This is a genomic window from Acidovorax sp. GW821-FHT09B03 (genome assembly GCF_059418305.1).
In genome coordinates this window covers 1-56,715 of the sequence record NZ_JBWKPP010000023.1, presented here as the reverse complement: position 1 = coordinate 56,715, position 56,715 = coordinate 1, and the positions used below count along the sequence as shown (strand labels likewise).

The window sequence follows — 56,715 nt, the reverse complement described above, 5'->3', positions numbered from 1 at the left end:
GCGCGGCTCACCGTGAAGATCAACCCCACGGGCGCATCGAAGAAGCGGTAGTTGCGGCCGTGCTGGGCATGCATGCCCGCCTTGTCGCCCTTGGCGATGCCGAGCAGGCCATACAGGTCCCAGCCCACCTTGCGGCGCCGGTCCACATAGGGCGAAACCCAGTCGATGGGGTAGTAGTGGTAGGGCTCGGTGAGGGCCGCTGCCGCATCGCCGTCGTTGTCGACGGCGGCGATGGCGGCGCTCAGCCGCTCCTTGGCGGCACCCGTGAGCACATGCACGCGCCAGGGCTGGGTGTTCATGCCCGAAGCCGCATGGCGCGCCACGTCGAGGATGGCATGCACCTCGTCCAGCCCCACCGGCGTGGGCAAAAAGGCGCGGATGCTGCGCCGCGAGACGATGGCCCAGTCCACCGCCTGGCGCAGCGGCTGGGCCGCGATGGGGGCCGCACCGGGCGAGCGGTCGGGGTGTGCGATGGCGGGGCCGGGCACGGCCGTGGGCAGGGGTGAACAGGTCATGGCGGCATGCTAGGCATGGCCGCCGTGCATGACTGTCGATGCGATGACATTCCGGGAAATCCCGGGGCCCCGGTGTCTCTGGCGCCGCCTCAGGGGAGAAAGAGCACCAGCCCGAACACGGCGAAGAGCGTGAGGTGCATCAGCCCCTGGATCGGCGAGCTGCGCTGCCCGTTGAAGCTGAGCACAGAGAGCGCGACCGTCAGCACCAGCAGCACCACCTCGGTGCCCGACAGGCCCATGGCCATGCGCTGGCCCGTGGCCACGCCGATGAGCAGCACGGCCGGCACCGTGAGGCCCACGGTGGAGACAAAGGCCCCCAGGCACAGGTTGAGGGCGCGCTGCATCTCGTTGGCCATCGCGGCGCGCACGGCGGTGATGGATTCGGGCGTGAAGACGAGGATGGCGATGAGCACCCCGCCCACGGCGGCAGGCGCGCCGGCCGCGGCAATGCCGTAGTCGGTGACGATGGCCAGGTAGTGCGCCAGCAGCACGATGGGCAGCACCAGCGCCAGCAGCACCAGCGAATGCACGAGCGCAGCGCGCCGGCCGGCGCCCGGCTGCTGCGGTGCCAGTGCCAGCGCCGGCGGCGATGCCGATGCCGGCACCGCCATGCTGCCGGCCGCAGGCTGCAGGAAGTAGCGCCGGTGGCTGCGCATCTGCAGCCACAGGAAGGCCGCGTACAGGCAGGCCGTGAGGGCGGCCATGCCCAGCGCCTGGGGCGTGGAGAACGCGCCCGCCCCGCCCAGGTGGTTGGGCAGCACCAGCGCCGTGCCGGTGAGCAGCACGATCATGCCCAGGTAGGCCGTGGCGCCCTGGGCGTTGTACTCCTGGTCGCCGTGGCGCGCCGCGCCGGCCACCAGGCAGATGCCGATCACCAGGTTCATGATGATCATCATCACCGCGAAGATGGAGTCACGGCCGATGGCCGAGGAGTCGCCCGGGCCGAGCAGCACCGAGGCGATCAGGATCACCTCGATGGAGACGATGGACAGCGTGAGCACCAGCGTGCCATAGGGCTCCCCGAGCTGCTGCGCGAGGTGGTCCGCCTCGTGCACCACCCCGAACGAGGCCGCGAGGATGGTGGCGAACAGCACGCCGAAAGCGACGGCCGCGACACCCGGGCCCAGCGGCGCCGCCAGCCAGGTGCTGCCGAAGGCGATGAAGAGACCGGCCACCAGCCACGCGCCGGCCAGCAGGGCCCAGGTGGCGGGCGCCACCAGGCGCGCAGGACCCGGAGCTGCCGCCCGGGCCTCAGGGGCTGGAGGGACCGACGGATGGGAAGGCGCCACAGCGCTGCGACGCGAAGTACGGGAGGTACCGGGGGTACGGGGAGTGCGGGGGTGAGAGGGTTCGGCCTGTCCATGTCGTCCACCAGGGGGAAAACAAGGGCCGTCCCCCGGTGTCGGTACACGGCCGAAGTCGTCCACGGCCTGGCTGGCGCAGGGTGCGCAAGCGCTGCCATTTTACCACCCTCTCCACCCGCAATCCAGGCCGCGCACCCGGCGCCTGCCCCGCGGTGGGCTCTGGACCGTTGCGTTTTCGGGGGTTTATCCCGCCTAGCGCAACCAGCGCCCGAAGCGTAACCTGTTGTCACAAACACGGGGGCAATGCGATGGCCCACACGCTGCGCGACCGGTATGCAATGACCTCCATGGCACTGGGGGCCCTGGGTAGTGCTTTTGCCTTCGTTCTGGTCCTGCGCGCGGTCTTCCCGCAGCTGGCCTTGGGCAGGGGTTTCGCCGATGCGGTGGAGCCCGGCATCCACGCCGCGATGATCCTGCTGCTGCTGGGCGCCGCCCTGTGCCTGCGCGCCTTCCCCGATACACACCGACCTGCCCAGGCAGCGGCCTCGCTGCTGGCGCTGGCGGCCGGCCTGTACAGCGTGCTGGCCCTGTGGCGCGCGCTGGCAGGGCCCGATGCGGCGGCCACCCTGCCCGGCTTCCTCAGCGGCGGCAGCCTGCAGGCCGCGAGGACCCACAGCATCTCGCCCAATGGCGGCGTGGCCTTCATGGCGTGCGCGGCCGCCCTGTGGTGCGCCGCCCCCATGCGCCGCCCCCGCCACCGGCGCGCCGGGCGGATGGCCCTGGCGCTGCTGGCCACCGTGGCCACCCTGGGCCTGGCCGGCCACCTGATGGGGCTGGAGCTGCTGTACCGCGTGGCCTCGCACAACCAGATACCGATGAGCACGGCCGTGGCGCTGCTGGTGCTGGGTGCGGGCATCTGGCAGTTGCGCGACAGGGTCCCCGTCGACCGGACACGCGACCCGCAGTGGCTGGAGCGGCGCATCACCTACCGCGCCATCACTGCGCTCACGCTGGTCGCCGTGGGCGGGGGCATCGCGGGTTTTGTCGCCATGCGCGAGACCTTCGAAAAATCGGTGCTGCAGGCCATGGAGCAGTCGGCCCGCACCTATGCGCTGGCGCTGGACGACGCACTGCGCAGCAGCCTGGCGCTGTCGGCCGCCGCCGGCGACCGCCCCGCGCTGGCCGAGGCCATGGCGCGGCTGAACGCCTCGCCCCGCGACACCCAGGCCAGCGAGCAGCTGGACGCGCAGACGGCCGACTTCCTCGTGGGTGGTGTGGACGGGGTGCGTTTTCTCGATGCGCGCGGGCACCTGCTGCGTTCGGCCGGCCTGTTCCTGGGCGACAGCGCGCGCTCCATCGAGCCGCTGGACATGGACGGGTCGCAGCACGCCGAGCTGCGCTGGAACGCCGGCTATGTGCTGCGCACGCTGGTGCCGGTGCGCCAGGGCGGTGCGGTGGTGGGCCAGGTGGTCATGGAGCAGAAGCTTCGGCTGTTCGACCGCCTGATGGACCAGATGCGCCGCTCCACCGAATCGGCCGACGCCGTGATCTGCAGCCGCCGCGCCGACGTTGCCGCCTGCGCCCCGAGCCGGCTCTACACCGCGCCTTTCACCGTGCCGCTGTGGACGGCCGCGGGCAAGCCCAGCCTGCCCATCAGCCTGGCGCTGCTGGGCCAGAGCGGGGTGAGCTATGCCCGGGACCTGCGCGGCGTGCCGGTGGCGGCCGGCTACAGCCCCATCGGCAGCTACGGCCTGGGCCTGGTGCTCAAGACCGATGTCACCACGCTGTACGCGCCCCTGCGCGGGCAACTGCACCTGATCGCGCTGTCGGTGCTGGGCCTGGTGGCCGCCGGCACCTGGGCGCTGCGCGGCCGCGTGCGGCCGCTGCTGGCCACGCTGGTGCAGGAGCAGCAGCGCACTGCCGACATCCTGAGCACGGCGGGCGATGCCTTCATCGCCGCCGGGGCCGATGGCCGCGTGACCGACTGGAACCCCGAGGCGGCGCGCATGTTCGGCTGGAGCGCGGCCGAAGCCATCGGCCGGGACATGGTGGCGCTGATCGGGCCGCGCATTCCCCCGCACGCGCCGCTCACGGCCCATGCCCAGCTGCTGGACCTGGGCCGCAGCCTGGCCGCGGGCCGCCCCGCCGAGCTGCTGGGCCGCCACCGCAATGGCAGCGAGGTACCGGTGGAGATGATGATGGCGGTGCAGTCCACCGCCAGCGGCCCCGTGGCGAATGCCTTCTTGCGCGACATCCGCGCGCGCCGCGAGGCCGAGCAACGCCTGGCGCGCACCGAGCAGCGGCTGCGCGACGTGCTGTGCAACCTGCCGGCCGTGGTCTGCCATTTCGATGCCCGCCAGCGCTGCCTGTTCGCCAACGACTACGCGCTGCAGTCGCGCGGGCTGATCGAGCGCCCACAGGTCGGCCTGTACGCCCAGGAGCTGCTCGGCGACGTGCAGTACGCCCTGCACCTGCCCTACCTGCTGGAGGCGCTGGCCGGCCGGCGCGCACAGTTCGAGGGCTGCGTGGACCACGAGGGCACGTCCCGGCACCTGCAGAGCCACCTGATCCCCGAGTTCGATGCCGGTGCTGGCGAGGGTGGCGACCCGCCGGCCGTGGTGGGCTTCTACCTGATGTCCTTCGACGTCACCGCCCTCAAGGAGCTGCAGCTGCGCCATGAACGCACCGAGCGGCGGCTGCGCGCCATTGCCGACAACCTGCCGGTGATGATCACCTACATCGACCGCGCCCACCGGCTGCAGTTCCTGAACCACACCTTCGAGGAGTGGACGGGGCTTCCCATCGAGCATGCCCTGGGCAAGCCGCTGCCCGAGGTGATCGGCCCGGCCCTGTATGCCCAGCGCGCAGACCCCTTGCGCCGCGCCCTTTCGGGCCAACGTGTGCAGTTCGAGGTGGAGTCCGAGGCCCTGGGCATCCGGCGCATCCTGCAGACCGACTACATCCCCGACATGCTGGCCGTGGGCGAGGTGCTGGGCATCTACACGCTGACCACCGACGTGACCGCCATCCGCCAGTCCGAGCGCCGCATGAAGGAGCTGGCCATGACCGACACGCTCACCGGCCTGGCCAACCGGCGCCAGTTCGACATCCACCTGGCCGCGGCCCTGCAGGCCAGCCAGGTCTCGGGCACCGGCATGGCGCTGATGTTCCTGGACATCGACCACTTCAAGGCCATCAACGACACCTGGGGCCACGCCGCCGGGGACGCGGCCCTGGTCACCATGGCCGAGCGGCTGCGGGAAGCCGTGCGCAGCACGGACTTCCCGGCGCGCATCGCCGGCGACGAATTCGCCGTGGTGCTGCCCCACCTGTCATCGTGCGACGAGGCCCAGACCGTGGCCGACAAGGTGCTGCACGCCATCCGTGAACCCATGCCGATGCAGCACCACCACATGCCCCGGCAGATGACCACCAGCGTGGGCGTGGCCTACCTCGCCCCCGGCGAGCAGCCCGTGCGCCCTACCGATCTGCTCCTGGCGGCCGACCGCGCACTGTACGCGGCCAAGCACGGCGGGCGCAATGCCTGCGCGGTGCATGTGGTGGATTTTCGGGAGCTGGGGTAGGCACCCGCCATGCGATGGCATGGCGCGCAATAATGGGGCATGCGCCCAGGCTGGAATCCCGTCCGAAGAAACCGCCACATCGGCACCCCGGCCCAGGGCCATGGGGAGGACAACCGGCTGGCCATCCCGGAATCCCGGCACGACCGCAGCTTCTTCTACGAGCGCCTGGGCACCCATGCGACTTTCACGCAGCGGGTCAGCGGTCACTACCTGCGATTCTTCGTGCAGCCCACCCTGGCCGGCTGGTTCCACCCCTGCTCCGTCGAAGATGCACTGGCGCTTCTTGAGCACGTGCCGCCAGAGGATCTCGCAGTTCTCGATTTCATCGTGATGCGCCAACCCACGCGCAAGCAGCGCATCCTGCGGCCAGTCTGGGGGCGGGCAGTGTTCTCTTTCGAGATGCCACCCCATGCCGGGACGGCCATTGTTCTCGAAGCGCAGCACCTGGAGCCCACCGTCTGGCGCAATTCATTGGGGCCCGAAGACCGGCGCGAGCTGGACAGGCTGCAGTCCGATGGCCACCAGATCCGCAAGACCCGGCGCACCATCATCATCGCACCCACGGCGGCCAGTCTGCGCAATACCGTGCTGTACCGAACCCTGCTGCACGAGCTGGGCCACCATGTGGACTACAGGCGCTTTTCAGCCGACGAATGGGACAGCCGCCCTTCGCCGCAGAAGGAGGACTATGCGCACCGCTATGCAACGGAGCACGGAGCCAGGCTGCGGCAGACGGGGTCGGTTCCGTTCGATTCGCAGCGGGACACCGCCCTGCGCTTGGCGCATGGGTTGAAGGACGAATGGTTTTGCGCACCCTGACGGGCACGACGAACATCCAACGTTTGCAGTGAACAGCCCCACGATCTACGACGCCGACAGCCAGCCCCATGCGCTGCAGTGGCGCGCACTGGACGGCGCCGAACGCATACGCGCCGTGGTGCATTTTCACGTGCAGCACGGCATCGCGGTGCCAAACCTCAAGTGGCACGCGCTGATGCACGTAAACGTCGAGAACATGCTCCTGCCCGCGCGCAGCCCGATGTCACGCGCCCTGCAACGACTGCAGGACCAAGGTGTTGGCCGGCACGACGCCATCCACACGTTTGCGGCGGTTGCGCTTGCGCATCCGGTGGACGATCTCACGGGAGACCCTCGGCTGTCTCCACGAGAACGGCAGTTGGCCTTCAACAGCGCCATCGATGCACTGACACGAGAGCAATGCCATCGCTATGTGGACAAGGCCCGGAAAATGTTCAACCTGGGCTTGTCCTTCGATCGGGCCCGTTCAGATACCTAGAAACTGGCCCGACCCATCAGCGCCGGAGCCCCCATGCTCACCCTCGACCACCTGACCCTCATCGCCCCCACGCTCGAAGAAGGCGTGGCCCATGTGCGCGAGTGCCTGGGCATCGACATGCCCGCGGGCCGCCAACACCCCGACATGGGTACCCACAACCGGCTGCTGCGCCTGGGCGAAGATGTGTACCTCGAAGTCATCGCCATCGACCCCACCGTCCCCGCCCCGGCGCAGGCGCGCTGGTTCGGGCTGGACGACCAGGATGCCGTGCGGGAGGCATGGAACCGCAGCCACCGCCTGCGCGGCTGGGTGGCGCGCACGCAGCAGATGGACGCGGTGCTGGCGCAGCACGGGCACCTGCTGGGCCGCAAGACCCAGCTGTCTGCCGGGGCCGCCCCGCCCTACTTCTTTGCCATTCCGCCCGGGGGCGGGCTGCCGCTCGCAGGTGTGGCCCCCTCGGTGATCGACCGGGGCCAGCGCCCGCCACCGATCGCAGCCATGCCGGATCTGGGCGCTCAGCTTGGCAGTTTCACCGTCGAGCACCCCGATCCCGCCATGGTCCGCGACCTGTACGCGGCGCTGGGCATCGCGCACGCGCCCCAGGTCGAAAAGGGCGCTACATTCCGCTACCGGGCGGAGATACGCATGCCCGGCGGCCTGCGCCTGCTGTACTGAGCGGCGCCCCCCCCCCTCTACCGTCCCCTTGCCAAGACCCGCCATGGCCCTTGATCCCGACGTGCTCCGAGAAATCCAGGGCCTTGTGCGTGGCGGCTTCGAAGACCGCGAGCGCATCGTCGAAATCCTCACCGAGGAGATGTACGCACCCGGTGAGCTCGATGCCGACGCGGTCGAGCAGGCTGTGGATGCGGCCGTACATGAGCACGAGCAGGCCAAGAAGAGCTGGCCCGCCACCACCGACTGCGACCGGCTCGATGCTGCGTTCAAGGCGCTGGCACAGCGCGGCGTGATCGCGCTGCACAACGCCGGGTACACGCAAAGCGATGGCTACAGCGATGTGCGGGAGGCCCATGCCGATGCGCCGGACCGGTCGCGCGTCGTGGGCTATTGCTTCTACCACGGGCAGGACCTGGCACGCGCCGTGGACGGCGGGGGGCTGTTCCTGGCCTTTGGCCCGATGGATGCGCGCACGGAGGACACAGAGGGTCCGCGCATCGGCAGGCTGGTCACCGAAGAGCTGCAGCGCGCCGGGCTCCAGGTGCAGTGGGACGGCACGTTCAACCAACGCATCCACATCGCGGCGTTCGACTGGAAGCGGCGCTGAAGGCGGCGACCGCCCCTTCCCAGAACGCCCGCCCTGGGCCAAGCTGGCGGCGATGCCATGCAATTTGTGGTGTATTGTATGGACACCATGCGCAGCAGCTCCCCGCCCGATCTTGAACAGTTCCTGGACCAATTGGCCCACGAGGCCCACCCCGGTGACCGGCTGCCCACCATCCGCGAATTGATGAAGCGCTTTGGCGCCTCGCAGATGCTGGTGCAGCGCGCCTTCCAGGGCCTCAAAGACAAGGGCTTGATCGACTCGCAGGTGGGCCGGGGCACCTACTTCCGGGGCACGGGCAGCGCACGAGCCCCTGCTGCCGCAGCGCCTGTCGACAGCGAGCGGCCCAGGGCTGCTGCGGCCGGCGCCACGCCCTCCTCCGTGAAATCCGTGCTGCTGCTGCGCCGCTCCATCAGCATTGCGCGCGGCCGGGTGCTGGTCGAGGGGCTGCAGCGCCGCCTGGCCGCCGAGGGGCACCGGGTGCTGGAGCTGTCGTACACCGACCCCGACCATGCGCTCACGGTGCTCAAGGGCCTGCCGCGCTTCGATGCCTGCGTGGTGCAGTCCACCTTCAAGGCCATCCCCATCGCCCTGCTGGCCGCGCTGCGCGACAAGTGCGAGGTGCTGGCCGTCGATGGCGCAGCGCTGGTGGGCGCTGACGTGGAGGCCGTGGGTACCGAATGGGGCGAACCGCTGGCCGCAGCCGTCGAACAGCTGGTGCAGCAAGGGCACCGTCGCATCGCCTATGCCACCACGGCGCATCCTTTTCTGGCCACCCAACTCGGTCGGCGGCGCTTTGCCCATCTGCAGCACACCCTGCCCGGGTTGGAGCTGACCGAGATCACGCAGGACACGCTGCCGCACGAGGACTACACCGCGCGCCTGGTGCAGCAGCTGCAATCCCGTGCCGATGCCGCCGGCGCCCTGCCCTTCAGCGCCCTGGTGGCCTGGGGCATCGAGGACGGGGCCCTCTTCCAGCGCCTGCTGGCCCAGGCCGGCATCGCCGTGCCCGCACGGCTGAGCGTGGTGCTGCTGGGCCGCACCGACCTGGCCAACGAGCATGCCGACTTCTTCGACGTGGTGGGCTGCAGCGTGGCCGACCAGGTAGAGGCGCTGCACGGCGCCATTGCCGCGCGCTGGGCCGATGCCCACCGGCCCTATGGCGTGCACCTCACGCCGGTCGTGCGGCGCGCGGGCGCTTCGGTGGCGGCACCTGGGAAATAGCTACGCGCCAGGCGCCACGCGCGCCACGGTCTGCACCGTGAGCGCGACCGATTCGCCCACATAGGCCGCCGCATCCAGCGCCTGCAGCAGGTCGGCCGGCAACGCGCCCCCCTCGAATGGCGGCAGCGCGCGGATCGCATCCACAAAGGGCAGGCCCTCGGACTGCGCGCGCTGCGCTGCGGCGTAGAGCAAACGGTGTGCCTCGTGCCGGCCCATGCGCTGGGTCAGCCGCATCATCACGGCTTCGGACGCGATCAGCCCCTGCGTCAGCCCCAGGTTGCGCGCCATGGCCTCTTCGTCCACCACCAGGCCGCGGGCCAGGCGCGCCAGCGTCTCGGCCACCGAGGTGGCGATGATGGCGATCTCGGGCAGCAGGGTGTCGGCCACGTTGGTGGCCGATGAGTCGCCCTCGTCCATGCGCACCATGGTGTCCTGCGCAGCCTCGGTGCGCGTGCGCAGCATGCGCGCCAGGCTCACCAGTTGCAAGGCGGTGGAAGGGTTGCGCTTTTGCGCCATGGTGGAGCTGCCCACCTTGCCAAGGTGGAAGGCTTCGGCCACCTCGCCGATCTCGGTGCGCTGCAAAAAGACCAGGTCCTGCGCGATCTTCTGTGCCGTGCCGGCCAGCAGCCCCAGCGCCGCCACGTAGTCGCCCACCCGGTCGTAGGACGAGCGCAGCGGCATGTCCGCCGGCAACAGGCCCAGTTGCGCGGCCAGCCGTGCCTGAACCGCTGGCCCCAGCGGCCCGGTGGCCGCAAAGGTGCCGATGGCGCCGCCCATGCTGGCCGGGAAGGAGGTAGCCAGCCGCTCGGCCAGGCGTTGGCGGCTGCGGTCGAGCTCGTCCACCCAGCCCGCGAGCTTTAAGCCCAGCGTCATGGGCAGCGCATGCTGGCCATGCGTGCGCCCGGCCATGGGCGTGGCCTGGTGCGCCAGGGCCAGTGCGGCCAGCGCACCGATGGCGCCATCCAGGTGGCCCGCCAGCAATGCGTGCGTGCGCTGCATCTGCAGCGCGCTCGCCGTGTCGAAGATGTTCTGCGTGGTCGCCCCCCAGTGGATGTAGCCGGCCGCAGGCTCGCCGCACAGCGCCTCGAAGCGGTGCAGCACCGGCACCAGCGGGTGCTGGGCAAAGGCAATCGCCTCGGCCAGTTGCGGCAGGTCGAACAGCTCGGCACGCGCGTTCGCGGCAATCACCGGCGCCGCCTCGGGCGGGATCACGCCCAGCTCGGCCTGGGCGCGGGCCAGCGCGGCCTCCACGTCCAGCCAGGCCTGCAGGGTGGCGCCATCGGTCCAGAGGGCCTTGGCCTCTGCGCTGAACCAGTGGCCCGTGATGAAGGATTCGAACATTCCGACCGCCATGTGTGCTCCGTTCATACAATCTAGGGTATGTCCCTGGATTGCACTTGTATTGTATTGATTTACCTATGAAAACCGGCGCGCCTTAGGTCGCTTGGCGCTATGGGCGCTGCATCGATTGAATTGCATTGTATTGCACAATTCAAATTCAATACATACAATTTGCCCGTCAGCCACAAACCCCATCCAATCGGAGACAGATCCATGACACGGCATTCCCCGGCAGGCACCCTCGCCTGCTCCACCCCTCTCGCCCTGCTGCTGGCCCTGGCCGGCCTTGGCGCCTGCAGTGCAGCGCAGTCGCAGTCCTCGCTCACCATCTACGGCATCGTCGACCAGGGCCTGGCGCGCGCCAACGGCGGCACCACGCCGGGTGCACTGCTGCCCGGCCGCGGCGTAACGCCGCTGGTGTGGACGCTCAAGGCCGGCAACACCTCGCGCCTGGGCTTTGCGGCGCGCGAGGACATGGGTGGCGGCTTGTACGCGCGCTTTCAGCTGGAGCACCGCTTCGCCGCCGACACCGGCGCACCCAGCAACGCCAGCGTGTACTGGCTGGGCCGCTCGGTGGTGGCCCTGGGCAGCAAGGACTGGGGCGAGGTCTACGCCGGCCGCGAATACTCGGCCGCCTACACCGTGGCGCTGAACGCCGACCCGACCTACTGGAGCTATGTGAGCCAACTCGGCTCGGCCTACACCTACGCCAACTACACGCCGGTGGCCGCCACGGTGGAGGCCTCCAACATCCGCTGGGCCAATACCGTGGGCTACAAGTCGCCCACCCTGGCCGGCGTGAGCGCCGAGATCGCCGCCGCCCTGGGCGAGGGCACGCGCAGCAACGCCACCTCGGGCAACCTGCAGTACAAGAACGGCCCGGTGTGGCTGGGCGCGGCCTTCGACCGGCTCGACGCCAGCACCCACATGGCGCTGGTGGCGGGCGGCTACGATTTCGGCGTGGTGCAGGCCAAGGCCAGCATCAGCCGCGCCAAGGGCGGGCTCAACGGCGATGCCACGGCCTACAGCGTCTCGGCCCTGGTGCCGCTGGGCTTTGGCCGCACCTACATCATGTACGGCAGCCTCAAGCCCGCCACCCACCTCGATTCGCAGATGATCGGCCTGGGCCTGCAGTACGACCTGAGCAAGCGCACTTTGCTCTACACCAATCTGGGCACGGCCCAACGCGACGGACTCACCCGCACCACGGCGATCGATTTCGGCGTGAAGCACACGTTCTGACCAGGAGGCATGCCATGCAACGCAGACAACTCCTGACCCAGATGACCGCAGCCGCGGCGTGCGCGGCGGCCCCAGGCCTGGTGCACGCCCAGGGCGACAAGCCTATCTCCCTGATCGTGGGCTACTCGGCCGGCGGCAGCGCCGACCTGGTGGCGCGCATCGTGGGTGCGGAGCTGGGCAAGCGCCTGGCACGCACCGTGATCATCGAGAACGTGGCCGGCGCCAGCGGCATGCTGGCCGCGCAGCGCGTGCTGGGCGGCCCCACCGACGGCAGCCTTCTCTACATGGGCGGCACCGACACGGTGGTGGTGCCCATGGTCAACGCCAAGATCAAGCTCGACTGGGAGAACGACCTGGTGCCCGTGGGCCGCATGAGCACCGTGCCCATGGTCTTCGCCGTGCCCAAGGCAGCGCCCTATGCAAGCCTGGCCGACCTGGTGGCCGCGCTGCGCAAGGGCGGCAAGGACAGCATCAATTTCGCCACGCCGGGCATCGGCACCATGCAGCACCTGTACGGCGCACTGATCAACAAGCAGGCCCAGGTGTCCATGCTGCACGTGCCCTACCGCGGTGGCACGCACATCACCAACGACCTGGTGGGTGGCCAGGTGAACAGCGCCATGCTGGTGCTGTCCACGGCCATGCCTTTCCTCAAGGACGGCAAGATCAAGGCCCTGTCCGTGTCCGACACCGTGCGCGTGCCGCAGTTGCCCGACGTAAAGCGCATCGGCGAGGAAGACGGCTTCACCGGCATGGCCTTGCCACTGTGGCAAGGCCTGTTCCTCAAGGCCGGCACGCCCGCCGCCACCGTGGCCGCGTACGACAAGGCCCTGAAGGAGACGCTGGCCCTGCCCGAGCTGCGCCAGAAGCTGGCGGACGCAGGCATCACCGTGGCACCCATGGGTGGCCCCGAGTTCAAGGCCTTCATCAAGCCCCAGGCCGCGCTGTACCGGGACATCGTGACCAGCTCCAAGATCACGATGGAGTGACGACCGCGGCGCGGCCAGGCCGCGGACCGTTTCGTTTGCGCAAGGCACTGCACTCTCCTGGTGGCTTTGGTGGTGCCTTGGTCGCTGTGGCGGGCTGTGTCAGGTTCCGATGGGGCCCTTCCATCATGCCCGCCAGTTTTTTTTCCCAGCGGCTGGCCATAGCAGCCGGGCTTTGGTCTGTGCACGCTGGCAACAAGGGGGCGGTCAACGCGGCATGCATGCCGGTCAGGTAGTGGAAGTCGGCGGCTCAATCCACTTGCATCAGCGCGGCCAATCCCGTACGCTGCCCCGACGTCCACACGCAACGCTTGAGCCCTTTCGGGCCGCCGGGCCGGCCTTCCGGACGTGCAAAGGAGTCCAGCCATGCCAAGCCGATCGAACGGCCTCGCGGCCGAAATGAAAGCCGTGCGAACGTTGGCGCTCGTGGGCGCCGCGGCCGCCGGCAAGACTTCGCTGGCCGAGGCATTGCTGTACAAAGCGGGCGCCATCGGCGCTTGCGGCAGCATCGAGCGCGGCAGCACCGTCAGCGACCACGACCCGCTGGAGCGCCGCATGCAGCACTCGCTCAATGCATCGGTGATGCACCTCACGCATGGCGGCACGCGCATCCACTTGATCGACACGCCCGGCGGCCCCGACTTCCTCGGCCAGAGCCTGCCGGCGCTGGAGGCGGTCGAGACGGTGGCGGTGGTCATCAATGCCGCCACCGGCATCGAGCCGATGACGGTGCGCATGATGGCGTACGCGGCCTCGCGCCACCTCACCCGCATGATCATCGTCAACAAGATCGACGCGCAGGGCGTCTCGCTGGCGGGCCTCTTGGCCGACATCCAGGCGACCTTCGGCCGCGAGTGCCTGCCGCTGAACCTGCCCGACGGGGTCAACCGACAGGTGATCGACTGCTTCTTCAACCGCTTCGGGCGCTCCGACTTCGGCCCCGTCGAGGCGTCGCACCGCGCGCTGGTCGAGCAGGTGGTCGAGGTCGATGCGGCCTTTGTCGACCGCTACCTTGAGGAAGGCGACGTGGACCCGTCCGAGTTGCACGCGCCGCTCGAGCAGGCGCTGCGCGAAGGCCACCTGATCCCGGTGTGCTTCGTCTCGTCGCGCAGCGGCGCCGGCGTGGCCGAGTTGCTGGACGTGATCGTCAAGCTCTTGCCCGATCCGACCGAAGCCAACCCGCCGAGCTTCATCGTTGGCGAGGGCGCAGAGGCCATGCCCATGGAGGCCAAGCCTGACCCGACGCTGCACGTGCTGGCGCATGTGTTCAAGGTCACGATCGACCCATTTTTCGGCAAGATGGGCATCTTCCGCGTGCACCAGGGCACGGTCACGCGCGACAGCCAGCTCTACATCGGCGACGGCCGCAAGCCCTTCAAGGTGGGGCATTTGTTCATGCTCCAGGGCAAGGACCATGTCGAGGTGTCGCACGCGGCGCCGGGCGACATCGTGGCGGTGGCCAAGGTCGACGAGATCCATTTCGATGCCGTGCTGCACGATGCGGAGGAAGACAGCCATGTGCATCTTGCGCCGCTGGCGTTTCCGGTACCGGTGTACGGCCTGGCCGTGGAGCCCAAGCGCCATGGCGACGAGCAGCGCGCCTGGGAGATCCTCGGCAAGCTCGCAGCCGAAGACCCATGCCTGCGCATCGAGCACGTGGCCGCGACCAACGAGACGGTGCTCTACGGGCTGGGCGAGCTGCACCTGCGCATCGTGCTCGAACGACTGCGCGAGGTGTACCGCTTCGAGGTCCAGACGCGGCCACCGCGCATCGCCTACCGCGAGACCGTGACCGCGCCGGCCGAAGGCCACCACCGCCACAAGAAGCAGAGCGGCGGCGCCGGCCAGTTCGCCGAAGTCTTCCTGCGCATCGAGCCGCTCGCGCGCGGCGCGGGCTTCGAGTTCGCCGATGAAGTCAGGGGCGGCACGATCCCGGGCCAGTTCATCCCCGCCGTCGAGAAAGGCGTGCGCGAGGTGCTGGCGTGCGGCGCGATCGCCGGCTACCCCGTGGTCGATGTGCGCGTCGTGGTGTACGACGGAAAGCACCACAGCGTGGACAGCAAGGACATCGCCTTTGCGACCGCCGGCCGCAAGGCCTTCATGGCGGCGATTCGCGAGGCCCGGCCGGCCGTGCTCGAGCCTATCGTCCAGATCGAGATCGCCGTGCCCGAGCTTTCCGTTGGCGACGTCACGAGTGATCTGTCGTTGCGGCGCGGCATGGTCACCGGCACATCGTCGGGCCTGGGTGCCGGCACGGTGGCCATCGGCGGGCAGGTGCCCGAGGCTGAGATGGCCAACTACCAGTCGCGGCTCAATGCGATGACCAGCGGCCAGGGCCGCTACACCATCGCGTTGTCGCACTACGAGGCCGTGCCGCCGGCCGTCCAGCAGACGCTGATGGGGCAGTACCGGGTGCGCGAAGACGACTAGCAGGCGCTAGCAAAAGCGCAGCGTCATTCGACCGCGATGTCCTGTGTGCCCACAGCAGCGTGTTGCCGAGCGACCCGGCTGTTCTTTGCTGTCTCTCTCGCAGCGATCCGAAGATGAGGCAGACGCGATCTTGCAGGACAGGCTGGCCGCTCAGGCAACCCTATCGCTTTGCTTTCACACGCGCGAAGCGGCCTTCGACTTTCATTTGCCGAATGACCCGATCTGAATGGGATTCAAGGAGGTTCATGGTGGCACCACCTGCCAGCGCGGGAAGCGCAGAATGAATCAGCGAAGCCGCCCAGGGGATCACCAACCAGTTCCCTGCACGCCAAGCCCGCGCACTGCACAATCCCCCGCATGCCACCGCAGCCTTCTTCTCCCACGTCCCACCCCTCTCCACGCACACACCCCCTCTGGCTGATGCTCTTGGTCCTGCTGTCGGGCTTTGCGCTCAGCCAGGCCTACCGCACCACCGCCTCCATCGTGGCCCAGGGGCTGCAGGCCGACTTTGGCCTGGGGGCCTCGTCGCTGGGCGCGTTTGCCGGGCTGTTCGGCCTGTCGTTCGGCGTGGCGCAACTGCTCATGGGCATTGGCCTGGACCGCTATGGCCTGCGCCGCACGGTGCTCGCAGCCGCGCCGCTGGGCATTGCCGGGGCCGCCCTGTCGGCGCTGGCGCCCAGCCATGGCTGGCTGATGGCGGGGCAGGTGCTGATCGGGGTCGGCTACTCACCGGCGTTCGTGGCGTGCACGCTGTTCATTGCACGGTATTTTTCAGTCGAGCGCTTTGCCTTCTACTCGGGCGTGAGCATGGGCGTGGGCAGCCTGGGACTGATATTCACCGGCACGCCGCTGGCCTGGGTGGTGCAGCACTGGGGATGGCGCACGGGCTTCGGCGTGCTCGCCGTGCTGAGCGCGCTGTCGTGGCTGCTGATCTTCGTGCTGGTGCATGAACCCGCGGTGCCTGATGCAGCGCCCACCCCCCAGGAAAGCTGGGGCCAGTCGCTGGCGCGCTTTGCCGAGTTGCTCACCGTCCCGCACACCTGGGGCATCGTGGTGCTGGGCATGTCGTGCTACGCCGCGTTCCTCACGCTGCGCGGCCTGTGGCTGGGGCCTTTGCTGACCGAACGTTTCGGTTTCTCGCTGCTGGACAGCGGCAACGTGGCGCTGGCGCTTTCGTTGATTGCGGTCTTCACCCCGGCTGCGTTCGGGCGCATGGACCCGGGCATCCACCGCCGCCGCGCCTGGATCGGCAACGCCTCGCTGCTGATGGCCAGCCTGTTCGCGGTGCTGGCCTTCCTGCACCATGGTGCGGCCACCGTGGCGCTCATCTTCCTCATGGGGCTGTTGTCCGGCTATGGCGTGCTGCAGTACAGCGACGCACGCGCCTCCTATCCGGCCGAGATGACCGGGCGCGCACTGTCGCTGTACACCATGTCCATGTTCCTGGGCGTGGCCCTGATGCAATCGGTGACCGGCGTGGTGGCCGCCTGGGCCGGGCGATGGGGCGTCGAGCCCTACCAGACGGTGTGCCTGGCCATTGCGGCCTGGCTGGCGCTGGCTTCGCTGGCCTTCCGGCTCCTGCCGATGTCTCCTCTGATCCAGCGCCCCTGAACCTCGCCAGGATGGCGGCGGCTCAGCCCCGCACCACGCCCGCGAGTTTTTTCACCAGCGGCTCCATGGCCTGCACCGGCACCTGCGCATAGCCCAGCAGAAAGCCGCGCCAGGGCTGGGCGCGCAGGCCCACGGCGTGCAGGCTCAGGGCCGGGGCCATGATGCCGTGCTGCGCCATGAGGCGCGCGCTCAGCGCCACGTCGTCGGCCGCACCATCGTGCAGGCGCAGGGCCAGGTGCATGCCGGCCGTGCCGCCGTGCACGCTGGCCACGTCGCCCAGGTGCTGCGCCAGCGCGGCCACCAGCGCGTCGCGGCGCTGGCGGTACAGGCGGCGCATGCGCCGCAGGTGCAGGGCAAACTGGCCGCTCACGATGAACTCGGCCAGCGCGCGCTGCTCCGCCGTGCGCCCGCGCGGCGCGGCGCGGTCCAGCAGCAGGGCCAGCGCGGGCGCCAGGGCCGTGGGCACCACCATGAAGCCGATGCGCAGGCCCGGGAAAAACGTCTTGCTGAAGGTGCCCAGGTAGACCACGGGTGCATCGGGGGCCAGGCCCTGCATGCAGGCCATGGGCGGGCCGTCGTGGCGGAACTCGCTGTCGTAGTCGTCCTCGACCACCAGGGCACCGGCCTGGCGTGCGCCGTCGATCAGTGCCAGGCGCCGCGCCAGGCTCAGCACGCTGCCCACCGGGTACTGGTGCGAGGGCGTTGTGTAGATGAGCCGCGGCCGCTGGCGCAGCCAGTCGCTGGCGGTGGGGGCCATGCCCTCGCCGTCGACCACGATGCCCACCGTCTTGAGCTGCGCCGCGCGGAAGGCCGCCACCGCGCCCTGGTAGCCGGGGTTCTCCATCCACACCTTGTCGCCCGCATCGGCAAACGCGCGGGCGACGAGGTCCAGGCTGCCTTGCGTGCCGTCGGTGATGAAGACCTGCGCGGCCTCCACCAGCGCGCCGCGTGCCACGCGCAGGTGGCCGGCGATGGCCTCGCGCAGCGCAGGCTCGCCCGCCGGGTCGGCATAGTTGAGCTCTGCGGGCTTGAGCGAGGCCCAGGCCTTGTCCAGCGTGCGCCGCCAGCGCAACACCGGAAACTCGCCCAGCGCCGGCACGCCCGGGGCGAACGCGGCCGAGGTTTCGGAGCCCGGCAGCGCCGGCATGTTCTGCGCGCGCCGCGACAGGCTGGCACGCGGTGCGGGTGCATCCTGCCGCGGCTCGGCGACCGCCAGCCGCCCGGCCAGGGGTGCCACCACGCTGCCGCGCCGGCTGGCGAGGATGAAGCCCTCGCTCGCCAGCTGCTCGTAGGCATAGAGCACGCTGTTGCGCGCCACGCCCAGCTCCGCGGCCAGCGCGCGGCTGGCGGGCAGGCGTGCGCCGCTGGCCAGGGTGCCGCTGCGGATGCCCTGGCGCAGGCACTCGTGCAACTGGCGCTGCTGCGGCCAGCGGGCGTGCGCCGGTTGCGCCTGGAAGGCCGTGAACAGCAACTGGAATTCCATGGCGTTTCTGTGGCCCTAAAAAATAGTGGTGTCGTGGGTCTTATTCTGGCACCACGAAGGCCCTAAATTCCGCTCCCTTGTTGACCCACTCTGATCGGAAAAACGCCCCGTGAACGACACCCCTGCCACCGCCCTGCCCCCGACCGACCGCACCCGCGTGCGCCGCGTGGCCGAGAACGCCCGCTACGACCGCGCCACGCTGCACGCCATCATCGACGCGGCCTACCTGTGCCATGTAGCCTTTGCCGACGACAAGGGCACGCACTGCCTCCCCACGGCCTGCTGGCGCGAAGGGGAGCACCTTTACATCCATGGCTCCAACGGCGGGCGCCTGATCAAGTGGCTGGGCAAAGGCATCGACGCCTGCGTGACCATTACCCACCTTGACGGGCTGGTGCTGGCGCGCTCGGCCTTCAACCACTCGATGAACTACCGCTCGGCCATGGTGTATGGCCGCTTCGAGCCCGTGGCCGACAAGCACGCATCGCTGGCAGCGCTGATGGACCACCTGGCCCTGGGCCGCCAAGCCGAGATCCGCCCAGGCAACGACAAGGAGTTTGCCGCCACCACCGTAATGCGCATCGCCCTCGACGAAGCCGCCTGCAAGGTGCGCAGCGGCCCGCCGGTGGACGATGAAGAAGACATGCAGCACCCGGTGTGGGCCGGCGTGCTGCCGCTGGTGCAGGTGCGCGGCGCGCCCGTGGCGGACCCGCAGAACACGGCGGCCACGCCAGGCTATGTGGCAGCCTGGGCTGCCGAAGCTCAGGCCTTGTAGATCAGCGCGGCCGCGCGCGCCTCCATCGCCAGGCCCTGCCCCACGGGGCCCAGGCGCTCGGCTGTCTTGGCCTTCACGTTGACCTGGTCGGGCTCCACTTCGAGCGCCTTCGCAATGCACTCGCGCATGCCCGGGATGTGCGCAGCCAGGCGCGGGGCCTGGGCCACCACGGTGCTGTCGACATTGCCGATGGTGTAGCCCGCGGCACGCACGCGGCGCGCGGCCTCGGCCAGCAGCACGGCCGAGTCGGCCCCGCGGAACTGGGCGTCGGTGTCCGGGAAATGCCGGCCGATGTCGCCCAGGCCCGCCGCACCCAGGATGGCGTCGGTGATGGCATGCAGCAGCACGTCTGCATCGGAATGGCCAAGCAGGCCCATGGTGTGGGGAATCGTGACGCCGCCGATCACCAAGGCACGGCCCGGCACCAGTGCGTGCGTGTCCCAACCTTCCCCAATTCTGAAATTCATGCGTTCCTTTCCACGCGCCCACACGGGGCGCGAAGTCATACATTCGCTTGCGCGGTCTTAGAGCGGATAACAAAACTCAGCAAAGCGGTTCTGGCTAGGCGCTGCGTCGCAGGCAGTACGGGTAGTACGACAAGACGCAGCAACGACGCCAGAAGAGTTGTGTTAGCCGCTCTTAAAAAATCGTCTTGCGCCCGGTTTCGCTGGCGCCCAGCCCGCGCTCGCCGCCAAAGCGCGCCAGCGTGGTGCCGTAGCCGCGCTGGGCCAGCACGGCCTCGGCCAGTGCGAAGTCGTCGGGGTAGGTCACCTTGAAGTTCTGCGCGCCGCCGGGCACCAGGCGCGGGTGCAGGCCCATGGCCTCCATGGCGCCGGCCTCGTCGGTCACATTGGTACCCACGCGGGCCAGCGCATCGAGCAGCGGGCCGATGCGGAACATCTGCGGCGTCTGCGCCAGCCACTTGTTGCTGCGGTCCACGGTGGAGGCCACGCGCACGCCGCCCGGCCCGTCGATCGAGGTCTTGAGCGTGTCGGCCAGTTGGTGGGCCAGCAGGCCGCCCACGGAATCGTGCGCACAGGCGTCGATGAGCCGGTCGATCTGCTCGGCCGTGACCAGGCAGCGCGCCGCATCGTGCACCAGCACCCAGTCATCGCGCTGGGCGCCCCGCTCCTGCAATGCCCTGAGGCCGCCCTGCACGGTGGCTGCGCGCGTCGGGCCCCCGCAATCCACCACGAAGTAAGAGGGGTGCTCGTGCGCATCCAGGTAGCGATCGCCCGGTGCCACGGCCACCAGCGTGCCGGCCAGGCGGCCCACGCCCGCAAAGGCGGCCAGCGTGTGCATGACCATGGGGTGGCCCGCCACCAGGTGGTACTGCTTGGGCAACTGTTGCGGGGCTGGCGCAAGGGGCTCGCCCGCGGCCCCGGCCAGCGCGCCGAAGGCCGAGATGGTGGAGCCCGCCGGTGCCGCAGGGGGCGCCGCCACCGCGCGCGAGCCCGTACCCGCACAGGGCACCAGGGCCCAGAAGCGCCCCGGCCCCGACGTGGGGGCGTGCGGGGTGGCGAGCGAGGGTTGCAGCAGCGGGTCGATGGTCATGAGGGGGCCATTTTAAGAGCGTTGACCCCGTTCCACGCCCGGTGCCTCAAGGCCGCTCATGCAGGAACCAGGTGCCATGCCCGACCAGCCCCAGCGCATGGTGGCGCAGCGCGATGCCGGGCAGGGCCAGGGTGCAGGGCGCGGCCAGGTCGTGCTCGCGTGCCAGCGCCAGGGCGGTGTCGAAGTCCTCGGGCGGCCGGCGCACCGCGAATTCGAGCATGGTTCCGTAGTGGGCCCACAGCTCGGCGCCGTGCTGCTCGCGCCAGCGGCGCAGCAGCGCGATGAAGCCGTCGGCGGGGCCGCGCTCCATGCCGTACCAGTGCAGGTAGGCCAGCGCTTCTTCGCTGTGGGGCGTGGGCAGCAGCACCAGCCAGGCGTTGTCGGGGTCGAAGCGCTCCTGGCGGCCGCGCTCGGGGTCGGCGGCGCCATGGGATGCTTCGAGCGCGGCCAGCCAGCGCTCGAAGCGCAGGCGGTCGCCCGCACAGTCGGCCCAGGCGGCGTCGAACCCTGCTGCGTCGGGCGAGACACCTGCCGCCGCGAGTTCGCTACGCCAGGCCTGCAACTGGTCCTCTTCCTCCAGGGGGTACGAGCCCTCCACCAGCTCGGCCAGCAGGTCTTCGGGGTCGAAGACGCGCGCGGTCGAGACAAAGGAACGGGGCGACACATCATCGCGCGCCGCACCCTGCTCATAGGGGAAGCGCATGAACAGGTCTTCAGCCAGTGCCTCGGCGTCCGGTGCCTCGGTGCTCCCGGTCCAGAGGGTCGTCACCACGGGCCAGCGGCCGCTGCCCAGCTCCACCAGCGTGCGCGCCGCCTGCCACAGCGCCTCGCGTTCCAGCACCGGCACCTGGGCCGCCCAGGCAATTTCGCCACTGGCCGCGCCCGCATGGCCAGGTACCGGCAGCGCCAGCCAGTCGAGTGCCGCCAGCGGCGTGCCCTGCAGGCGGGCCCGCCAGGCGTCGCGCGACTCCGTGGGCGTGCCCGCCACCACCACGGGCGGTTCAGACACTGCCCCAGGTGCGGGGGCCGCTCGGGTAGCCAGGGCCGCACGCCATGCGGCCACGGCCTGCGCATCCGCGCCCACGGCCGGCGCCAGGCGGCCCCCGCGCAGCAGCTGGCCAGTGGCAGGCACCACAGCCAAGTCGAGCAGCCCGCTGGCAGCAGCCGGCGCATCGTGGGCCAGCCAGGCGGCTGCCACCTCGGTGGCGTCGCCCTCACGCCCCTGCCCTGCCAGCAGCAGCCAGCTGGCCTGCCAGATGCTGTGCACCAGGTAGCCACCGGCAAAGCCCGTGGCACGCAGGTAGCCGGCCATGGCACGCGCGATGTCCAAGGTGTCCGTGGCCTCGGCCACGGGCGCAACGTCGATCTGGCCGGCCGACTGCAGCTGCGCCAGCATGGCGGCCACCTCGTCTTCGGGCAGGCCCAGGGCGATCAGGTCGTCGGCCGTGGGCACCTCGTCGCCCATGGCGTGCGATGCCGTACCCCACTGCCGGGCGATGCGCGCCTTGAGCACCAGCTCTGCATCCATGCAAAAAACGCCAAAAGCCCGGTGCGGCTGCGGCTCGCCCGCCGCACCCTGGCGCTGCACCAGGGTGGCGAGGAAGTCGGGCGACCAGCCTTCGCCCGCGGGCGCCAGCTGCAGGCGGCCCGGCAGGACCAGGGACTGCAGCAGTTGCCCGGACTGCTCGCTGGCCCAGTCGGCCAGTTGCGCGGTGTCCATCGCCTCCTGCTCGCCCACCGCAGGGCAAGCCTTGCCGGCCAGCAGGGCCACCAGGGGCAGCAGCCGCTGCACCTGCGTCACCAGCGCGCCATGCGCCGGCAGACGCCATGCGCCTTCGCGCAGCAGGTAGAGCGCGGCCAGGGCCTCGCCCGCGTGGCCGGCCACGGCGGCCAGTCGGGCATTGGCCAGCAGTTCGTCCAGGGCGCTGTCCAGATGCCGGTCGTGCAGGTGCTGCGTGCTCAGTGTGCTCAAGGGGCTTCCTCCTCCTGGCGCGGGAGTGTAAGACGCCCACCTGCGGCCAGGAGCGCCGGCCGACGAGTGAAAGGCCAGGGGCGACCAACGGCGCGGCACTTGTCACAACCTGTACGCAGGGGCCGAAATCCATGCTGACACGCCCTGGAGCAAAGATGCCCTGCACCACCTAAAATGCCCCGTTGCCCCCCATCCAGCCCGTGCGCGTCTCGCGCCCCTGGGGATGCGGTGGCCCAGACGACCGACTCCGTCCGCATGGAACTGCCCAAACTCTCCCCCGGAAAACGCTTCACCCTGCCCCGCCCCGTGGGCAGCGCCGATTCGCTGCTGCTGGCCCGCCTGGCCGAACGTGACAAGGCGGCAGGCCGCACCACCGCCATCGTCACGGCCGACGCCACCGATGCGCAGCGCCTCATCGAGGAAATGGCGTTCTTCGCGCCCACGCTGCGCTGCGCGCTGTTCCCGGACTGGGAGACGCTGCCCTACGACACCTTCTCGCCGCACCAGGACCTGATCAGCGAGCGCCTGGCCACGCTGTGGCGCATCAGCCAGAAGGACAAGGACACCGGCGCCGACGTGGTGCTGGTGCCCGCCACCACGGCGCTGTACCGCCTCGCCCCGCCGTCCTTCCTGGCCGGCTACACCTTCCACTTCAAGGTCAAGCAAAAGCTCGACGAGGCGAAATTCAAGGCCCAGCTCACGCTGGCCGGCTACAGCCATGTCTCGCAGGTGGTGAGCCCGGGCGAGTACGCGGTGCGCGGCGGGCTGATCGACCTGTTCCCCATGGGCTCGCTGGTGCCCTTCCGGGTGGACCTGTTCGACAACGAGATCGACAGCATCCGCACCTTCGACCCCGACAGCCAGCGCAGCCTGTACCCCGTGCCCGAGGTGCGCCTGCTGCCAGGCCGCGAGTTCCCCATGGACGACGAGGCGCGCGCCAAGTTCCGCAGCCGCTGGCGCGAAATGCTCGAAGGCGACCCGACCAAGAGCCGCATCTACAAGGACATGGGCGCTGGCGTGGCCACGGCCGGCATCGAGTACTACCTGCCGCTGTTCTTCGACGAGACGGCCACCGTGTTCGACTACCTGGGCGGCGAGGCCACCGTGGTGCTGCACGGCGACCTGGAGCCCGCCTTCCAGCGCTTCTGGCAGGACACGAAAGACCGCTTTCGCCTGGTGCAGGGCGACCCCGAGCGCCCGACCTTGCCGCCCGAGGCGCTGTTCCTCTCGGCCGACCAGTTCTACACGCGCGCCAAGGAGCATGCGCAGCTGTCCATCCGCCCCGGCGTGGAGGACGTGGATGACAACCCGCACTTCCACAAGCTCGGCGACCTGTCGGTGGTGCGCGGGGCCGAGGACCCGCTGGCCCGCCTGCACGCCCACATCCGCAACACGCAACACCGCGTGCTGCTGCTGGCCGAAAGCGCCGGCCGGCGCGAGAGCCTGCTCGACTTTCTGCGCGCCAGCGGCGTGAACCCTCCGGCCTTCGACTCGCTGGCCGAGTTCCAGGGCACGGCCGACGAAAAGGTGGGCATCGCCACCGCCGGCCTCACCGTGGGCTTCAGCTGGGTCGAGGACGGCATCGACTTCGTCACCGAGACCGAGCTGTTTGCCGCCGGCCCCACCACGCGCCGGCGCAAGAAGCAGGAGCAGGTGAGCGACGTCGAGGCGCTGATCAAGGACCTGGCCGAGCTCAACGTGGGCGACCCCGTGGTGCACAGCGCGCACGGCATCGGCCGCTACCGCGGCCTGGTCAACATGGACGTGGGCAACAAGAACCCCGACGGAACGCCCGCCATGCAGGAGTTTCTGCACCTGGAGTACGCCGACAAGGCCGTGCTCTACGTGCCCGTGAGCCAGCTGCAGCTCATCAGCCGATACACCGGCGTGAGCGCCGACGAGGCGCCGCTGCACAAGCTCGGGAGCGGCCAGTGGGAAAAGGCCAAGCGCAAGGCCGCCGAGCAGGTGCGCGACAGCGCGGCCGAGCTGCTCAACATCTACGCCCGCCGCGCCGCGCGCGAGGGCCACGCCTTCCGCTACAGCCCGCAGGACTACGAAACCTTTGCCAACGACTTCGGCTTTGAGGAAACCGCCGACCAGAACGCCGCCATCCATGCGGTGATCCAGGACATGATCAGCCCCCGCCCCATGGACCGCCTGGTCTGCGGCGACGTGGGCTTCGGCAAGACCGAGGTGGCGCTGCGCGCGGCCTTCGTGGCCGTCACGGGCGGCAAGCAGGTGGCCTTCCTCGCGCCCACAACCCTGCTGGCCGAGCAGCACTACCAGACCCTGGTGGACCGCTTTGGCAAGTGGCCAGTGAAGGTGGCCGAGGTCTCGCGCTTTCGCTCGGGCAAGGAGATCACCTCGGCCATCAAGGGCATCGGCGACGGCACGGTGGACATCGTGGTCGGCACGCACAAGCTGCTTTCCGAATCCACCAAGTTCCACAACCTGGGCCTGCTCATCATCGACGAGGAGCACCGCTTCGGCGTGCGCCACAAGGAGCAGATGAAGGCCCTGCGCGCCGAGGTGGACGTGCTCACCCTCACGGCCACGCCCATCCCGCGCACGCTGGGCATGGCGCTCGAAGGCCTGCGTGACCTGTCGGTCATCGCCACCGCGCCGCAGCGGCGCCTGGCGATCAAGACCTTCGTGCGCAACGAGGGCACGGGCGTGATCCGCGAGGCGGTGCTGCGCGAACTGAAGCGCGGCGGGCAGGTCTACTTCCTGCACAACGAGGTGGAGACCATCGAGAACCGCCGCCAGAAGCTCGAAGAAATCCTGCCCGAGGCCCGCATCGCCGTGGCCCACGGCCAGATGCCCGAGCGCGAGCTCGAACGCGTAATGCGCGACTTCGTGGCCCAGCGCTACAACATCCTCTTGTGCTCGACCATCATCGAGACCGGGATCGACGTGCCCACGGCCAACACCATCATCATGAGCCGCGCCGACAAGTTCGGCCTGGCGCAGCTGCACCAGCTGCGCGGCCGCGTGGGCCGCAGCCACCACCAGGCGTATGCCTACCTCATGGTGCCCGACACCGAGGGCCTGACCAAGCACGCCGCCCAGCGTCTGGATGCCATCCAGCAGATGGAGGAACTGGGCAGCGGCTTCTACCTGGCCATGCACGACCTGGAGATCCGCGGCGCCGGTGAGGTGCTGGGCGAGAACCAGAGCGGCAACATGCTGGAGGTGGGCTTTCAGCTCTACAACGAGATGCTCAACGAAGCCGTCAAGGCGCTCAAGGCCGGCAAGGAGCCGGACCTGCTCTCGCCCCTGTCGGTCACCACCGACATCAACCTGCACGCCCCCGCCCTGCTGCCCGACGACTACTGCGGCGACGTGCACCTGCGCCTGTCGTTCTACAAGAAGCTGGCCACCGCCAAGAACCCCGACCAGATCGACGGCCTGCTCGAAGAGATCGTGGACCGTTTCGGCAAGCTGCCGCCGCAGGCCCAGACCCTCATCGACGTGCACCGCCTGCGTGTGCTGAGCCAGCCCTATGGCGTGGTCAAAGTGGATGCCGCCCCGGGCGTCATCAACATCACCTTCAAGCCGCAGCCGCCCATCGACCCGATGCGCATCATCGAGCTGATCCAGAAGAACAAGCACATCAAGCTGGCGGGCAACGAGAAGCTGCGCATCGAACGCGAGCTCAAGGACCCCAAGGACCGCGCCCAGATGGTGCGCGACATCCTGCGCTCGCTGGGGCAGCCGCAGCCGGCCACCGCCTGAGATTGCAGGCGGCGGGCGCATCTGGCACGATCCCTGCAAAGGCATTGTTGACATGACGAGCCCCGCTGCCCCGCGCCCACCCCAGCTCTCCCCCAAGCTGCCCCAGTTGGCGGCCCAGGGCTTTGCGCTGCGTCACAGCCGCCAGGCGCACTACGAGTTCGACTGGCATGTGCACGACTGCGCCATGCTGCTGTGGCCGCGCAAGGGCGCGCTGCACAGCGCCTGGCAGCCGGAAGGCGAACCGGGTGGCGCGGGTGGCTTCGAGCAGATGCTGCTCACGCGCAGCCAAGCCATCCTGCTGCCCGTCTCAACGGCCCACCGCACACAGTCCACCACGCAGCAGCAGGAGCATGGCGAGCTCTACCTGGCGCCCGAGATCGCGCGTGCGCTCACCGGCCGGGGTGCCCTGCGGCTCGATGCCGCAGCGCTGGCCATGCTGGACGCGCTGCTGGCCCCCGCCCTCGACCCGCGCGCCGCCGAGCCGCTGGTACAGGCCGTGGTGCGGCAGATCACCCGCGCCCGCCCGCTGGAACTGGCGCGGCCCCGCTCCCCCGCACGGCAGATGGCGGCGCGCTTTGCCCAGGCGCTGGACTGGAACGAGCCCCTGCCCGGCATCGATGCCATCGCCTGCGAGCTGGGCACCTCCACACGCCAACTGCAGCGCGCCTGCCAGGACGAGTTCGGCCAGAGCCCCGTGGCGCTGCGCCGGCAGATGCTGGCCGCGCATGCGCGCCGCTTGCTGGCCATGGGCCTGCCGCTGGCGCAGGTGAGCGTGCAGCTCGGGTTTGCGACCAGCGGCCACCTCACGCGCCTGCTGAAAGCCGTAGCCCATTGACCCGCTTGCGGCGCCTGTCGCAAATCGGATCGCGGCCTGTCGCATCCTGGTTGTCCGGATCGCCCGCCGGTTCCTAGCATGGGATCTCCTTCGTGATGGAGTTCCTCATGCCTGCCTCGCCCCCCATTGTCCGCCTCCGCAGGGCCGCCCTGCTGACCATTGCCCTGGCCGGCACCTGCGCGCCCTTGCTCGCGCAGACACCCGCCTGGCCCGCCAAGCCCATCTCCCTGGTCGTGCCCTTCCCGGCCGGTGGCGGCACCGACCTGGTGGTGCGCGCGCTGCAGCCCCGGCTGCAAAAGGAGCTGGGCCAGCCCCTGGTGATCGACAACCGCGCAGGCGCAGGCGGCACCCTGGGCTCGGCCCTGGTGGCCCGCGCCCCGGCCGATGGCTACACCGCCGGCGTGGCCACCACCAGCACCCACGCGGTCAGCGTGAGCGTGTACCCCAAGCTGCCGTTCGACCCGGCCAAGGACTTTGCCTATGCCGGCTTCATCGGCACATCGCCCTATGTGCTGGCCACCACGGGCGCGCTGGGCAAGCCCGACACCAAGGCCCTGCTGGCGGCGCTCAAGGCCAGGCCCGAGGGCTTCAGCTTCGCCTCGGTGGGCGCGGGCACGGTCTCGCACCTGCTGGGCGATCAGTTCAAAGCCGTGGCCAAGGTGCCGCTGGTGCACATCCCCTACCGCGGCGCGGCACCGGCCTACACCGACCTGATCTCGGGCCAGGTGCAACTGATGTTCGACAACCCTGCCGGCCTGGTGCCCTACATCCGCGCGGGCCGCATCCACGCCGTGGCCACCACCGCGCCCAATGCGCTGCTCACTGGCGTGCCCACCTTCCAGCAGCAGGGCCTGCCGGGGTTCGATCAGTCGCTGTGGTACGGCATCGTCTTTCCCGCGCAGACACCCAAGGCGGTGGTGGAGCGCTTCAACCAGGCACTCAACAGCGTGCTGTCTGACCGCGCCGTGGCCGCTGAACTGGCCGCGCTGGGCGTGAACGCCGCACCTGGCACGCCCGATGCGCTGGCAGCCGCCGTGGTGCGCGATACCGCCTACTGGGGCCGCATCGCCAAAACCGTGGGAGCCCGCGTTGACTGAGCACACCCTCCCCCTTCCCGCCTCGCTGCCTGCCGCCGGCCAGGTCGTTCTGATCCGCGTGTTCGTCAACGGCCCGGGCGGCGGCAACCCCGTGCCGCTGGTGGCCGATGCGCGCGGCATGGATGCCGCGCAGATGCAGGAGGTGGCCCGTGCCCATGGGCACGAGTCGGCCTTCGTGCTGCCGGTCGATGTGCCCGGCGCCGACTGGCGCCTGCGCTTTTTCGTGCCGCACCACGAGATGGAGATGTGCGGCCACGCCACCGTGGGCACGCTGTGGGCATTGCGCCGCTGGGGCCTGTGGACCACGCCCACGGCCCGTGTGCAGACGATGAGCGGCCTGGTGGACGTGGAGTGGGACGCTGCAGGCCAGCGCGTGTGGATATCGCAGCCCGCCGTGCGCGAAGAGGTGCTGGACGCCAGCGCTGCCGCCCTGGTGGCCCGCACCCTGCGCCTTCACGACGCCACGCCCCGGCCCACCACCAACGCCGCCACCAGCCGCGTGAAGACCCTGGTGCCCCTGCCCGAAGTGGCCGCGCTGAACGCCCTGGCGCCGGACTTCGCAGCCATGGAATCCACCTGCGCGGCGATCGCCTCCACCGGCCTGTACCCCTACGCGCTGGAGAACGCCACCACGGTCTTCGCGCGCCAGTTCCCCAAGAGCTCGGGCTACCCCGAAGACGCGGCCACCGGCATTGCCGCCGCCGCCCTGTGGGGGCACCTGGCGGCCGCCGGCGCGATCCCGACAGGCACTGCCGCAGCGCCCGTGGTCTGCACCGTGCGCCAGGGCGACGCCATGGGCCGCCCATCGGCCATCGCGGTGCGCCCCCGTTTCGATGCGCAGGGCACGGTCGCGGGCTGCTGGCTCAGCGGCGAAGTCGCCGGGGTGGCCGCATGAACAAGCACCCATCCCCGCACACCACGCCCGAGGAACGCCTGGCCGCAGCCGGCCTGGCGCTGCCGCCCGCGCCGCAGCCGCGCGGCAGCTATGCGCCCTGCCACGTGCACGCGGTGGCGGGCCAGCACTGGGTGGCGGTGAGCGGCCAGACCAGCCGCATCGCCGGCCAGGCCCTGGCCGGCATCTGCGAGGCAGGCGGCGACCTGCAGCCCGCGCGCCATGCGGCCACCGTGGCCATGCTCAACACCCTGGCCGCGCTGCGCACCGCCTGCGGCGGCGAGCTGGCCCGCGTGCAGCACGTGGTGCGCCTGCGCGGCTTCGTGCGCTCCGCGCCGGGCTTCGGCGCACATCCCCAGGTGCTCGACGCCGCGTCCGACGTGCTGGCCATTGCCTTCCCGCAGCAGGCCCTGCCGGCCCGCAGCGCCATCGGCGTGGCCAGCCTGCCCGATGGGGTGTGGATCGAGCTGGAGGTCGATGCAGTGGTGGACCCAGCCTGAGGGCCGCGGCGCCGGTTCCCCACACCCCTTTGGTACAGGACTTGCTTGAACCCATCGACCTGCGCTATACCTCTTTCAGGTGAGGGTTGTGGGTACGCAAACCGATTGACGCAGGCTTGCAAGAAAGCGCGCCTGCCCTGTTCCATTCCTTTGGGGAGTTTTTGTCATGCAACTTCGGCGCTCCGTCTTCACACTCACCCTGGCCACGCTCGCCATGGGCAGCACAGCCAGCGCCTTCGCACAGGCGCCCTACCCCGACCGCCCCGTCAAGGTCATCGTGGCCCTGCCCGCGGGCGGCAGCGCCGACATGATCGCGCGCGTGGTCACGCAGAAGATGGCGGCCGAGCTGGGCCAGCCTTTCGTGGTGGACAACAAGGCGGGGGCATCCGGGCAGATCGGCACACCGCTGGTGTCGCGCGCCGCGCCCGACGGCTACACGCTGATGGTCTCGCCGGCCTCGTTCCTCACCACCAACAAGAGCATTTTCAAGACCCTGCCCTACGATCCTGAAGCCGACTTCGTGCCCGTCACCAAGTTCGTCAACCAGCCCATGGTGCTGGTGGTCAAGGACAAGCAGAAATTCCCCACCGTCGCCGCCGTGCTGGCCGCCGCCAAGGCCGCACCCGGCAAGCTCACCTACGCCTCATCGGGCGACGGCAGCCCGCAGCACCTGGCGGGGCTGATGTTCACCACCCGCACCAAGACCGACCTGCTGCACGTGCCCTACAAGGGCGGCGCCCCGGCCATCAACGACGCCCTGGCCGGCACGGTGGACATGCTGTTTGCCGTGCTGCCCGAGGCGCTGCCGCACATCCAGTCGGGCAAGCTGCATGCGCTTGGGCTGATGGCGGCGCAGCGCACCGGCACCCTGCCCCAGACCCCCACCATGGCCGAAGCCGGCGCACCCGAGATGAACCTCTCGGCCTGGGTCGGCCTGCTCGCCCCGGCCAAGACACCCCAGCCCGTCATCGACCGGCTGCAGCGCGCCGCGCACGCCGCCCTGGCCGATGCCGACACCAAGGCCAAGCTGGCCGCCAGCGGCATGGAAGTCGCGCCCGGCACCAGCCAGCAGCTCAAGGAGGCGATCACGCAGGAGATCAAGGTCCATGCGGAGCTGGTGAAGGCGGCGGGGCTGGTGCCGCAGTAGCGGTAGCCGCCCCCCTCAATGCCCGCCGAACCGGCCCACCTGCCGCAGCCCGCCGGCCAGGCTCCAGAGCGTGATGCACCAGCCGTCGCAGCCCTCGCTGACCACCAGCCCCGGAAGGTCTGCGCCGTCCAGGTCGACGAAGCTGGCCACCTTGGCCGGCACCTCGCCCTGGTAGGCGTAGCCGTTGCGGTCTTTCGTGAACACATGGTGTCTGCGCGCGCGGTATTCGGCGGCGCTGTCCTTCACCCACTCGCCGGGCACCACAATGGCCAGGCCCTGGCCGCCGGGCTTGTGTACCACCGTTGCGGCGGCCAGCTTCGACTGTTTCCTCACCGCCGCCCACTTGCGTGCGTCCGACTGCAGCAGGCCCTCGAGGGCCTGCACCTCAGGCGCAGTGACCCGACGGGTAACCCACTGCGTCGTTTGCGGGGGCTGGATGGAGAACAGCCGGTACTGCCGGGTATTGAACCGGGCCGGTCCGCCCTGCACCGTGGCCCTGACTTCCTCCCACTGTTCGCCACCCGACGGGCCCTTGGGCACCTCGATCTGGCACAGGTGCTTCTCGCCGGTCTGCAGGGCAAACACCGGCCGACCCGCACGGCAGTGCCGCGCCAGAGCGCGCAAATGGGCAGCATCGTCCGCACGGACCACGACGGCACCCAGGTCGGGCGACAGCCAGGCAAAGAACAGGCCTGGGCGGCTGATGTGGCTTTCGCTCTCCTCCCCGGCGGCCGCGGGCCCTACCACGGCCAGACCCAGTAGCAGCGCGGCCACTCGCAAACGCAGCACCATGAAGACCCCCCGACGACAATGGATTGGGCATTCTGCATGAATGCCTGCCGGGCTTCGGCAAGCCCGTCATCGCGGCGCGTCGGTCATTGCTGGCGCCAGGGGCGCTTGGCTCGATTCTGTCAGCCGCTCCTCGTCAGGTGGTCCCCGCCGGTGCCGCCGCCGGCCCGCGGCGCAAGACCAGCACCACCACGGCGATGGAAGCCACATAGGTGCCGCCCAGAAAGACGAGCGCGCCAAGGCTCTGGGGGCCCTTCGCCAGCCCGTGCGCGATGCTCGAAAAATCCCACAGGGCGTGCAACGCCATCGCCACCCACAGGTTGCCGGTGAGCCTGCGCACGAGGTACAGCCCCGTGCCCGCGCAAAAGGCCAGAGCCACCTGCACCAGGGCCGCCGCGCCCAGGCCGAAGAAGGCGTTGGTGGCGTGCAGCAGGCCGAACAGGGTGCTCGACCAGAACCACACCCAGGCCTCGGAGCGCAGCGAATGGCGCAGGCCCACCAGCAGGATGCCACGGTGCACCATTTCTTCGCAGAACCCCACCAGCAGCATGGCGGCGGCCAGCACCAGCACGTGCTCCATGCCGATGGCCGCCCAGACCGTGCTGTACAGGTTCATGCCGATGAACCCGAGCATGGGCAGCAGCACTGCGGCCAGGTACAGGGGCCGGCGCAGCGGTGACTCGCGGGTCGCCTGCGGCCACCACCCTGCCAGCGCATTGAAGGCACACAGCGCCATGGCAGCAATGCCCAGCGGCACGATGACGCCGCGCAGCAGGTTGGCCTGCGAACCCAGCGATGCGTAGTCGATGCCCAGGTAAGTCCATGCAGCGAAGACCCAGCCCAGGTAGGCAAGGTACACGCCCAGACCGACCCACCAGCGCGGTTGAATGTGCATGTTTTCTCCAACCGCCGGGGCTCAGAAAATCGCGACCAGTGCCACGGCGACAAGCACCCATGCGCACGCCCACACGAGCAGGCCCAGGCCCATGCCCAGCGCGGCCAGGCGTCCAATGCCCAGCTTGGCCCGGAACCACGCGGCCTGCACGCCCACCATCCACGCGAATGCCATCGCGCACGCAATCGCTCCGGCCATGGCAAGGCCCCGCCCAGGCATCTGGGTCGCAATAAGGCCCAGCGAAACAACCAGCGCAAAGGGCGATGTCAGGTAGCACTGGGCGAAGAAGGGCTGCCGCAAGGCGGTGCGCGATGCCGCCTGCCTGCGCTTGCGCAACAGCAGCACCGCAGCCGTCAGCGGGATCAGGCTGAACAGCAGGCTGCGAAAAAGCAGCAGGTTCTGCGGCGAGTTCAGGAGTTCCTTGGCCAGGGGGGCCGCGTCCGAAGCCTGTGCGACGTGCAACGCCACCCCGACTCCACTGGTGAGCAGCAGCGTGATCAGCAGCAGTAGGGGCGGGCTCACCGCATCGTCATAGGCATCGGTCTTGTCCGACGCTTCCTCCTGCTCTGCGTACTCCATGGCCTGCAGCGGCTTGAAGATGATGCGCAGCAGCGTTCGGGGGTAGAAGAACAGCAGTGCGATGGCCTCGAAGACGAATTCTTCCAGGCTCCGCATCAACTTCATCAGGTCCATGAACTCCTCCGGGAGCGCGAAACGCGCGCTGTGGACCACCCCATTGGGACATCGGACGGGCCATCTTGTCCAGCGCTTCCATGCGAACCCAGCCTACGATCGCGGCGCACCAGCCGCACAGCATGTCCCAAAAGGCGAAGGGAACGAGAGGTGATGGATTCACCGCGTGAAGATCACGCGCGCCACGAGGCAGGCAGCCGCTGGCGATCATTCCGCCCGAAGCAGCCGCGCGTACCGCCACAACCCCCAGACCACGCCCACGGCAAGACCGATGGCAATGCTCCAGCCCACCGGGACACCCACCACAAAGGCCAGCAGCAGCATCAGGCCGGCACTGACCAACGAGATCAGCACCAGCGTCACGAAATCGAAGTGCGCCACCGCCAGCGTGTCCTCGGCCACGCTGCGCTCCCGGCTGCCGCGCCTTTCGCGCTGGGACCGGAACAGCAGCACGTCGAGCACGAATTCGAAAAAGCCAACGACGATATCGACCAGAAAACTGAACATCGCAATGCTCCATGGGCAGGGGCACCACGCGGCAGGCGCCGCGCACTCCTCCTGTGGCGCCATCCTAACGCCGGGCGCTCACCCCTTCGCTGCCGCAAAAGGCCCCACACCCCGCCGGTGAATCAAGGTGCCGTGCTGCCCACCGCCTGCCTCGCCGGTGCCGCAGCGATGACCCGCGCCGCAAGCTCCGCGAATTGCCCCAGGTCTACCGCGTTGCGCTTGAACCAGAGCCGGCTGTTGTCGACCCGGTGCACGAGCACGATGTCGCGCGCCCGGTCGATCAGCATGAACTGGCCGCCGCTCCCGTCTGCCAGCACCAGCTGGTTGCCGGGAAGGCGCCACGACGGAAATGCCGCGAACGGCAGCCACCACATATAGCCATAGCCGCTGCCGCCCAAGGCGGCGCTGTACGAGGTCGTGCTCTCGCGCAGCCAGGCGGACGGCACCATCTGGCGCCCTTGCCACTGGCCGTCGCGGCTCACCAGCAGGCCGACGCGCGCCAGGTCGCGCGCAGACAGGAACATCAGGTAGGCGGGGTGCTCCGAGCTGCGCTCGTACTCGAACTTCGTGTCCTGCGGGTAGCGGAAGTCCTCGAACTGCAAAGGCTCTGCCAGCTCGGTCTTGAGCGCCTCGAACACATCCTTGCCCGTGCGGCGCTGAAAGATGGTGGCGAGCGTGTTGAAGTCCCAGTTGTTGTAGTACCAGAAGGTGCCGGGTGCATGGCTGCCGCGTTCGGGCCGCCGCTTCTTGGCCGCAGGCGTCTCGTAGGCCGCCTCGTGGTAGACCCCGGAGCGCGACTGCAGCAGCTGCCGCACGGTGGCGGTCTGCTCCACGTCCGACAACCCGCCCTTGTCCGTGATGCCGAGCGAGGCGAGGCTCTGGTCCAGGTCGATGGCGCCCCGGCCCACGTGCATGCCGTACAGAACGCTGAGCACGCTCTTGCGCACCGACGCGAGGTTCATCGGCCGGCGGATGTCGCCATAGGCATGCACCAGCACGCCGCGGTGCACCACGAGGTAGGCGTCCGAGCGCATCGCGTCGGCATAGCTGTCGGCCAGTTGGAGCTTGTCTGCCGACCACCCGCTCGGCTGCCCGCTGGTGGCTGGCGTGCTCCAGGCCGCACCAGGGAAGACGCCTTGCGCCCCGGCCTGCTGCGCTGCTGCCGTTGCGATGGCAGCCGGGGTGTCGGCGCGTGCTGATGCACTGCCCATGGCGATGGTGGTGGCGGCCAGGGCAGCGATGGCAGTGGTGCGCAGTCTGTTCAGCATGGCAATGGCTCGGTTGCCGCCCCTCGCCGCTGCGGGGTCCAGCGCGGCAGAGGTTCGGTGGGTTTCGGCCCATTCTGCCGCAGCTACCGGCGTGGGCATCGTGCCTTCGACGATGCCCTGCCTTCGGCGAGAATCGGTGTCCCCGTTGCCCGCCCTCCTCCTCCCGCTCTCTCATTGCTTCCAAAACCCCGTGGCGTCCATCCAAATGAAGGGATTCATCCTCACGCGCCACTGGCGGGATACTCCCGCGGGCACCGAAATCGAGTACTGGCTGGCGACGGACACCGGGCCGCTCAAGGTGCTACTGACCGGCCAGACCTCGGTGGCCTTTGTCGAGGCGCGGCACAAGGGCACGGTGGACGCACAGCTCATGGCCCTGCCGGACGTGGAGCTGCGCCCGCTCGAGCTCAAGAGCTTTCAGCAGGAGCCCGTGATCGGGGTCTATGCCAAACACTTTCGCCAGCTGGGGCGGCTGGCGCGCTCGCTGCAGCAGCTGGGCATCTCCCTGCTCGAAGCCGATGTGCGCCCGCACGAGCGCTACCTGATGGAGCGCTTCATCACCGCAGGCGTGCTGGTGGAGGGCGGGCGCACCGAGAACGGCGCCCGCGTGGACTGCAGGCTGCTGCCCGCGCCCGACTACCGGCCGGCGCTGAAGGTGGTGTCCCTGGACATCGAGACCAGCCAGCACCAGGCGCTGTATTCGATTGCGCTCGACGGCATGGCCGAGCGCGTGGTGTACATGCTCGGCGAGCCGCCGCCGGGGCCTGCCGCCGAACCCGCGGGCTTTGCGCTCATCTACTGCCCCACCCGCCAGGCCATGATCGAGCAACTCAACGACTGGTTCGAGCGCAACGACCCGGACGTGCTCATCGGCTGGAACGTGATCCAGTTCGACCTGAACGTGCTGCAAAAGACCGCCGATGAATGCGCCACGCCCCTGCAGCTGGGCCGCGAGCGCCGGCCCATCGCCTGGCGCACGCACCCGGGCAAGCAGGGCTATCTCTTCGCGCCCATGCCCGGGCGGGTGGTCATCGACGGCATCGAGGCGCTGCGGGCCGCGGTGTGGAGCTTTGCGTCGTTCAGCCTCGAAAACGTCTCGCAGCAGTTGCTCGGCGAGGGCAAGGAGATCGGCGACGAGTACGACAAGATGGCCGAGATCGAGCGGCGCTACCAGCACGACAAGCCCGCGCTGGCCACCTACAACATCCGCGACTGCGAGCTGGTGCTGCGCATCTTCGACAAGGCCCGGCTGCTGCAGTTCGCGATGGAGCGGGCCCACACCACCGGCCTGCAGATGGACCACTTCGGCGGCTCCATCGCCGCCTTCAGCCACCACTACCTGCCGCGCATGCACCGCCTGGGCTACGTGGCGCCCAATGTGGGCGAGATACAGGGCCAGTCCTCGCCCGGCGGCTACGTGATGGATTCGAAGCCCGGCTTCTACGACTCGGTGGTGGTGCTGGACTACAAGAGCCTGTACCCCTCGATCATCCGCACCTTCCTGGTCGACCCGGTGGGGTATGTGGAAGGCCTGCACGCCAGCGACGCGGCGCCGCTCATCCAGGGCCCGCTGGGCACGCGCTTCTCGCGCGACAGGCACTGCCTGCCCGAGATCGTCACCACCCTCTGGCGCGCGCGCGACGAGGCCAAGCGCGCCAAGAACGAGCCTCTGTCGCAGGCGCTGAAGCTGGTGATGAACTCCTTCGCCGGGGTGCTGGGGGCGTCGGAATGCCGCTTCTTCAACCCGCAGGTGATCTCGGCGATCACCCTGCGCGGCCATGCGATGGTGAAAGCCACCCGCGACTTCGTGGAGCAGCGCGGCTACGAGGCCATCTACGGCGATACCGACTCCATCTTCATCTGGCTCAAGCGCACCCACACCAATGCCGAGGCACACGCAGTGGCGGCCGAACTGGTCAAGGACATCAACGCCTGGTGGACGCGCACCCTGCGCGAGGACCAGAATCTTGAGAACCACCTCGAGATCGAGTTCGACACGCACTACAAGAAGTTCTTCATGCCCACCATCCGCGGCTCGGACGTGGGCAGCAAGAAGCGCTACGCCGGCCTGAGCGTGGACGTGGAGGGCAAGGAGGAGATGGTCTACCGCGGCCTGGAGATGGCCCGCAGCGACTGGACGCCCCTGGCCCGGCAGTTCCAGGAAGGCCTGCTCTCGCGCGTGTTCCAGGGCGCGCCCTACCGCGAGTTCGTGGCCGACTACGCGCAGGCCACCCTGGCCGGCGACAAGGACGACCTGCTCGTCTACCGCAAGCGCCTGCGCCACCGCCTGGACGCCTACGTCGCCAACGTGCCCCCGCAGGTGCGTGCGGCGCGCATGGCCGACGAGTACAACGCCCGCTTGGGCCGGCCCCAGCAGTACCAGAGCGGTGGCTGGATCCGCTACGTCATGACCCGCAACGGGCCGGAGCCGCTGGAAGCGCGCCATTCCCCCATCGACTACGGGCACTACCTGGACAAGCAGGTCCAGCCGATCGCAGACGCCATTTTGCAGCCGCTGGGCGAGAGCTTCGCCAACCTGACCTCGGCCCAGCAGGACCTGTTTTAGCTGGCGCTACTTTGGCACCACCGCCTGCAGGTAGCCGTCCACCGCGCTGCTCCACAGGGCGGGCTGGGCATGGATGCCGTGCCCGCTGGCTCCGTGCAAGGGATCGAAGGCCACGAAGCTGCCCTTGCCGCCTTCGGCCATGAAGGCGTCGAAGTTCTTGCGGCTGTGGCGCAGCGCATAGAACGGGTCCTGGTCCCCATACAGCCAGAGCATGGGGTGCGGGAACGCCGCGCCGCGGCGGAACGCGACCGGGTTGATGGCGTCGGCGTGCGTGCAGCGGTCCCCCACCCAGCCCCCCACGAAGTTCAGCACGCCCAGGAAGGGTGCAGCCGGGCGCGTGCCCGCATAGGCGACCGAGAGAATGCCCCCGCGCGAGACGCCACCGATCAGCAGGCGCCGCAGGTCCACGTCGCTGCGCGTGCGCAGGTGCGCCAGCACGGCATCGAGGTCGGCCATGGCGCGCTCCAGGCCGGGCAGCGAGCGCTCCGGCCGGCAGGCGTAGCGCGAGCGGTCGGGCTCGAAACCTTCGTCATACAGCCCGTCGGACTTGCCACGCCCACGCCGCTGTGGAAACACCACCTGCCAGCCCTTGTCCGCAAAGTAGGCTCCCACCTCGGGGCTGGCCCAGGTGTAGGTGAACCATTCGGGCTTGTCCCCGTTGCCCGTGGAGCCGTGGTTGAACACCAGGGTGGGAAACGGCCCCGCACCGGGCGGCCGGTAGACCACCATTTCCAGCGTCTGTGCGCGCCCGTTCTCGGACCAGGGCGTGGGCACGCGCTCGACGCTGCGCGCATAGGCAAAGGGTTTCTGGGTCAGCACACCGTAGCTGAGCAGTTGCGTCGCGTTTTTCCACAGCGACATCTCCATGTCGCCGTCTTCGCGCAGGCGCAGCACCAGCGTGGCCCCGGTGCGCAGGGGCATGTGCAATTCGTTGTCGATGAACTTCGCTTCGCCGCGCTCGGTGACGCGCTGCGTGGCGCTGGCACCGGCATAGACCACGGTGGCCGCATCGGCAGACAGCTTCTCTACCGCCACCTTCACATCGCACTGCGCAAAGCGGCAGGCACTGCCACGCCAGATACCGCTCCAGGGCAGCAGCCTGCGGCCGCCCTCCAGCGTGGCGTCGGGCGCCACCACGGCCACATCGGGCGGCAACTCTGCGCTGGCGCTGGTCTCGGCGGGCACCGGGCGCATCTGCGCTGCCCCGGCGGGCAAGGCGGTCTGCGCGTGGGCCACGCCCGCCAGCAAGCCGGCAATCGCTGCCCCGGTAGCCACGGCGGCTTTCCATCCCACTGCACGCAATGCGACGAAAGCGGACATGGCGTACGGACTGGCGAACTGGGCATCTGCGAAAAGTGCAAGAGTCATGTTGTTGGCCTCGCTCGGATCTCGGCACACTACCATGCGAGAACGTCACCACAGGGGCAGTGACCCCACGCGAACGCACGCCATGGTCAAGGTGGCGCAACCAGCCGCCGACCCCAGCATCTCAGCCAACTGGATCAAACCCGATGAACGAAGCCGAACTCAGTGCAGGACTGCCAGCGACGCCGCAATACCGCTACGCGGATCGCCTCGGCGATCGCCTGTTCGTGGCGGGCCAGGTGCCTCTCGACGCCCATGGCCACTTGGTAGGCCCCGAAGACCCGAGCGCACAAGCCTTGCAGTGCCTGCGCAACCTGGAGCGGCTCCTCGCCGTACACGAATTTCAAGTCGCGGACATTCGACAAGTGGTCGTGTACGTGGTCGGTGATCAAGCAAGCCTCTCTGCGGCATGGTCAGCGGTCGCCGATTGGTTTGGTGGCCAGGTTCCGCCAGCGACACTGCTCGGTGTTGCCGGACTGGGCTACGTGGGGCAGCTCGTGGAGATTGACGCCACGATCATCAAGGCGTGAGGTCATCGCACCACATGGCGCCTGCCCCTTCCACCGAGGGGATGGCCGCACGCATGCGATGGGCAGGCCAGATGCGCACGCCACCGCCATTCACGGGCCGCCAGGCCCCCCACGAAAGCCGCCTCCAGCACCAGGTGCCCCAGCCCGAGCCAGGTGGCGCTGCCCGCAAAGTGCAGCGCCATGCCCAGGCATGCCAGCGCCCACGCCCCATTGGCCACCACCAGCAGGGTGATGAGCACATGCGGCCTGCGCCGGCGCAAGGCCAGCGAGAAGGAGTAGCCGCCATAGGCCAGGTTGGCGATACCGATGAACACGAGCCAATGGGGCGGCAGTCCGTAAAGAGGCACCAGCCAAGGCAACAACAACAGCACCGTGCCGCCGGCCACGGCGGCAGCGATGCAGTCGATCCACAGCAGGTGGTCTTTCACAACGCCCATGTCTGCCTGCACACATGCCTGCCGGCTCACCCCGGCATCCAGGCCGGCTTCCACGCCGCATGGAACCCGAACGGCACCACCTGCGGCAGGTGCAGCGTGGCCAGGCACTGCATGCTCGCAGGGTCGACCACGCCGATCACCGTGCCTGCGTCGCCTTCGGCCAGCGTGGGCACCAGCAGCACGCCATCGTCCTCGGCAGTGGAGCCGGGGCGGTCCACGAACAGCGGCTCCATCTGCACGGCAGCCTCGCGCTGCCAGGTGCCGGCGATGCGGCCGCCATCGAGGTCCAGCTTCACGGTGCGGTCGAACATGGGCGCCTTGCCCTCGGGGTCGAAGCCCGCAAACCAGGCATGGCGCGACTGCTTCCTGCCCCAGTAGGCGCCATGCACCGAGGGCAGCTCCACGCTGGCGCCCTCGACCAGCGTCCGGGGCTGCGCATCGCTGCGGCCGGGCTCCAGCCGGTAGCGCTGCACGCGGTGCTGCACGCCCACGGGCTGGCCGGCGCGCAGACGCTCCATCTGCAGTGCCGCAAAGATCTCGGGGCCATCGTTGGTACACAGGTCCAGCACCAGCGTGGCGGCGCTGCGGCCATCGGGGCTGGGCTCGTCCCAGGCCTGCACCGCATGGAAGCCGGTCATCGCCGGCACGGCCCAGCTGCGCACGCTGCCGTCGGTGAGCGAGATGGCGTCGACGCGCGAGCCCTGGGCCTGGTTCCACGCAAAGCTGTCGATGAAGCCCTTGCCCGACAGCGCCAGCTTGATCGCATTGAGCCGCATGGCCGGCTGCCACACGATGGCGTGAGTGGGCGTCATCGCAAACGCATGCAGGTAGCCGGCCTGGCGCACGGACCAGCGCGCCAGCACCTCGCGCCGCCGGCTGCCCTGGACGATCTTGAACAGCTTGTAGGTGCACTTGGGCCCCACCTCCAGGCCCACGTTCCAGTAGGTGCCCTGCGCATCCGTCATGCCGTGGGCCGACATCACGTGGACCACCTCGGCATCGTCGTACACGATGCGCCCTGTGGTGGCCAGCGTGTCGGGGTCGAAGCTGGTGAGCAGCGGCGTCTCGGTCTGCGCCACCCACTGCGAGCCGATGCGCGCCATCACCACCGCGCCGTTGTCCGTCACCTTGGGGTGGCGCAGGTGGCGCATGCGCGTGAAGAAGCCCGCCGGGTCCGGCGTGCCAAAGGCCGCCCGCGCCGGCTTGCGCGCCGCCAGGCTCTCGCGCAGGTCATCGGTCTGCAAGTAGCGGCTGCGGTAGGTGGCGCTGGCCCCGCCCACATCCCCCGGCGCCAGCCGCACCCGGTGCAGCATGGCCAGGCCATCGAACCAGTGCCCGTAGCTGCCGTGGGGCAGGTCCCACAGCGCCGGGCCATTGAGCAGCAGGCTGCCGCCCAGCAGCCAGGAAGGAACCTGGCCCCTGATTTCGACCGGGGTGTCGGGGAGTTCGCGGGCGGTGGATTGGAGGCCGCGCAGGCGGCCCGTGAGGTTGGGTGGCACTTGTGTCGCGGACTGAGCGAGGGTCATGGGCGTCTGGTCGAACTGGTTTTGCAGGCGTCTTGGCACGAATGTCCCTCCATCATGTCCCAAGCCGGGCAAAGACTGCAGTGGAAATTTGCCCAGGGGACTTCAACATGCCACTCTTACTCGGCAGCACGCCCCCGCACCTGCCCCCTGAACCCCCAGTTGTTCTCCAACCCTACATTCACCGCCTTGCCGCCGTCCTCGAACTTCAGCGTGGCCACGGTGACCTCCCCATCCGCCACGGAGCGCGAGATCAACTGAAAGGTCTGCGCATCGAGCCAGTGGCCCTTGACGGCGACGACCGCGTTGGGGCCCTGCGGCGCGGTGCGGTACTTGCCGTCCAGCCCCAGCGGGCCAGCGACCGGCTCGCGCGGGACATCGGGGCGGCCGGGGTCGAAGCTGGCTTCGTAGCGCGGGTTGGCCGGCGTCAGGTCCAGCACCAGGCGCTGCAGGCCCAGGGCGTTGCGCTCCAGCAGCCAGGCCTTGCGTGACACGGTGGCGGCCAGCTCGGGCGTGGGACCCACGGGGTTGGGGCTGGGCTTGTCCACCCCGGCGTCGCGGATGCGGGCGGCGAGCTGGTCCTGCGCGCCCGCGTCGGCCGGCAGGGGCTCGCGCGAGCGGACTGCGGCGGTGATGTGGTCGATGAACACGGGCAGCGGGTAGTGGCGCCGGCCGGTGACGGCGACGACCACGCCGATGTCGGGCAGCACCACGATGAGCTGGCGGTTGAAGCCGGCGGTGAAGAACGCGCGTTTGGACGGAATGCTCCACCAGCCGTTGGCGTATTTGAAGGCAGGCGCAGCGCTGCCAAAGCCCATGTCCACGGTGGGATGGAACACCTGTTCCACCCAGGCGGCGGGCAGCAGCTGGCGGCCGTTCCACTGGCCCCGGCGCAGGTACAGGTAGCCGATGCGCGCCATGTCGCGCGGGTGCAGGTACAGGCCCCAGCCGCCGATCTCGGTGCCCTGCGGGTCCTTCTTCCAGCGCACGTCGGTGATGCCCAGCGGGCCAAACAAGCGCTTTTGCGCATAGGCCAGGGTGCTGCCACCGGTCTTCTGTGCCAGGATGGCCGAGAGCAGGTGCGTGTTGCCGCTGTTGTAGTTGAAGCCCGCACCGGGCGCCTGGGCCATGGGGCGGTCAAGCACGAAGCCGGCCCAGTCGCGCGCGCGGCCCAGCTGCAGCATGGTCTCGGGCACGGCATCGCTGAGCGGCTCGATCCAGTTCAGGCCCGAGGTCATGTCGAGCAGGTGGCCCAAGGTCATGGCCTTCTTGGCGGCGTCCACATTGGCGATCTTGCGCTCGGCAAAAAAGTCGAGCACGGGCGCGTCGCGCGAGGCGATCAGCCCGTCCTGGATGGCCATGCCGGTGAGCGTGGCGACGATGCCCTTGGTGGTGGAGTTGACGGCGTGTTTGAGCCCCTCGCGGTAGGGGGCGTAGAAGGCCTCGGCCACCAGGCTGCCATGGCGCGTGAAGAGCAGGCTGTCCATGCCCTGCGCGGCGCCAAAGTCGACGAGCTTGGCCAGCGCGGCAGAGTCCATGCCCTGGGCCTCGGGCGTGCTCTCGGGCCAGTCGTCACCAGGCCAGAGCGTGGTGGGCGGGGTGGTTGCTGCCGATGCAGCAGACGACGCGGGCGCCGCGGCGTCCTGCTGCGCCCCTGCCGTGAACGGTGCGGCGGCGCCGGCCAGCAGCACGGCCGTGGCCTGCCTGCGGGTGATGGGGGCGGGGGTGCCAGCCCCTGCCACCCCAGCTTGCGTGTGCCTTGCCATCCTCAGCCTCCCTCGGTACATGTTGTGCAGAAATCATATGCGCTCGGGAGCACGCGCCTTGGTACTTCTTTTGGGGGATTGTGGTCGTTTCCCCACGGTGGGTGGCGAGGTGGCGGGCAGATCCTGGCAGGCCGCACGCAGCCAGGCCAGCACGGCGTGGAAGGCATCGCCCGGCCCCTCCTGCACGCCCGCGCGCGGCGCCATGAGCTGGTAGCTGCTGCCATCGGCCAAGAAGCCACACGGCGCGCACAGCACGCCGCTGGCCAGGTCGTCGGCCACCAGGGCCAGCGGGCCGATGGCCACGCCGGCACCGGCCACAGCGGCTTGCAGGCTTTGGTAGAAGTGCTCGAAGCGGATGGCGCGCGTGGGCTGCAGCGGCGTGCCAGCCAGCGCGGCCCAGCTGCCCCAGGCGTCCGGCCGCGTGGCGGTGTGCAGCAGCACGCCCTGCAGCGGCTCGCCTTGCTGCGGGCCGAGGGTGGCCGCCATGTCGGCGCGGCACACGGGGCCGATGTGCTCGTGCAGAAAGGGCTCGGCCAGCACATCGTCGGCCAGGGCGAAGTCGTTGCGGCGGATGGCCAGGTCGATACCGTCGCGCTCGAAGTGCACCACGCCCCCGGCAGATACCAGGCGCAGCTCGCGCTCGCTGCCCACGGCGGCCTGCAACTGCGCCAGGCGCGGGATGAGCCAGCGGATCAGCAAAGTGGGCTCGCACGACAGCACCAGCGGCCGGCCCGGCCCGGCCATGCGGCGCGCACGGGCCAGGCCCGCGCGCAGGCGGTCGAGCGCACCGGCCACATCCTCGGCCAGCACCTGGGCCGTGGGCGTGGGCAGCACCGCGCGGCTGCTGCGCTGGAACAGGGTGAAGCCGAGCTCGCCCTCAAGCTCGCGCACGGCACGGCTCACGGCGCCGTCGGTCAGGTGCAGCTCGCGCGCGGCGCGCGAGACGCTGCCATGGCGCACGGTGGCCTCGAAGGCGCGCAGGGCGGACATCGGGGGCAATCGGGTGTCTGGGGGCATGGCTTGATGATTGAGTTTTTATCAATCATGCATGAGATCAAATCGGTTTTCTTCAATACTGGAAAAGAGCACAGTCACGGCTTCTGATTGACTGACATGCAAATGACGATGAAAACTGCAGCGAACGCCGCCCTGCCCCTGGCCATCACCATGGGCGACCCGGCCGGTATAGGCCCCGAGATCATTGCCAAGTGGGCGGCAGCTGCTGCCGGCACGCACCAGCCGCCGCATGTGGTGCTGGGCGATGCAGGCACGCTGCAGCGCGCGCTGGCCCTGGTGGGCGCGCCCCTGCAGGTGCAGACCGTGGGCGACCAGCTGGAAGGACTCCAGGCAGCCTTGCAGCAAGGCGCCCTGCCCGTGCTGCAGGCCTGCGCGCCGCTGCCCGCCGACCTGCCCATGGGCCGGGTGAACGCCCGTGCCGGGGCCGCAGCGCACGCCTGCGTGCAGCGCGCCATCGACCTGGCGCTGGCGGACCGGGTGGCCGGCATCGTGACTGCGCCGCTGCACAAAGAGGCGCTACGCGCCGCGGGCGTACAGCACCCCGGCCATACCGAGATGCTGGCCAAGCGCGCGGGCACGGCCGACTTTGCGATGGTGCTGGCCAATGGCGAGTTGCGGGTGCTGCTGGTGTCCATCCATCTGGCGCTGCGCGATGCGATTGCCGCCGTCACGCCCGAGAGCGAGCTGCGCGCCATCCGCCTGGCGCACCGCGCCTGCCGCGCCTATGGCATTGCGCAGCCGCGTGTGGCGGTGGCCGGGCTCAACCCGCATGCGGGCGAAGGCGGGCTGTTCGGCCACGAAGACCGGGACATCATCGCCCCCGCCATTGCTGCGGCGCGGGCCGAGGGCATAGACGCCACGGGCCCCTGGCCGGGCGACACGGTGTTCATGCGCGCACGCCAGGGTGCGTTCGACATCGTGGTGGCGCAGTACCACGACCAGGGCCTGATCCCCGTGAAGTACCTGGGCGTGGACCAGGGCGTGAACATCACCGTGGGCCTGCCCTTCGTGCGCACCTCGGTGGACCACGGCACGGCCTTCGACATCGCGGGCACGGGGCGGGCCGATGCATCGAGCCTGGGGCATGCGGTGGACCAGGCTGTGGCCATGGCCACGGCCGCGCAGGCAACGCCGCCACCCGGGCAGCCGTTGCCGGAGTTCATCTTCATGCTCACCCGGCACGACCAGACCATCACCGACGCCCTGGAGCAGTTGCCCGCCGTGCTGACCGCCGGTGTGCGGCACATCGGCTTCAAGGACATCGGCCTGCCCTGGGCCGCGCTGCAGCGCCTGGCCGATGCCATCCACGCGGCCGGCGCCGTGAGCTACCTGGAGGTGGTGAGCCAGGACGAGGCCAGCGAGCTCGCATCGGCCCGCGCCGCCGTGGCGCTGGGGGTGGACGTGCTGATGGGCGGCACCCGGCCCGAGGCGGTGCTGCCGCTGCTCGCCAACACCTCCATCCGCTACTACCCGTTTGCCGGCCAAGTGGTGGGCCACCCCAGCGTGTTGCAGGGCACGGTGGAAGACGTGGTGGCCAGCGCGCGCCGCATCGCCGCCCTGGACGGCGTGCACGGACTGGACCTGCTGGCCTACCGCTTTGCAGGCGATGCAGCCGAGGTGCCAGCCCTCATGGCCGCCGTGTGCTCGGCGGTGGACAAGCCGGTGGTGATTGCGGGCTCCATCGACCGGGCCGAACGCATCGCGGCCGTGGTGGCGGGCCAGGCGGCAGGCTTTACCGTGGGCACCGCAGCGCTCGACGGCGCCTTTGAAGTCACGGGCGTGGTACCGCACGGGCTGGCAGGGCAACTGTGCGCCATCCAGACCGTGCTGCAGGGTACCGTGGCGCAGGCCTGAGGCAGCCCCCGCAGCATCGTGGTCTCTCCCGCCGGCCCGGGGACGTCGCAGGACACCCATGGCGCAATCAGCGCAGTTCGCACTACAATAAGAAATTACTATTTAAAAAATTGAATTTATTTGATTTTAATCAATAGTAATTATTTAAATTTAGCATTTAAAAGGCAGCCCCCATGACCCTCAACTGGAAGACCGCCGCCGCCGGTGCCTTGCTCGCCTTGGGCGTCCTGCATATCGCGATGGGCTTGGTAAGGTTCAAGCAGCCGTTTCTGGCCGCCCTGTCCGACGGCCTGCTGGACGCATTCAAGACCGACGACAGCCGTCGCCTCGCGTTCTGGTTCACCCTGCTTGGGCCGGTGCTGATGCTGTGCGGCCACCTCGCGCTGCGGGCCGCCGCCAACGGGGACGTGCACACCCTGGGACTGATCGGCCTGTACCTGCTGGTTGCCGCGTTGGTGGGTATCGCGGCCTTCCCCGCCTCGCCCCTGTGGGCCTTGCTCGTGGTTGCGGGGGTGTTGTTCGCGACGGGGCGCGGTTGGCTGGCGTGAGTGCCATGCCGTGGCAGTCTCCCGCACAGGAGGCCGCTGCGCACTGACCCCCTGGCTTCCGCCCTGTGGCGGAGCTTCGGTGGGTTTCAATCGGCGCCTTGCCGCCCGACACTGGCCAGCAGGTCACCCAATGCGCGCTTGACGGCATCGAGTTCGCCCACGCCGATCAACCCCGCCCACTGCCCCTCGATGCGGCTGCCGGCCGCCATGGCCAGCGGGCGGATCTGGCGGCCCCGCGCGGTAAGAAACACCAGGCGCGAGCGCTTGTCGCTGGGGCTGGGGCGGCGTTCCACGTAGCCGAGTTTTTCGAGCTCATCCACCGTCTGCGCCATGGACTGCTTGCGCACGCGCGCCAGCAGCGTGAGCTCGCTCACGGGCATGCCCTCGGGCGGGACGAAGGTGAACACGCTGGCATGCGCCGCGCGCACATCGCCAAAGCCGGCCTCGGCCAGGGCCTCGTCCACCGCACCCGCGAACTGCTGGTGCAGCAGGCGCAGCAGCACGCCCAGGGAGCCGGGTGTGTCAGGGGTGACCGTGGTGGAGGGCGTCGATGGGTTCATGGCGGAATTTGACAGGCAACTGTCTATTTCAATAAACTAGACAGGTACCTTACCATTTTTGAGAAATGCCCCATGCCCACCATTTCCGTTCTCGATTCGCACCTGCACCATGAGGACACTGGTGCCCCAGGCACCGGCCCCACCTGGGTGTTCCTGCACGGCAACCCGGTGTCCTCGCACCTGTGGCGCAAAGTGCTGCCAAGTGTCCAAAGGCTGGGCCGCTGCCTGGCGCCGGACCTGATCGGCATGGGCCAGTCGGGCAAGCCGGACATGGCCTATGGCTACGACGACCATGCGCGCTACCTGGCCGCCTGGTTCGATGCAATGGACTTGCAGGACGTGGTGCTGGTGGGCATCGACTGGGGTGCGTCGCTCGCCTTTGACTGGGCACGCCGGCATGCGCACCGGGTGCGCGGCATCGCCTTCATGGAGACCATCGTCAAGCCCATGGCCTGGGCTGACTTTCCTGCGGCGGCGCGGCCGCGCTTCGAGGCGTTTCGCACGCCGGGCCTGGGCGAGCAGTTGGCCCTCGCGCAGAACCAGTTCCTTGCGGGCTCGCTCACGGCCACGGTGCTCACGCCGCTGTCTGCCGCCGACCGCGCGGTATACGAGGCGCCCTACCCCACGCCCGAAAGCCGGCGCCCGCTGCTGGCCTGGCCGCGCGCCATGCCCATCGAAGGCTCGCCCGCCGACGTGGTGGCACGGGTCGAGGCCTATGGCGCGTGGCTGGCCGACTCCGATCACATCCCCAAGCTGCTGCTCACCTTCACCGGGTCGCCCACGCTGATGATCGGCCCGGCCATGGAAGCCTGGTGCCGCGAGAACATCGCCCGCCTCACGGTGCAGGCCTGCGGCGACGCCGGCCACCTGGCACCCGAGGACCAGCCCGTGCGCATTGCCGATGCGCTGCGGGCCTGGGCGGACACCGCCCTGCTGCCTGCTGCTATTGCTTCTGGATCCCGGCCTGCTGGATCACATCGGACCAGCGCTTGATCTCGCGTGCAAAAAAGTCGGCCTGCGCCTGCGGCGTGCCGCCGCTGGCCTGCACACCGAGCTGCAGCAGCCGCGCCTTGACCTCGGGCGTGTTGAGCGCGGCATTGGTCTCCTTGTTCAACCGCGCAATGATGTCGGGCGGCGTGTTGGCCGGGGCGGCAAAGGCGTTCCACGAGGCCACGTTGAACTGGGACGCGCCGCTCTCGGCCACGGTTGGGATGTTCGGCAGCGCGGGCGAGCGCTTCTCGCCCATCACGGCCAGGGCATGCAGCGTGTTGCCCGAGATCTGCGCCAGCACCGGCGCCAGGATCTCCACGCCCGCATCCACCTGCTCACCATGCAGGGCGCTGACCACGGCCGAGGTGCTGTTGAACGGGACAATGGTCACATCGAGGCCCAGGCTGCGCTTGAACAGCTCGGCCGCCAGGTGCTGCGTGCTGCCAATGTTGATGGTGCCGATGTTGAGCTTGCCGGGGTTGGCCTTGGCATAGGCCAGCAGCGAGGCGATGTCCTTGAAGCGCGACTTGGCGCCGGTGATGAGGGCGATGTCGAAGGTGCCCAGCATGGACACCGGCGTGAAGCTCTTGACCGGGTCGAACGGCAGGCTCTTGAACAGGCCCGCGCTCACCGCGTTGCCGTTGGACATGAGCAGCAGCGTGCGGCCATCGGGCGCCGCCTTGGCCACCGTGTCGGCCGCGACGATGCCACCCGCGCCAGGTTTGTTGTCCACCACGATGCTCTGGCCCGTGGCCTCGGTCATCTTCTGGGCCACGGTGCGCGCCGTGAGATCGGCCACGCCGCCGGGGCCGAAGGGCACGACCAGGCGGATGGGGCGCTTGTCGGCGGGCTGCGCTGCCACGCCCATGCTGGCGGCGGCCGCCAACAGGCCCAGGAGGGCCGAGCGCCGCGTTCTGCTGTTGAAGCTGAGGATATTCATCATGCTGCTGTGTACTCTAGAGATGCGGTATCAGAAACGGTGGCGCACACCGAGCGCCAGGCTGCCCGCTCTGGAGAAGCCGGTCAGCTTGTCGTTCAGGTAGACGGCATAGAGGTCGGTGCGCTTGGACAGAAAGTAGTCGTATCCCAGGCCTGCGGTGGTGCGCGTGGCATCCACATTGGGCGCGTCGCGCCGGGTGTGGGCCACCGATGCCATCACGTTGCCCGCGCCCAGGGGCACGGCCACGCCGAGCTGGCCCGTCTTGGTCTTGAGCGCTGTGCCGGGGGTGTCGGTGTGGAAGTACTGGCCAGACAGCTTGAGCCATTGCAGGTCGTAGGAGGCACCGGCCATCACGGCCTTTTCGCTGCCCATGGCGGCCGTCAGCCCCGGGCCCACTTTCACCTGCTGGGCCGATACCGCGGCGGCGAAGGGCCCGCTGGCGTAGTTGGCCGTGAGGTTGAAGTTTCTCACCCCGTTGTTGCTGGCCACTTCGCCGAAGGCATAGGTGGCAGAGCCCGTGAAGCCGGCCAGGCTGGGGGTGGCGTACTGCACGCTGTTGTCCCACACCGTGTCGCCCACCACGGTGCGGTTGTAGTTGGCGCTCCACACGTGCAGCAGCACCGGGCTCAGATTGGCCGATGTCTGGAACGGGTTGAACGCGCCGGTGGCCGCGTACATCGGGTTGGTCTGGCGGCCCAGCGTCAGCTGGCCAAAGCCGCCCGACAGCCCCACGAAGGAGTTGCGCGAGAAGAACGGGTCGGCCGTGGTGCGCCCTGCCAGGCCGGTGTCCACCTGCAGAAAGCTCTCGAGCACGAAGAGCGCGCGCATGCCGCCGCCCAGGTCTTCGGTGCCACGAAAGCCGATGAACGAGGTGGTGAGGCCACCGCTGTTGAGCACGGACGTGCGGCCCGGCTGGTCGCTGCGGCGCATGGAGCCGGCATAGGTATCGAGTGTGCCGTAGATCGACACGCCACCCGCTGGCTGCGCCACGGCGGCCGGGGAATGGAGGGTGGCAAGGGCGGTAAGGCACAGCGCTGCCAGAGCGCCGGTAGGGTGTCGCATGGTTCTTGTCTCCGGGTTCTTCGTCTTGGGGGCGGGGGCTGCGGCGCGGCCCCCTTGCTCGCCGTGGACTATGGCAAAACCCCCTTCGCGCAGCTACGGCGCCAGCGCACTTGGAGATATACCCAGACGGCATAGCTGCGCACTGGCATACAAATACGGCACAGCAGCCATGCCTGCCGCACCCTGGGGGAATGCGCGCGGGCGATACCATTGGGGCTTCCGATCCCCGCACCCGCCTCTTTCCATGAAAAACGCCACCGAATTCGCCCCCGGCCTCGTCGTCCAGGGCATTGACGCCCCGCTGTCCCTGTCGACCTACAAGCTCATCGCCTTCGACATGGACTCCACCCTGATCAACATCGAGTGCGTGGACGAAATCGCCGACGCCGCCGGCCGCAAGGCCGAGGTGGCCGCCATCACCGAAGCGGCCATGCAGGGCATCATCACCGACTACAAGGAAAGCCTGCGCCAGCGCGTGGCCTTGCTCAAGGGCGTGACCGTGGCCCACATGGAGCAGGTGTTCAGCGAGCGCCTGCGTTTCAACCCCGGCGCCAAGGAGCTGGTCAGCGCGGCCAAGGCCGCGGGCCTGACCACGCTGCTGGTTTCGGGCGGCTTCACCTTCTTTGCCGACCGCGTGAAGGCGGGCCTCGGGATCGACTTCGCGCGCTCCAACATGCTCGAAGTGGAGAACGGCCTGCTCACCGGCCGCATGGTGGACCAGGCCTGGGGCGATATCTGCGACGGTGCCGAAAAGCGCCGCACGCTGCTCGAAGTGGCCTCGCTCATGGGCATCGCGCCGTCGCAGGCGATTGCCGTGGGCGACGGTGCCAACGACCTGCCCATGATGGGCGCGGCCGGCCTCTCGGTGGCCTACCACGCCAAGCCCACGGTGCGCGCCCAGGCCAAGGTGGCCATCAATGAAGGCGGCCTCGACAGGCTGCTGGAAGTATTGCGCTGAACCCGTCCCCCCTGCCCCGCCGCGCCTGGCAGTCCCTGCGCCGGGACTGGCGCCAGCACCTGGGCACGCTGCTGCTGGCCCTGCTGGTGGTGGCCGGCGTCGATGCCTGGCGCACGCGCGACCTCCCTTCGGGTCCGGCGCCCGATGCCGCCATCACCCTGGCCGATGGCAGCAGCACCACACTCTCCGAATGGCGCGCCCGGCACCCCGGTCGGGCCGTGGCCCTGCATTTCTGGGCCGAGTGGTGCGCCATCTGCAAGCTCGAAGAACCCACGGTGGCCAGCCTCTCGGCCGATTGGCCGGTGCTGGGCATTGCCATGCAATCCGGCCCCGCCGCGCGCGTGGCCCAGGTGCAGCGCCAGCGCGGCATGCCCTGGCCCACGGCCGTGGACCCGCAGGCCGAGCTGTCGCGCGCCTGGGGCGTGCGCAGCGTGCCGGCCCTGGTGGTGGTGGATGCGCGCGGCGATGTGCGCTTTGCGACCACCGGCTACACCCCGGGCTGGGGCATGCGCTGGCGGCTGTGGTGGGCGCAGGCGGTGCCGAGCCTGCGTACTTTGGTGGGCTGACCGGCACTCGTACGGATTTGCCTTGGATCGCATAGCCAGGCAGGAGCCGCAGACAGTGCCGTAGCAAGGCAAGGCGAACCAACTATCGCTTACGGTGAAGGCAATCCGTATCAAAAATTCATTGCGCTGCGCGCCACCCACGACGCATGAAACTGGCGCGAACCAGGCCAGTGCCCCCGTGCAAGGGCCGCCCCGCCGCACTGGGGGCGTCCCCCTCCCGACTCGCGCAGCGAGTCGAGAGAGGGGCTGAGGGCCGCGGCTCCAAGCCTGCCTGCGCAGGCTTGGACGTGCCCGAAGAGCCGCCGCCTCTGGCGGTGGCACCGAGGCGCGAAGCGACTCAGGGGGTGCTTCACTTCACACCGGGTCGGCCATCTGCCGGGCCTCCTCCTGCACCCATTCCATGAAGGCCAACTGCCCCGGCGTGGCCGGGCGGTCCTTGTCGGTGCACAGGAAATAGCCGCGCGCGGTCGAGACCGGCAGGTCGAAGGGGATCACCAGCTCACCGCTGTGCAGCTCGCGCTCGATCAGGCAGGGCTGGGTGATGGCGATGCCCACCCCCTCCTTGGCCGCGAAGATCAGGTTCATGCTCAGGTCATAGCCGGGCCCCAGCTTCAGCTCGCGCTGCAGGCCGGCAACGTTGGCCCAGCGCGCCCAGTTGTCGGGAAAATTGGTGTGGTGCAGCAGCACCTCGCGCGCCAGGTCGGCCGGGCGCTGGAGGCGCGGCGCCACCTGCGGCGCGCACACGGGAATGATGTCGCGCCCCATGAGGTAGCTGGCCTGCAGGCGCGCGGGCCAGCGCCGGCGTGGGCGCTTCACGTCGATCCACACATCCACGTCGTCGCGGCTGAAATCCTCGTCATGCCGAAACTGCCGCATCTCGATATCGAGGCCCGGGTGCCGGGCCTGGAAGCGCGGCAGGCGCGGCAGCAGCCACTTGGTGCCCAGCGTGGGGATGACCGACAGCCGCAGCGTGCCCGGCGCGCGCGGCGCCACGAACAGCGCCGTGGCCGATTCGAGCGCCATCACGTGCCGCTCGGTCAACTGGCGCAGCTGGCGCCCGCGCTCGCTGAGCAGCACGCCCTGGGGCGAGCGCTCGAACAGGCGGCAGTCGCCCAGGTGCTGCTCCAGCCGCTGCACGGCGCGGCTCACCGCGGCCTGCGTGACGCACAGGTCCTCAGCCGCCTGGCGAAAACTGCCCAGCCGGCACACGGCCAGGAAGGCATGGAGTTCGACCAGCGAGGGGGAGCGCAGTTTCATGGATGAAGAACGGGAAGGTGATGACATTGTGTCATCACGGACCACGATTTTGTCGTTTGATGAGCGGGCACGCAATGCCTAGCATTCGCCCATTCCTACCCCCCACCTCTCACCGTCCGCCAACACCATGACCATCGACCGCCGCCAGTTCCTCACCTCCACCGCCGCCGGCCTGGCACTGCCATCCTTCGCGGCCGATGCGCCCTACCCCACGCGGGCCATCAACCTGGTGGTGCCCTTCACGCCCGGCGGCTCGGTCGATGTCTCGGGCCGGCTCATCGCTGACCGGCTGGCGCGCAGCCTGGGCCAGCCGGTGGTGGTCGACAACCGCGGCGGCGCGGGCGGCGCCATCGGCTCGGCCTATGTGGCCAAGGCCGCACCCGACGGCTACACGCTGATCGTGACATCGCAGAGCACCCACGTGGTCAACCCTGCGATGAACCCCAAGCTGCCCTACGACGCAGTGAAAGACTTCGCGCCCATCACCCTCGTCAGCCGCCTGGCCAATGTGCTGGTGATCCATGCGGGCCTGCCGATCAAGAGTTTCGACGAGCTGGTGAAGTACGCGCGCGCCAACCCCACGGCGCTCAACTACGCCAGCGCGGGCACGGGCTCGGTGTCGCACCTGAGCATGGAGCTGCTAAAGAACCAGGCCAAATTCCCCATGACCCACATCCCCTACCGCGGCGCGGGCGTGGCGCTCAACGACCTGCTCAGCGGCCAGATCCAGCTGACGTGGAACAACCTCTCGTCCAACCTGTCCAACATCCTGAACGGCAAGCTGCGCGCCCTGGCGGTGGCCGCACCCGCGCGCGTGCCGCAGCTGCCCGACGTGCCGACCTTTGCCGAGCTCAAGCTGCCCGACCTGAACCTCACCTCGTGGAACGGCCTGGCCGCGCCTGCGGGCACGCCCGATGCCATCGTGCAGAAGCTCTACGCGGCCACGCGCAAGATCGTGACCGACCCGGCCAACCAGGCCGTGTGGGTGGACAAGGGCATGATGGTGCCCCAGGACATCACCCCGGCCGCCTACCGCAAGGAGATCGCGGAGCGCATCGCCTTCTACCAGCGCATCGCCCGGGACAACAAGATCGAGCTGGACTCCAATTGATGATCATGACGACGACGAACCTGCTGCCTGGGCTGACCCGCATCGACGACCTGGCCCCCCAGCACGACGAGCTGGCCGGCTGGCGCCGCCACATCCACCAGCACCCGGAACTGGCCTTTGCCGAGCATGGCACGGCCGATTTCGTGGCCGGCAAGCTGCAGCAGTGGGGCTACGAGGTCACGCGCGGCATCGGCCAGACGGGCCTGGTGGCACAGCTGCGCGTGGGTAGCGGCAGCCGGCGCCTGGGCCTGCGCGCCGACATGGACGCCCTGCCGATCCAGGAGGAGACCGGCCTGCCCTATGCCAGCAGCGTGCCCGGCTGCATGCACGCCTGCGGACACGACGGCCACACCGCCATGCTGCTGGGCGCAGCAAGGCACCTGGCGGCCACGCGGCGCTTCAGTGGCACGCTGAACCTGGTCTTCCAGCCGGCGGAGGAGCGCGGATTCGACAGCGGCGCCAAGGCCATGGTGGCCGATGGGCTGTTCGAGCGCTTTCCGTGCGACATGGTGTTTGCCATGCACAACCACCCGGGCGCGCCGCAGGGCCACTTCCTCATGCGGCCCGGCGCTTTTCTCGCGGCCGGAGACCGGGTGTTCATCACCATCACCGGCGTGGGCGGCCATGCCGCGCGGCCGCACCTGGCGGTGGACCCGCTGGTGGCGGCCGCCGCCACGGTGATGGCGCTGCAGACCGTGGTCTCGCGCAACGTGGACCCGAATGAATCGGCCGTGGTCACCGTGGGCCGCCTGCGCTCGGGCGACGCGCTCAACGTGATCCCGGGCGAGGCCGAGATCGGCGTCAGCGTGCGCTCCTTCAGCGCCGCCGTGCGCGCCCTGCTCAAGGAGCGCATCACCGCCCTGGTGCACGCTACGGCCGAAGGCTATGGCGCGAAGGCCGAGATCCGCTATATCGAAGGCTACCCCGTGCTGGAGAACGATGCCGCCGCCGTGGCCCTGGCCGGCGAAGTGGCCACCGAACTGGTGGGCAGCAGCCAGGTAGAGCGCGACTTCACGCGCATGATGGGCAGCGAAGATTTTGCCTACATGCTGCAGTCCTGCCCCGGCGCGCTGGTGCGCATCGGCAACGGGCCATCGGAGGGCGGGCGCGGGCTGCACAACCCCAGGTACGACTTCCACGACGGCAACCTGCCGGTGGGGGCCGCCTTCTGGAGCCGGCTGGCCGAACGCTTTCTGGCCTGAACCAGCAGCGCCGCGCCTCAGGCGGGGCCCTGCTCCGCCACGCGCTTCATCGCCTCGTCCATCGCCACCGTCAGCGCCAGCGCCGACTCCTTGTTCGCCGTGGCGTCGGGCGGCAGCACGATGGGCGGCCCGAAGGTGATGCGGATGCGCGGGCGGGTGAAGAAGTGGCTGGCACGGATCTCACCCGGCCCGTCGTAGTGCGCGGGCACGATCTGCCCCTTGGCGCGCAGCGCAATGGTGGCCGCTCCGCGCTTGGCCTCGGGGTTCTCGGCATTGCGCGTGCCGCCCGGGAAGATCAGCACCAGCTGGCCTTGGTTGACCAGCGAGACCACGTGGCGGATGGTGGCCGTCGACGGGCTGCCCCGGTCCACCGGAAAGCCACCGCCCGAGCCCACGAACCAGGCGCCCAGCCTGGTCTCGAACAGTTCCTTCTTGGCCATCTGGTGCAGCTTGCGCGGCAGCGCGGCATAGCCCACCCACAGCGGGTCCGACCAGCCCACATGGTTGCAGACCACGATCTTGCCGCCCGGGGTATCCAGGTGCTCGGCCCCCGTCACCGTGACCCGGGCCACCCGGGACATCATGACCCGCAGGATGCGAACGAAGAGGTTGGGCTTTTGCAGCGCAGGGGATGCAGAGGCGGTGGAGGACGAAGAAGAGGAAGAGGGTGTGGCGTTGGTCATCAACAAGGGCGGCGGTCGGGAAGGCGCATGGGCGGCGGTGGTTTGCGGACCACCTGCCACCAGAATGATAAGCCCGTGTGACAGTCCACCCCGCCAGAATCCCTTAACGGCCCGTGCCAAGTGCAACGCAATGTGGCGCGGGGCGGGTGTTGGCCGCCTCGCTTTGATCGTCCGTCCGGCGGGGTTGCTGTTTTAGTGGTGTGCTTTGGTTGAGGGCGGGAGCCGGGGTGTGCGCCCGGCGGCGCACCTACCTTCTTTTGCTTCGCCAAAAGAAGGTAGGCCAAGAAAAGGCGACCCCGCTGCCCGTGTCCCCCATCGCCCTGTCGGGCGCTGGGGGCAGCCTGCGATGCTCTGTCCTGGGGTGCACCGCGGAACTCGCTGCGTTCCCCCTGCGGGTGAACTCCGCTCGGACAACCGCGGTGAGTCAGTTCACGAGGCGCGTGTCCTTCGGCACGCGCTCACCCCAGGCCTTGCGCTTCTCGGCACGGTCAGAAGGGGGTGGGAACGGGCCCCACACGGGCCATTGCTTCGCTCGGCCCGTTGCGCCTCGCTGCGCGTCGGCGTCGGCGTCGGCGTCGGCAGCGCGCAGCGCGTAACCGACACCCGGCGTAGCTGCGAAGCAGCAGCCGTCTTTGACCCCGCTCCCCACCCCTTCTGGCTGCGCCGAGAAGCGCAGGGCCTGGGGTGGGCGTGTGTGCCGAAGGACACACACGCTTCTTGATCTGGCTCGTCGCAGATGTTTGAGCGAAGTTCGAAGAACGCAGCGAGTTCTGCGACGCCACCCCAGGATCGAGGTTCTATGGTTCGCGTCAACCTGATTGACAC

At 69.3% G+C, this 56,715-nt stretch carries 48 protein-coding genes (1 of these 48 only partly in view); 26 read left to right on the top strand and 22 right to left on the bottom strand.

Annotation, left to right across the window (positions count from 1 at the left end):
- Window positions 1-515, bottom strand: partial view of a nitroreductase gene (locus tag AC07PA_RS28760; RefSeq protein ID WP_494606603.1) — the 5' portion only. 259 nt of this gene lie to the left of the window's left edge; the window shows 515 of its 774 coding nt (coding positions 1-515); it begins with the start codon at window positions 513-515; the stop codon falls past the left edge of the window.
- Window positions 516-604: 89 nt separating this feature from the next.
- Complete coding sequence (locus AC07PA_RS28755) at window positions 605-1,732, bottom strand: calcium:cation antiporter (RefSeq protein WP_494606605.1); 1,128 nt, start codon at window positions 1,730-1,732, stop codon at window positions 605-607.
- A gap of 425 nt (window positions 1,733-2,157) precedes the next feature.
- On the opposite strand from AC07PA_RS28755, the gene AC07PA_RS28750 reads away from it, so the two are divergent.
- The 6 genes from AC07PA_RS28750 (at window position 2,158) to AC07PA_RS28725 (ending at window position 9,203) form a co-directional block, all read left to right on the top strand.
- On the top strand, window positions 2,158-5,403 hold the full coding sequence (locus AC07PA_RS28750; RefSeq protein WP_494606607.1) for a sensor domain-containing protein: 3,246 nt from the start codon (window positions 2,158-2,160) through the stop codon (window positions 5,401-5,403).
- Window positions 5,404-5,442: 39 nt separating this feature from the next.
- Window positions 5,443-6,222 carry a hypothetical protein gene (locus AC07PA_RS28745; RefSeq protein ID WP_494606609.1) on the top strand — a complete coding sequence of 260 codons (780 nt, stop codon included), beginning with the start codon at window positions 5,443-5,445 and terminating at the stop codon, window positions 6,220-6,222.
- Between the two features lie 28 nt (window positions 6,223-6,250).
- Window positions 6,251-6,700, top strand: coding sequence for a hypothetical protein (locus AC07PA_RS28740; protein WP_494606611.1), 450 nt, complete (start codon window positions 6,251-6,253; stop codon window positions 6,698-6,700).
- A gap of 33 nt (window positions 6,701-6,733) precedes the next feature.
- The gene (locus tag AC07PA_RS28735) at window positions 6,734-7,375 is read left to right on the top strand and encodes a VOC family protein (protein WP_494606613.1); all 642 of its coding nucleotides are present in this window, start codon (window positions 6,734-6,736) and stop codon (window positions 7,373-7,375) included.
- Window positions 7,376-7,418: 43 nt separating this feature from the next.
- Entirely contained in the window at window positions 7,419-7,982 is a 564-nt protein-coding gene (locus AC07PA_RS28730; RefSeq protein WP_494606615.1) for a DUF6891 domain-containing protein, read from the top strand.
- An 87-nt stretch (window positions 7,983-8,069) separates the two neighbouring features.
- A complete protein-coding gene (locus tag AC07PA_RS28725; RefSeq protein WP_494606617.1) occupies window positions 8,070-9,203 on the top strand; it encodes a GntR family transcriptional regulator in 1,134 nt (377 codons plus the stop codon).
- Here the strand turns inward: AC07PA_RS28725 and AC07PA_RS28720 are convergent, their stop codons facing one another.
- Window positions 9,204-10,544 carry a class-II fumarase/aspartase family protein gene (locus tag AC07PA_RS28720; protein WP_494655406.1) on the bottom strand — a complete coding sequence of 447 codons (1,341 nt, stop codon included), beginning with the start codon at window positions 10,542-10,544 and terminating at the stop codon, window positions 9,204-9,206.
- A 213-nt stretch (window positions 10,545-10,757) separates the two neighbouring features.
- Here AC07PA_RS28720 and AC07PA_RS28715 point away from each other — a divergent pair, with 213 nt between their 5' ends.
- From AC07PA_RS28715 to AC07PA_RS28700, 4 genes are all read left to right on the top strand, one after another.
- On the top strand, window positions 10,758-11,786 hold the full coding sequence (locus tag AC07PA_RS28715; RefSeq protein ID WP_494606621.1) for a porin: 1,029 nt from the start codon (window positions 10,758-10,760) through the stop codon (window positions 11,784-11,786).
- A 14-nt stretch (window positions 11,787-11,800) separates the two neighbouring features.
- Window positions 11,801-12,775, top strand: coding sequence for a Bug family tripartite tricarboxylate transporter substrate binding protein (locus AC07PA_RS28710; RefSeq protein ID WP_494606623.1), 975 nt, complete (start codon window positions 11,801-11,803; stop codon window positions 12,773-12,775).
- 363 nt (window positions 12,776-13,138) lie between these two features.
- Window positions 13,139-15,202 (top strand): elongation factor G, encoded by a 2,064-nt coding sequence (fusA, locus tag AC07PA_RS28705; protein WP_494606625.1) that lies wholly within the window; start codon window positions 13,139-13,141, stop codon window positions 15,200-15,202.
- 420 nt (window positions 15,203-15,622) lie between these two features.
- Window positions 15,623-16,813 carry an MFS transporter gene (locus AC07PA_RS28700; protein ID WP_494606627.1) on the top strand — a complete coding sequence of 397 codons (1,191 nt, stop codon included), beginning with the start codon at window positions 15,623-15,625 and terminating at the stop codon, window positions 16,811-16,813.
- Window positions 16,814-16,835: 22 nt separating this feature from the next.
- Here AC07PA_RS28700 and pdxR read toward each other — a convergent pair whose 3' ends face one another.
- On the bottom strand, window positions 16,836-18,296 hold the full coding sequence (gene pdxR / locus AC07PA_RS28695; RefSeq protein ID WP_494606629.1) for a MocR-like pyridoxine biosynthesis transcription factor PdxR: 1,461 nt from the start codon (window positions 18,294-18,296) through the stop codon (window positions 16,836-16,838).
- A 109-nt stretch (window positions 18,297-18,405) separates the two neighbouring features.
- On the opposite strand from pdxR, the gene AC07PA_RS28690 reads away from it, so the two are divergent.
- Window positions 18,406-19,071: a pyridoxamine 5'-phosphate oxidase family protein gene (locus AC07PA_RS28690; RefSeq protein ID WP_494606631.1), complete on the top strand. Its 666-nt coding sequence runs from the start codon at window positions 18,406-18,408 to the stop codon at window positions 19,069-19,071.
- On the opposite strand, the gene ispF is transcribed toward AC07PA_RS28690, so the two are convergent.
- The 3 genes from ispF to AC07PA_RS28675 form a co-directional block, all read right to left on the bottom strand.
- Window positions 19,059-19,538, bottom strand: a complete 480-nt coding sequence (gene ispF / locus AC07PA_RS28685) for a 2-C-methyl-D-erythritol 2,4-cyclodiphosphate synthase (protein ID WP_494606633.1) — start codon at window positions 19,536-19,538, stop codon at window positions 19,059-19,061. The two genes, AC07PA_RS28690 and ispF, sit on opposite strands and share 13 nt — an antisense overlap.
- Window positions 19,539-19,710: 172 nt before the next feature.
- Complete coding sequence (locus AC07PA_RS28680) at window positions 19,711-20,625, bottom strand: IspD/TarI family cytidylyltransferase (protein ID WP_494606635.1); 915 nt, start codon at window positions 20,623-20,625, stop codon at window positions 19,711-19,713.
- 46 nt (window positions 20,626-20,671) lie between these two features.
- On the bottom strand, window positions 20,672-22,597 hold the full coding sequence (locus AC07PA_RS28675; protein WP_494606637.1) for a DUF4253 domain-containing protein: 1,926 nt from the start codon (window positions 22,595-22,597) through the stop codon (window positions 20,672-20,674).
- 255 nt (window positions 22,598-22,852) lie between these two features.
- Between AC07PA_RS28675 and mfd the strand changes: the two genes are divergently transcribed.
- The 6 genes from mfd (at window position 22,853) to AC07PA_RS28645 (ending at window position 30,803) form a co-directional block, all read left to right on the top strand.
- Window positions 22,853-26,332, top strand: a complete 3,480-nt coding sequence (gene mfd / locus AC07PA_RS28670) for a transcription-repair coupling factor (RefSeq protein WP_007851506.1) — start codon at window positions 22,853-22,855, stop codon at window positions 26,330-26,332.
- A 52-nt stretch (window positions 26,333-26,384) separates the two neighbouring features.
- The gene (locus tag AC07PA_RS28665) at window positions 26,385-27,167 is read left to right on the top strand and encodes a helix-turn-helix transcriptional regulator (RefSeq protein WP_494606639.1); all 783 of its coding nucleotides are present in this window, start codon (window positions 26,385-26,387) and stop codon (window positions 27,165-27,167) included.
- A gap of 107 nt (window positions 27,168-27,274) precedes the next feature.
- Window positions 27,275-28,264 (top strand): Bug family tripartite tricarboxylate transporter substrate binding protein, encoded by a 990-nt coding sequence (locus tag AC07PA_RS28660; protein WP_494606641.1) that lies wholly within the window; start codon window positions 27,275-27,277, stop codon window positions 28,262-28,264.
- A complete protein-coding gene (locus AC07PA_RS28655) occupies window positions 28,257-29,159 on the top strand; it encodes a PhzF family phenazine biosynthesis protein (protein WP_494606643.1) in 903 nt (300 codons plus the stop codon). Before AC07PA_RS28660 ends, AC07PA_RS28655 begins: the two co-directional genes overlap by 8 nt.
- A complete protein-coding gene (locus tag AC07PA_RS28650) occupies window positions 29,156-29,656 on the top strand; it encodes a RidA family protein (RefSeq protein WP_494606645.1) in 501 nt (166 codons plus the stop codon). Before AC07PA_RS28655 ends, AC07PA_RS28650 begins: the two co-directional genes overlap by 4 nt.
- A 166-nt stretch (window positions 29,657-29,822) precedes the next feature.
- Window positions 29,823-30,803: a Bug family tripartite tricarboxylate transporter substrate binding protein gene (locus AC07PA_RS28645; RefSeq protein WP_494606647.1), complete on the top strand. Its 981-nt coding sequence runs from the start codon at window positions 29,823-29,825 to the stop codon at window positions 30,801-30,803.
- Between the two features lie 15 nt (window positions 30,804-30,818).
- Here AC07PA_RS28645 and AC07PA_RS28640 read toward each other — a convergent pair whose 3' ends face one another.
- The 5 genes from AC07PA_RS28640 to AC07PA_RS28620 form a co-directional block, all read right to left on the bottom strand.
- On the bottom strand, window positions 30,819-31,595 hold the full coding sequence (locus tag AC07PA_RS28640; RefSeq protein WP_494655405.1) for a hypothetical protein: 777 nt from the start codon (window positions 31,593-31,595) through the stop codon (window positions 30,819-30,821).
- Window positions 31,596-31,728: 133 nt separating this feature from the next.
- Window positions 31,729-32,487, bottom strand: coding sequence for a CPBP family intramembrane glutamic endopeptidase (locus AC07PA_RS28635; RefSeq protein ID WP_494606651.1), 759 nt, complete (start codon window positions 32,485-32,487; stop codon window positions 31,729-31,731).
- 21 nt (window positions 32,488-32,508) lie between these two features.
- On the bottom strand, window positions 32,509-33,180 hold the full coding sequence (locus AC07PA_RS28630; RefSeq protein WP_494606653.1) for a hypothetical protein: 672 nt from the start codon (window positions 33,178-33,180) through the stop codon (window positions 32,509-32,511).
- A 207-nt stretch (window positions 33,181-33,387) separates the two neighbouring features.
- Window positions 33,388-33,687, bottom strand: coding sequence for a hypothetical protein (locus AC07PA_RS28625; RefSeq protein WP_494606655.1), 300 nt, complete (start codon window positions 33,685-33,687; stop codon window positions 33,388-33,390).
- Window positions 33,688-33,809: 122 nt separating this feature from the next.
- Complete coding sequence (locus AC07PA_RS28620; protein ID WP_494606657.1) at window positions 33,810-34,955, bottom strand: serine hydrolase domain-containing protein; 1,146 nt, start codon at window positions 34,953-34,955, stop codon at window positions 33,810-33,812.
- Window positions 34,956-35,160: 205 nt separating this feature from the next.
- On the opposite strand from AC07PA_RS28620, the gene AC07PA_RS28615 reads away from it, so the two are divergent.
- Window positions 35,161-37,521 carry a DNA polymerase II gene (locus tag AC07PA_RS28615; RefSeq protein ID WP_494606659.1) on the top strand — a complete coding sequence of 787 codons (2,361 nt, stop codon included), beginning with the start codon at window positions 35,161-35,163 and terminating at the stop codon, window positions 37,519-37,521.
- Between the two features lie 6 nt (window positions 37,522-37,527).
- Here AC07PA_RS28615 and AC07PA_RS28610 read toward each other — a convergent pair whose 3' ends face one another.
- The gene (locus tag AC07PA_RS28610) at window positions 37,528-38,841 is read right to left on the bottom strand and encodes an alpha/beta hydrolase family protein (RefSeq protein WP_494655404.1); all 1,314 of its coding nucleotides are present in this window, start codon (window positions 38,839-38,841) and stop codon (window positions 37,528-37,530) included.
- Window positions 38,842-39,032: 191 nt separating this feature from the next.
- Between AC07PA_RS28610 and AC07PA_RS28605 the strand changes: the two genes are divergently transcribed.
- A complete protein-coding gene (locus AC07PA_RS28605; RefSeq protein ID WP_494606663.1) occupies window positions 39,033-39,416 on the top strand; it encodes a RidA family protein in 384 nt (127 codons plus the stop codon).
- A gap of 2 nt (window positions 39,417-39,418) precedes the next feature.
- On the opposite strand, the gene AC07PA_RS28600 is transcribed toward AC07PA_RS28605, so the two are convergent.
- The 4 genes from AC07PA_RS28600 to AC07PA_RS28585 all read right to left on the bottom strand — a co-directional run bounded on the left by AC07PA_RS28600 (window position 39,419) and on the right by AC07PA_RS28585 (window position 44,159).
- A complete protein-coding gene (locus AC07PA_RS28600) occupies window positions 39,419-39,853 on the bottom strand; it encodes a hypothetical protein (RefSeq protein WP_494606665.1) in 435 nt (144 codons plus the stop codon).
- Between the two features lie 26 nt (window positions 39,854-39,879).
- Window positions 39,880-41,418, bottom strand: coding sequence for a carotenoid oxygenase family protein (locus AC07PA_RS28595; protein ID WP_494606667.1), 1,539 nt, complete (start codon window positions 41,416-41,418; stop codon window positions 39,880-39,882).
- Window positions 41,419-41,495: 77 nt separating this feature from the next.
- Window positions 41,496-43,142 carry a serine hydrolase domain-containing protein gene (locus AC07PA_RS28590; RefSeq protein ID WP_494606669.1) on the bottom strand — a complete coding sequence of 549 codons (1,647 nt, stop codon included), beginning with the start codon at window positions 43,140-43,142 and terminating at the stop codon, window positions 41,496-41,498.
- A 33-nt stretch (window positions 43,143-43,175) separates the two neighbouring features.
- Window positions 43,176-44,159, bottom strand: a complete 984-nt coding sequence (locus AC07PA_RS28585; RefSeq protein ID WP_494606671.1) for a LysR family transcriptional regulator — start codon at window positions 44,157-44,159, stop codon at window positions 43,176-43,178.
- Window positions 44,160-44,261: 102 nt separating this feature from the next.
- Between AC07PA_RS28585 and pdxA the strand changes: the two genes are divergently transcribed.
- Together pdxA and AC07PA_RS28575 are read left to right on the top strand one after the other, a co-directional pair.
- Entirely contained in the window at window positions 44,262-46,013 is a 1,752-nt protein-coding gene (gene pdxA, locus AC07PA_RS28580; protein ID WP_494606673.1) for a 4-hydroxythreonine-4-phosphate dehydrogenase PdxA, read from the top strand.
- A 173-nt stretch (window positions 46,014-46,186) separates the two neighbouring features.
- The gene (locus AC07PA_RS28575) at window positions 46,187-46,561 is read left to right on the top strand and encodes a DUF6463 family protein (protein WP_494606675.1); all 375 of its coding nucleotides are present in this window, start codon (window positions 46,187-46,189) and stop codon (window positions 46,559-46,561) included.
- Between the two features lie 86 nt (window positions 46,562-46,647).
- Here the strand turns inward: AC07PA_RS28575 and AC07PA_RS28570 are convergent, their stop codons facing one another.
- Complete coding sequence (locus AC07PA_RS28570) at window positions 46,648-47,121, bottom strand: MarR family winged helix-turn-helix transcriptional regulator (RefSeq protein ID WP_494606677.1); 474 nt, start codon at window positions 47,119-47,121, stop codon at window positions 46,648-46,650.
- Between the two features lie 72 nt (window positions 47,122-47,193).
- On the opposite strand from AC07PA_RS28570, the gene AC07PA_RS28565 reads away from it, so the two are divergent.
- Window positions 47,194-48,114, top strand: a complete 921-nt coding sequence (locus AC07PA_RS28565) for a haloalkane dehalogenase (protein ID WP_494606679.1) — start codon at window positions 47,194-47,196, stop codon at window positions 48,112-48,114.
- Here AC07PA_RS28565 and AC07PA_RS28560 read toward each other — a convergent pair.
- The gene (locus AC07PA_RS28560; RefSeq protein WP_494606681.1) at window positions 48,065-49,054 is read right to left on the bottom strand and encodes a Bug family tripartite tricarboxylate transporter substrate binding protein; all 990 of its coding nucleotides are present in this window, start codon (window positions 49,052-49,054) and stop codon (window positions 48,065-48,067) included. The genes AC07PA_RS28565 and AC07PA_RS28560 overlap by 50 nt on opposite strands.
- A 27-nt stretch (window positions 49,055-49,081) precedes the next feature.
- Window positions 49,082-50,113 (bottom strand): porin, encoded by a 1,032-nt coding sequence (locus tag AC07PA_RS28555; protein WP_494606683.1) that lies wholly within the window; start codon window positions 50,111-50,113, stop codon window positions 49,082-49,084.
- Window positions 50,114-50,357: 244 nt separating this feature from the next.
- On the opposite strand from AC07PA_RS28555, the gene serB reads away from it, so the two are divergent.
- Together serB and AC07PA_RS28545 are read left to right on the top strand one after the other, a co-directional pair.
- Window positions 50,358-51,071 (top strand): phosphoserine phosphatase SerB, encoded by a 714-nt coding sequence (serB, locus tag AC07PA_RS28550; RefSeq protein WP_494606685.1) that lies wholly within the window; start codon window positions 50,358-50,360, stop codon window positions 51,069-51,071.
- An 89-nt stretch (window positions 51,072-51,160) separates the two neighbouring features.
- A complete protein-coding gene (locus AC07PA_RS28545) occupies window positions 51,161-51,637 on the top strand; it encodes a redoxin domain-containing protein (protein WP_494606687.1) in 477 nt (158 codons plus the stop codon).
- A gap of 354 nt (window positions 51,638-51,991) precedes the next feature.
- Here the strand turns inward: AC07PA_RS28545 and AC07PA_RS28540 are convergent, their stop codons facing one another.
- Window positions 51,992-52,894, bottom strand: coding sequence for a LysR substrate-binding domain-containing protein (locus tag AC07PA_RS28540; protein ID WP_494606689.1), 903 nt, complete (start codon window positions 52,892-52,894; stop codon window positions 51,992-51,994).
- A 127-nt stretch (window positions 52,895-53,021) separates the two neighbouring features.
- Between AC07PA_RS28540 and AC07PA_RS28535 the strand changes: the two genes are divergently transcribed.
- Together AC07PA_RS28535 and AC07PA_RS28530 are read left to right on the top strand one after the other, a co-directional pair.
- Entirely contained in the window at window positions 53,022-54,005 is a 984-nt protein-coding gene (locus AC07PA_RS28535; protein WP_494606691.1) for a Bug family tripartite tricarboxylate transporter substrate binding protein, read from the top strand.
- A gap of 5 nt (window positions 54,006-54,010) precedes the next feature.
- The gene (locus AC07PA_RS28530) at window positions 54,011-55,207 is read left to right on the top strand and encodes a M20 aminoacylase family protein (protein ID WP_494606693.1); all 1,197 of its coding nucleotides are present in this window, start codon (window positions 54,011-54,013) and stop codon (window positions 55,205-55,207) included.
- Between the two features lie 17 nt (window positions 55,208-55,224).
- Here the strand turns inward: AC07PA_RS28530 and AC07PA_RS28525 are convergent, their stop codons facing one another.
- Entirely contained in the window at window positions 55,225-55,890 is a 666-nt protein-coding gene (locus tag AC07PA_RS28525) for a lysophospholipid acyltransferase family protein (protein WP_007862236.1), read from the bottom strand.
- Window positions 55,891-56,715 lie beyond the last annotated feature (825 nt).

Bases quoted from the DNA above. Each gene is read 5' to 3' on its own strand.
- AC07PA_RS28750 (WP_494606607.1), top strand. From the start codon at position 2,158: ATGACCTCCATGGCACTGGGGGCCCTGGGTAGTGCTTTTGCCTTCGTT.
- AC07PA_RS28745 (WP_494606609.1), top strand. From the start codon at position 5,443: ATGCGCCCAGGCTGGAATCCCGTCCGAAGAAACCGCCACATCGGCACC.
- AC07PA_RS28735 (WP_494606613.1), top strand. From the start codon at position 6,734: ATGCTCACCCTCGACCACCTGACCCTCATCGCCCCCACGCTCGAAGAA.
- AC07PA_RS28730 (WP_494606615.1), top strand. From the start codon at position 7,419: ATGGCCCTTGATCCCGACGTGCTCCGAGAAATCCAGGGCCTTGTGCGT.
- AC07PA_RS28725 (WP_494606617.1), top strand. From the start codon at position 8,070: ATGCGCAGCAGCTCCCCGCCCGATCTTGAACAGTTCCTGGACCAATTG.
- AC07PA_RS28720 (WP_494655406.1), bottom strand. From the start codon at position 10,544: ATGTTCGAATCCTTCATCACGGGCCACTGGTTCAGCGCAGAGGCCAAG.
- AC07PA_RS28715 (WP_494606621.1), top strand. From the start codon at position 10,758: ATGACACGGCATTCCCCGGCAGGCACCCTCGCCTGCTCCACCCCTCTC.
- AC07PA_RS28710 (WP_494606623.1), top strand. From the start codon at position 11,801: ATGCAACGCAGACAACTCCTGACCCAGATGACCGCAGCCGCGGCGTGC.
- fusA (WP_494606625.1), top strand. From the start codon at position 13,139: ATGCCAAGCCGATCGAACGGCCTCGCGGCCGAAATGAAAGCCGTGCGA.
- AC07PA_RS28700 (WP_494606627.1), top strand. From the start codon at position 15,623: ATGCTCTTGGTCCTGCTGTCGGGCTTTGCGCTCAGCCAGGCCTACCGC.
- pdxR (WP_494606629.1), bottom strand. From the start codon at position 18,296: ATGGAATTCCAGTTGCTGTTCACGGCCTTCCAGGCGCAACCGGCGCAC.
- ispF (WP_494606633.1), bottom strand. From the start codon at position 19,538: ATGAATTTCAGAATTGGGGAAGGTTGGGACACGCACGCACTGGTGCCG.
- AC07PA_RS28680 (WP_494606635.1), bottom strand. From the start codon at position 20,625: ATGACCATCGACCCGCTGCTGCAACCCTCGCTCGCCACCCCGCACGCC.
- mfd (WP_007851506.1), top strand. From the start codon at position 22,853: ATGGAACTGCCCAAACTCTCCCCCGGAAAACGCTTCACCCTGCCCCGC.
- AC07PA_RS28665 (WP_494606639.1), top strand. From the start codon at position 26,385: ATGACGAGCCCCGCTGCCCCGCGCCCACCCCAGCTCTCCCCCAAGCTG.
- AC07PA_RS28660 (WP_494606641.1), top strand. From the start codon at position 27,275: ATGCCTGCCTCGCCCCCCATTGTCCGCCTCCGCAGGGCCGCCCTGCTG.
- AC07PA_RS28650 (WP_494606645.1), top strand. From the start codon at position 29,156: ATGAACAAGCACCCATCCCCGCACACCACGCCCGAGGAACGCCTGGCC.
- AC07PA_RS28645 (WP_494606647.1), top strand. From the start codon at position 29,823: ATGCAACTTCGGCGCTCCGTCTTCACACTCACCCTGGCCACGCTCGCC.
- AC07PA_RS28640 (WP_494655405.1), bottom strand. From the start codon at position 31,595: ATGGTGCTGCGTTTGCGAGTGGCCGCGCTGCTACTGGGTCTGGCCGTG.
- AC07PA_RS28635 (WP_494606651.1), bottom strand. From the start codon at position 32,487: ATGCACATTCAACCGCGCTGGTGGGTCGGTCTGGGCGTGTACCTTGCC.
- AC07PA_RS28630 (WP_494606653.1), bottom strand. From the start codon at position 33,180: ATGGACCTGATGAAGTTGATGCGGAGCCTGGAAGAATTCGTCTTCGAG.
- AC07PA_RS28625 (WP_494606655.1), bottom strand. From the start codon at position 33,687: ATGTTCAGTTTTCTGGTCGATATCGTCGTTGGCTTTTTCGAATTCGTG.
- AC07PA_RS28620 (WP_494606657.1), bottom strand. From the start codon at position 34,955: ATGCTGAACAGACTGCGCACCACTGCCATCGCTGCCCTGGCCGCCACC.
- AC07PA_RS28615 (WP_494606659.1), top strand. From the start codon at position 35,161: ATGAAGGGATTCATCCTCACGCGCCACTGGCGGGATACTCCCGCGGGC.
- AC07PA_RS28610 (WP_494655404.1), bottom strand. From the start codon at position 38,841: ATGTCCGCTTTCGTCGCATTGCGTGCAGTGGGATGGAAAGCCGCCGTG.
- AC07PA_RS28605 (WP_494606663.1), top strand. From the start codon at position 39,033: ATGAACGAAGCCGAACTCAGTGCAGGACTGCCAGCGACGCCGCAATAC.
- AC07PA_RS28600 (WP_494606665.1), bottom strand. From the start codon at position 39,853: ATGGGCGTTGTGAAAGACCACCTGCTGTGGATCGACTGCATCGCTGCC.
- AC07PA_RS28590 (WP_494606669.1), bottom strand. From the start codon at position 43,142: ATGGCAAGGCACACGCAAGCTGGGGTGGCAGGGGCTGGCACCCCCGCC.
- AC07PA_RS28585 (WP_494606671.1), bottom strand. From the start codon at position 44,159: ATGCCCCCAGACACCCGATTGCCCCCGATGTCCGCCCTGCGCGCCTTC.
- pdxA (WP_494606673.1), top strand. From the start codon at position 44,262: ATGACGATGAAAACTGCAGCGAACGCCGCCCTGCCCCTGGCCATCACC.
- AC07PA_RS28575 (WP_494606675.1), top strand. From the start codon at position 46,187: ATGACCCTCAACTGGAAGACCGCCGCCGCCGGTGCCTTGCTCGCCTTG.
- AC07PA_RS28570 (WP_494606677.1), bottom strand. From the start codon at position 47,121: ATGAACCCATCGACGCCCTCCACCACGGTCACCCCTGACACACCCGGC.
- AC07PA_RS28565 (WP_494606679.1), top strand. From the start codon at position 47,194: ATGCCCACCATTTCCGTTCTCGATTCGCACCTGCACCATGAGGACACT.
- AC07PA_RS28560 (WP_494606681.1), bottom strand. From the start codon at position 49,054: ATGATGAATATCCTCAGCTTCAACAGCAGAACGCGGCGCTCGGCCCTC.
- AC07PA_RS28555 (WP_494606683.1), bottom strand. From the start codon at position 50,113: ATGCGACACCCTACCGGCGCTCTGGCAGCGCTGTGCCTTACCGCCCTT.
- serB (WP_494606685.1), top strand. From the start codon at position 50,358: ATGAAAAACGCCACCGAATTCGCCCCCGGCCTCGTCGTCCAGGGCATT.
- AC07PA_RS28540 (WP_494606689.1), bottom strand. From the start codon at position 52,894: ATGAAACTGCGCTCCCCCTCGCTGGTCGAACTCCATGCCTTCCTGGCC.
- AC07PA_RS28535 (WP_494606691.1), top strand. From the start codon at position 53,022: ATGACCATCGACCGCCGCCAGTTCCTCACCTCCACCGCCGCCGGCCTG.
- AC07PA_RS28530 (WP_494606693.1), top strand. From the start codon at position 54,011: ATGACGACGACGAACCTGCTGCCTGGGCTGACCCGCATCGACGACCTG.
- AC07PA_RS28525 (WP_007862236.1), bottom strand. From the start codon at position 55,890: ATGACCAACGCCACACCCTCTTCCTCTTCTTCGTCCTCCACCGCCTCT.